The 50,343-nt window shown below is 69.0% G+C and carries 55 protein-coding genes and 2 tRNA genes; 22 read left to right on the forward strand and 35 right to left on the reverse strand.

The features are described from left to right. Nucleotides 1-238 precede the first annotated feature (238 nt). The 9 genes from ACFP1K_RS31645 to rpmH form a co-directional block, all read right to left on the reverse strand. Complete coding sequence (locus ACFP1K_RS31645; RefSeq protein WP_380760231.1) at nt 239-451, reverse strand: hypothetical protein; 213 nt, start codon at nt 449-451, stop codon at nt 239-241. Between the two features lie 1,952 nt (nt 452-2,403). Beyond that, on the reverse strand, nt 2,404-3,372 hold the full coding sequence (locus ACFP1K_RS31650; RefSeq protein WP_380760233.1) for a ParB/RepB/Spo0J family partition protein: 969 nt from the start codon (nt 3,370-3,372) through the stop codon (nt 2,404-2,406). Between the two features lie 134 nt (nt 3,373-3,506). Then, complete coding sequence (locus ACFP1K_RS31655) at nt 3,507-4,340, reverse strand: ParA family protein (RefSeq protein ID WP_380760333.1); 834 nt, start codon at nt 4,338-4,340, stop codon at nt 3,507-3,509. 230 nt (nt 4,341-4,570) lie between these two features. After that, nucleotides 4,571-5,257 carry a 16S rRNA (guanine(527)-N(7))-methyltransferase RsmG gene (gene rsmG / locus ACFP1K_RS31660; protein ID WP_380760235.1) on the reverse strand — a complete coding sequence of 229 codons (687 nt, stop codon included), beginning with the start codon at nt 5,255-5,257 and terminating at the stop codon, nt 4,571-4,573. 364 nt (nt 5,258-5,621) lie between these two features. After that, entirely contained in the window at nt 5,622-6,122 is a 501-nt protein-coding gene (locus ACFP1K_RS31665) for a Jag family protein (protein WP_380760238.1), read from the reverse strand. Nucleotides 6,123-6,149: 27 nt separating this feature from the next. Next, nucleotides 6,150-7,115, reverse strand: coding sequence for a membrane protein insertase YidC (gene yidC, locus ACFP1K_RS31670; protein ID WP_380760240.1), 966 nt, complete (start codon nt 7,113-7,115; stop codon nt 6,150-6,152). A gap of 4 nt (nt 7,116-7,119) precedes the next feature. Continuing rightward, nucleotides 7,120-7,404 (reverse strand): membrane protein insertion efficiency factor YidD, encoded by a 285-nt coding sequence (gene yidD, locus ACFP1K_RS31675; protein WP_449329169.1) that lies wholly within the window; start codon nt 7,402-7,404, stop codon nt 7,120-7,122. 68 nt (nt 7,405-7,472) lie between these two features. Next, entirely contained in the window at nt 7,473-7,865 is a 393-nt protein-coding gene (rnpA, locus tag ACFP1K_RS31680; RefSeq protein ID WP_380760242.1) for a ribonuclease P protein component, read from the reverse strand. 104 nt (nt 7,866-7,969) lie between these two features. Beyond that, on the reverse strand, nt 7,970-8,107 hold the full coding sequence (gene rpmH / locus ACFP1K_RS31685; RefSeq protein ID WP_013885212.1) for a 50S ribosomal protein L34: 138 nt from the start codon (nt 8,105-8,107) through the stop codon (nt 7,970-7,972). Between the two features lie 537 nt (nt 8,108-8,644). Between rpmH and dnaA the strand changes: the two genes are divergently transcribed. The 9 genes from dnaA to ACFP1K_RS31730 all read left to right on the forward strand — a co-directional run bounded on the left by dnaA (nt 8,645) and on the right by ACFP1K_RS31730 (nt 21,793). Next, nucleotides 8,645-10,522 carry a chromosomal replication initiator protein DnaA gene (gene dnaA, locus ACFP1K_RS31690; protein ID WP_380760244.1) on the forward strand — a complete coding sequence of 626 codons (1,878 nt, stop codon included), beginning with the start codon at nt 8,645-8,647 and terminating at the stop codon, nt 10,520-10,522. A 593-nt stretch (nt 10,523-11,115) separates the two neighbouring features. Then, on the forward strand, nt 11,116-12,252 hold the full coding sequence (gene dnaN / locus ACFP1K_RS31695; protein ID WP_380760246.1) for a DNA polymerase III subunit beta: 1,137 nt from the start codon (nt 11,116-11,118) through the stop codon (nt 12,250-12,252). Between the two features lie 17 nt (nt 12,253-12,269). Next, a complete protein-coding gene (gene gnd, locus ACFP1K_RS31700) occupies nt 12,270-13,286 on the forward strand; it encodes a phosphogluconate dehydrogenase (NAD(+)-dependent, decarboxylating) (RefSeq protein WP_380760248.1) in 1,017 nt (338 codons plus the stop codon). A gap of 57 nt (nt 13,287-13,343) precedes the next feature. Next, complete coding sequence (gene recF / locus ACFP1K_RS31705; RefSeq protein ID WP_380760251.1) at nt 13,344-14,591, forward strand: DNA replication/repair protein RecF; 1,248 nt, start codon at nt 13,344-13,346, stop codon at nt 14,589-14,591. Continuing rightward, the gene (locus tag ACFP1K_RS31710) at nt 14,581-15,111 is read left to right on the forward strand and encodes a DUF721 domain-containing protein (protein ID WP_380760253.1); all 531 of its coding nucleotides are present in this window, start codon (nt 14,581-14,583) and stop codon (nt 15,109-15,111) included. Before recF ends, ACFP1K_RS31710 begins: the two co-directional genes overlap by 11 nt. A 342-nt stretch (nt 15,112-15,453) precedes the next feature. Then, entirely contained in the window at nt 15,454-17,397 is a 1,944-nt protein-coding gene (gyrB, locus tag ACFP1K_RS31715; protein ID WP_449329168.1) for a DNA topoisomerase (ATP-hydrolyzing) subunit B, read from the forward strand. 49 nt (nt 17,398-17,446) lie between these two features. Next, a complete protein-coding gene (gene gyrA, locus ACFP1K_RS31720) occupies nt 17,447-19,948 on the forward strand; it encodes a DNA gyrase subunit A (protein ID WP_380760257.1) in 2,502 nt (833 codons plus the stop codon). Nucleotides 19,949-20,706: 758 nt separating this feature from the next. Further along, nucleotides 20,707-21,540 carry a DUF3566 domain-containing protein gene (locus tag ACFP1K_RS31725; protein ID WP_380760259.1) on the forward strand — a complete coding sequence of 278 codons (834 nt, stop codon included), beginning with the start codon at nt 20,707-20,709 and terminating at the stop codon, nt 21,538-21,540. A gap of 176 nt (nt 21,541-21,716) precedes the next feature. Beyond that, nucleotides 21,717-21,793 (forward strand) — tRNA-Ile (locus ACFP1K_RS31730). Between the two features lie 118 nt (nt 21,794-21,911). Here ACFP1K_RS31730 and ACFP1K_RS31735 read toward each other — a convergent pair. Next, nucleotides 21,912-22,094 carry a hypothetical protein gene (locus tag ACFP1K_RS31735; RefSeq protein ID WP_380760261.1) on the reverse strand — a complete coding sequence of 61 codons (183 nt, stop codon included), beginning with the start codon at nt 22,092-22,094 and terminating at the stop codon, nt 21,912-21,914. Nucleotides 22,095-22,615: 521 nt separating this feature from the next. On the opposite strand from ACFP1K_RS31735, the gene ACFP1K_RS31740 reads away from it, so the two are divergent. Together ACFP1K_RS31740 and ACFP1K_RS31745 are read left to right on the forward strand one after the other, a co-directional pair. Then, complete coding sequence (locus tag ACFP1K_RS31740; RefSeq protein ID WP_380760263.1) at nt 22,616-22,957, forward strand: hypothetical protein; 342 nt, start codon at nt 22,616-22,618, stop codon at nt 22,955-22,957. Then, on the forward strand, nt 22,957-24,111 hold the full coding sequence (locus tag ACFP1K_RS31745; protein WP_380760265.1) for a glutathionylspermidine synthase family protein: 1,155 nt from the start codon (nt 22,957-22,959) through the stop codon (nt 24,109-24,111). The genes ACFP1K_RS31740 and ACFP1K_RS31745 overlap by 1 nt, the downstream gene beginning before the upstream one ends. Before the next feature lie 174 nt (nt 24,112-24,285). On the opposite strand, the gene ACFP1K_RS31750 is transcribed toward ACFP1K_RS31745, so the two are convergent. Continuing rightward, the gene (locus ACFP1K_RS31750; protein ID WP_380760267.1) at nt 24,286-25,233 is read right to left on the reverse strand and encodes a DUF2218 domain-containing protein; all 948 of its coding nucleotides are present in this window, start codon (nt 25,231-25,233) and stop codon (nt 24,286-24,288) included. 287 nt (nt 25,234-25,520) lie between these two features. Here ACFP1K_RS31750 and ACFP1K_RS31755 point away from each other — a divergent pair, with 287 nt between their 5' ends. From ACFP1K_RS31755 to ACFP1K_RS31765, 3 genes are all read left to right on the forward strand, one after another. Beyond that, nucleotides 25,521-25,742 (forward strand): hypothetical protein, encoded by a 222-nt coding sequence (locus ACFP1K_RS31755; protein ID WP_380760269.1) that lies wholly within the window; start codon nt 25,521-25,523, stop codon nt 25,740-25,742. Between the two features lie 256 nt (nt 25,743-25,998). After that, nucleotides 25,999-26,379, forward strand: a complete 381-nt coding sequence (locus ACFP1K_RS31760; protein WP_380760272.1) for a hypothetical protein — start codon at nt 25,999-26,001, stop codon at nt 26,377-26,379. Nucleotides 26,380-26,400: 21 nt separating this feature from the next. After that, nucleotides 26,401-27,015: a cadmium resistance transporter gene (locus ACFP1K_RS31765; protein WP_380760274.1), complete on the forward strand. Its 615-nt coding sequence runs from the start codon at nt 26,401-26,403 to the stop codon at nt 27,013-27,015. 11 nt (nt 27,016-27,026) lie between these two features. On the opposite strand, the gene ACFP1K_RS31770 is transcribed toward ACFP1K_RS31765, so the two are convergent. Both ACFP1K_RS31770 and ACFP1K_RS31775 read right to left on the reverse strand, forming a co-directional pair. Beyond that, on the reverse strand, nt 27,027-27,251 hold the full coding sequence (locus ACFP1K_RS31770; RefSeq protein WP_380760337.1) for a VOC family protein: 225 nt from the start codon (nt 27,249-27,251) through the stop codon (nt 27,027-27,029). A 105-nt stretch (nt 27,252-27,356) separates the two neighbouring features. Continuing rightward, on the reverse strand, nt 27,357-28,382 hold the full coding sequence (locus ACFP1K_RS31775) for an endo-1,4-beta-xylanase (RefSeq protein WP_380760276.1): 1,026 nt from the start codon (nt 28,380-28,382) through the stop codon (nt 27,357-27,359). A gap of 190 nt (nt 28,383-28,572) precedes the next feature. Here ACFP1K_RS31775 and ACFP1K_RS31780 point away from each other — a divergent pair, with 190 nt between their 5' ends. Further along, nucleotides 28,573-29,106: a DUF302 domain-containing protein gene (locus tag ACFP1K_RS31780; RefSeq protein ID WP_380760278.1), complete on the forward strand. Its 534-nt coding sequence runs from the start codon at nt 28,573-28,575 to the stop codon at nt 29,104-29,106. On the opposite strand, the gene ACFP1K_RS31785 is transcribed toward ACFP1K_RS31780, so the two are convergent. The 3 genes from ACFP1K_RS31785 to ACFP1K_RS31795 all read right to left on the reverse strand — a co-directional run bounded on the left by ACFP1K_RS31785 (nt 29,107) and on the right by ACFP1K_RS31795 (nt 31,350). Further along, nucleotides 29,107-29,583: a hypothetical protein gene (locus ACFP1K_RS31785; RefSeq protein ID WP_380760279.1), complete on the reverse strand. Its 477-nt coding sequence runs from the start codon at nt 29,581-29,583 to the stop codon at nt 29,107-29,109. 61 nt (nt 29,584-29,644) lie between these two features. Continuing rightward, nucleotides 29,645-30,406, reverse strand: a complete 762-nt coding sequence (locus ACFP1K_RS31790) for a MerR family transcriptional regulator (RefSeq protein WP_380760281.1) — start codon at nt 30,404-30,406, stop codon at nt 29,645-29,647. A 44-nt stretch (nt 30,407-30,450) separates the two neighbouring features. After that, nucleotides 30,451-31,350, reverse strand: a complete 900-nt coding sequence (locus tag ACFP1K_RS31795; RefSeq protein ID WP_380760283.1) for a DMT family transporter — start codon at nt 31,348-31,350, stop codon at nt 30,451-30,453. A 144-nt stretch (nt 31,351-31,494) separates the two neighbouring features. Here ACFP1K_RS31795 and ACFP1K_RS31800 point away from each other — a divergent pair, with 144 nt between their 5' ends. Continuing rightward, on the forward strand, nt 31,495-32,280 hold the full coding sequence (locus ACFP1K_RS31800) for an arylamine N-acetyltransferase family protein (protein WP_380760285.1): 786 nt from the start codon (nt 31,495-31,497) through the stop codon (nt 32,278-32,280). Here the strand turns inward: ACFP1K_RS31800 and ACFP1K_RS31805 are convergent. From ACFP1K_RS31805 to pobA, 3 genes are read right to left on the reverse strand one after another with little or no spacing between them, the layout of a single operon-like run. Further along, the gene (locus ACFP1K_RS31805) at nt 32,275-32,769 is read right to left on the reverse strand and encodes a dioxygenase family protein (RefSeq protein WP_380760287.1); all 495 of its coding nucleotides are present in this window, start codon (nt 32,767-32,769) and stop codon (nt 32,275-32,277) included. The genes ACFP1K_RS31800 and ACFP1K_RS31805 overlap by 6 nt on opposite strands. After that, nucleotides 32,769-33,434: a protocatechuate 3,4-dioxygenase subunit beta gene (pcaH, locus tag ACFP1K_RS31810; RefSeq protein WP_380760289.1), complete on the reverse strand. Its 666-nt coding sequence runs from the start codon at nt 33,432-33,434 to the stop codon at nt 32,769-32,771. The genes ACFP1K_RS31805 and pcaH overlap by 1 nt, the downstream gene beginning before the upstream one ends. After that, nucleotides 33,431-34,627, reverse strand: coding sequence for a 4-hydroxybenzoate 3-monooxygenase (pobA, locus tag ACFP1K_RS31815; RefSeq protein WP_380760291.1), 1,197 nt, complete (start codon nt 34,625-34,627; stop codon nt 33,431-33,433). The genes pcaH and pobA overlap by 4 nt, the downstream gene beginning before the upstream one ends. A 112-nt stretch (nt 34,628-34,739) precedes the next feature. Here pobA and ACFP1K_RS31820 point away from each other — a divergent pair, with 112 nt between their 5' ends. Then, nucleotides 34,740-35,501: an IclR family transcriptional regulator gene (locus tag ACFP1K_RS31820; RefSeq protein WP_380760293.1), complete on the forward strand. Its 762-nt coding sequence runs from the start codon at nt 34,740-34,742 to the stop codon at nt 35,499-35,501. 10 nt (nt 35,502-35,511) lie between these two features. On the opposite strand, the gene ACFP1K_RS31825 is transcribed toward ACFP1K_RS31820, so the two are convergent. Continuing rightward, on the reverse strand, nt 35,512-36,486 hold the full coding sequence (locus ACFP1K_RS31825; protein WP_380760295.1) for an acetylxylan esterase: 975 nt from the start codon (nt 36,484-36,486) through the stop codon (nt 35,512-35,514). Between the two features lie 194 nt (nt 36,487-36,680). On the opposite strand from ACFP1K_RS31825, the gene ACFP1K_RS31830 reads away from it, so the two are divergent. The 4 genes from ACFP1K_RS31830 (at nt 36,681) to ACFP1K_RS31845 (ending at nt 38,407) form a co-directional block, all read left to right on the forward strand. Continuing rightward, on the forward strand, nt 36,681-37,076 hold the full coding sequence (locus tag ACFP1K_RS31830) for a DUF3224 domain-containing protein (protein WP_380760298.1): 396 nt from the start codon (nt 36,681-36,683) through the stop codon (nt 37,074-37,076). Nucleotides 37,077-37,418: 342 nt separating this feature from the next. Then, a complete protein-coding gene (locus ACFP1K_RS31835) occupies nt 37,419-37,538 on the forward strand; it encodes a DLW-39 family protein (protein ID WP_347631961.1) in 120 nt (39 codons plus the stop codon). Between the two features lie 57 nt (nt 37,539-37,595). Next, on the forward strand, nt 37,596-38,318 hold the full coding sequence (locus ACFP1K_RS31840) for an HAD-IA family hydrolase (protein ID WP_380760300.1): 723 nt from the start codon (nt 37,596-37,598) through the stop codon (nt 38,316-38,318). 13 nt (nt 38,319-38,331) lie between these two features. Continuing rightward, nucleotides 38,332-38,407: transfer RNA gene (locus ACFP1K_RS31845), tRNA-Ala, on the forward strand. 56 nt (nt 38,408-38,463) lie between these two features. On the opposite strand, the gene ACFP1K_RS31850 is transcribed toward ACFP1K_RS31845, so the two are convergent. The 13 genes from ACFP1K_RS31850 to ACFP1K_RS31910 all read right to left on the reverse strand — a co-directional run bounded on the left by ACFP1K_RS31850 (nt 38,464) and on the right by ACFP1K_RS31910 (nt 47,235). Further along, nucleotides 38,464-39,630, reverse strand: a complete 1,167-nt coding sequence (locus tag ACFP1K_RS31850; RefSeq protein WP_380760302.1) for a tyrosine-type recombinase/integrase — start codon at nt 39,628-39,630, stop codon at nt 38,464-38,466. Further along, complete coding sequence (locus ACFP1K_RS31855; RefSeq protein WP_380760304.1) at nt 39,630-39,881, reverse strand: excisionase family DNA-binding protein; 252 nt, start codon at nt 39,879-39,881, stop codon at nt 39,630-39,632. Before ACFP1K_RS31855 ends, ACFP1K_RS31850 begins: the two co-directional genes overlap by 1 nt. Next, complete coding sequence (locus ACFP1K_RS31860; protein WP_380760306.1) at nt 39,878-41,554, reverse strand: replication initiator; 1,677 nt, start codon at nt 41,552-41,554, stop codon at nt 39,878-39,880. The genes ACFP1K_RS31855 and ACFP1K_RS31860 overlap by 4 nt, the downstream gene beginning before the upstream one ends. Then, nucleotides 41,551-41,691 (reverse strand): hypothetical protein, encoded by a 141-nt coding sequence (locus tag ACFP1K_RS31865; RefSeq protein ID WP_380760308.1) that lies wholly within the window; start codon nt 41,689-41,691, stop codon nt 41,551-41,553. Before ACFP1K_RS31865 ends, ACFP1K_RS31860 begins: the two co-directional genes overlap by 4 nt. Nucleotides 41,692-41,702: 11 nt before the next feature. Beyond that, the gene (locus tag ACFP1K_RS31870) at nt 41,703-43,127 is read right to left on the reverse strand and encodes an FtsK/SpoIIIE domain-containing protein (RefSeq protein WP_380760310.1); all 1,425 of its coding nucleotides are present in this window, start codon (nt 43,125-43,127) and stop codon (nt 41,703-41,705) included. 100 nt (nt 43,128-43,227) lie between these two features. After that, the gene (locus ACFP1K_RS31875) at nt 43,228-43,557 is read right to left on the reverse strand and encodes a hypothetical protein (RefSeq protein WP_380760312.1); all 330 of its coding nucleotides are present in this window, start codon (nt 43,555-43,557) and stop codon (nt 43,228-43,230) included. Continuing rightward, entirely contained in the window at nt 43,554-43,832 is a 279-nt protein-coding gene (locus tag ACFP1K_RS31880) for a hypothetical protein (protein ID WP_380760314.1), read from the reverse strand. Before ACFP1K_RS31880 ends, ACFP1K_RS31875 begins: the two co-directional genes overlap by 4 nt. Next, nucleotides 43,829-44,266, reverse strand: coding sequence for a plasmid replication, integration and excision activator (locus tag ACFP1K_RS31885; RefSeq protein WP_380760316.1), 438 nt, complete (start codon nt 44,264-44,266; stop codon nt 43,829-43,831). The genes ACFP1K_RS31880 and ACFP1K_RS31885 overlap by 4 nt, the downstream gene beginning before the upstream one ends. A gap of 120 nt (nt 44,267-44,386) precedes the next feature. Continuing rightward, nucleotides 44,387-45,124: a GntR family transcriptional regulator gene (locus ACFP1K_RS31890; protein ID WP_380760318.1), complete on the reverse strand. Its 738-nt coding sequence runs from the start codon at nt 45,122-45,124 to the stop codon at nt 44,387-44,389. Nucleotides 45,125-45,223: 99 nt separating this feature from the next. Further along, nucleotides 45,224-45,508: a hypothetical protein gene (locus ACFP1K_RS31895; protein WP_380760320.1), complete on the reverse strand. Its 285-nt coding sequence runs from the start codon at nt 45,506-45,508 to the stop codon at nt 45,224-45,226. Next, entirely contained in the window at nt 45,489-45,860 is a 372-nt protein-coding gene (locus ACFP1K_RS31900; protein ID WP_380760323.1) for a hypothetical protein, read from the reverse strand. Before ACFP1K_RS31900 ends, ACFP1K_RS31895 begins: the two co-directional genes overlap by 20 nt. Then, nucleotides 45,857-46,222, reverse strand: a complete 366-nt coding sequence (locus ACFP1K_RS31905) for a hypothetical protein (protein ID WP_380760324.1) — start codon at nt 46,220-46,222, stop codon at nt 45,857-45,859. The genes ACFP1K_RS31900 and ACFP1K_RS31905 overlap by 4 nt, the downstream gene beginning before the upstream one ends. 227 nt (nt 46,223-46,449) lie before the next feature. Next, nucleotides 46,450-47,235 (reverse strand): GntR family transcriptional regulator, encoded by a 786-nt coding sequence (locus tag ACFP1K_RS31910; RefSeq protein ID WP_380760327.1) that lies wholly within the window; start codon nt 47,233-47,235, stop codon nt 46,450-46,452. Between the two features lie 74 nt (nt 47,236-47,309). Here ACFP1K_RS31910 and ACFP1K_RS31915 point away from each other — a divergent pair, with 74 nt between their 5' ends. Continuing rightward, a complete protein-coding gene (locus tag ACFP1K_RS31915) occupies nt 47,310-47,738 on the forward strand; it encodes an NUDIX hydrolase (protein WP_380760329.1) in 429 nt (142 codons plus the stop codon). Nucleotides 47,739-48,971: 1,233 nt separating this feature from the next. Here ACFP1K_RS31915 and ACFP1K_RS31920 read toward each other — a convergent pair. Continuing rightward, nucleotides 48,972-50,204, reverse strand: a complete 1,233-nt coding sequence (locus tag ACFP1K_RS31920) for a site-specific integrase (RefSeq protein ID WP_380760331.1) — start codon at nt 50,202-50,204, stop codon at nt 48,972-48,974. Beyond that, nucleotides 50,204-50,343 (reverse strand): helix-turn-helix transcriptional regulator (locus ACFP1K_RS31925; RefSeq protein ID WP_380760339.1); only part of this gene is annotated, 140 nt, incomplete at its 5' end. The genes ACFP1K_RS31920 and ACFP1K_RS31925, both read right to left, overlap by 1 nt.

Genomic DNA, 50,343 nt, shown 5'->3' on the forward strand with positions numbered 1-50,343 from the left:
CCCGCTCTGTCCTCGCCCCCGCTCTGTCCTCGCCCCCGCTCTGTCCTCGCCGCCGCTCTGTCCTCGCCCCCGCTCTGTCCCTCGTCCCACTCTGTCCCTCCTGGTCTGGTCCTCGCGCCCGCTCTGGTCTTTGTCCGCGGCCTGGTCCTCATCCCCGCTCTGGTCCTCATCCCCGCTCTGGTCCTCATCCCCGCTCTGGTCCTCATCCCCGCTCTGGTCCTCATCCCCGCTCTGGTCCTCATCCCCGCTCTGTCCCTCGTCCCACTCTGTCCCTCCTGGTCTGGTCCTCGCGCCCGCTCTGGTCCTTGTCCGCGGCCTGGTCCTTGTCCGCGGCCTGGTCCTTGTCCGCGGCCTGGTCCTTGTCCCCGGCCAGGTCCTTGTCCCCGGTCTGGTCCTCGTCCTTGATCTGGTTTCCGCGCCCGTTCCGGTCATCGCGCCGACCCGGCTCCATACCCGGCCGTCCGGCACCCGGCTAGTGTCGCCCTGGGGTTGTGTGTATCCGGCGCCGCGACGGCGGGACGTGGTACGGCGAATCCGGCGCCGCTCTACGGCGACAAGCCCACCCACACCCGCCGCTATCCGAGCGCTCTGCACCGGCGCCAAGCGGCGAACAACCGGCGTGTGCATGGCCACTGAAACGGTCCTCGCGAAGGCCGCGCTCCGCGCGAAAGCCGCAAGGGCTGTCCTTATGCGGGGACACCCCCGCACTCCCGACCCCGCCGGGCTCACCCGCACTCCACCGCGACACGTTCTGCTCCCACGCCCGCCATTCCGACCCGCACCCCCGGCCCGGATCCACACCCCACCCTCGGGCACCGGTTCGAGTCGCCCCAGCAGATCGTGTGCAACGGCGCCGGACGACGCGGCCGCGGCACAGCGAACCCGGCGCCGCGAAGGCGGTTGAGCTAGCCCCTCCTCCGTTACCCGCACGGGTTGTCCCCCCCAAACGGACATCCGCCCCAGCGGTCGCCTTGCTCGCCGCCACGTCGCCTTGCTCGCCGCCACGTCGCCTTGCTCGCCGCCACGTCGCCTTGCTCGCCGCCACGACGCCTTGCTCGCCGCCACGACGCCTCGGTCGGCCGCGACGACGCGGGACGTGGCCAGCGAACCCGGCACCGCCATAAGGCGGCGGGTGAGCTAACCCCACTTCCGTTACTCGCACGGGTTGTCCACCCCGAACGGGCATCCGCCCCAGCGGTCGCCTTGCTCGCCGCCACGTCGCCTTGCTCGCCGCCACGTCGCCTTGCTCGCCGCCACGTCGCCTTGCTCGCCGCCACGTCGCCTTGCTCGCCGCCACGTCGCCTTGCTCGGCGCCACAACGCCTTGGTCGCCGCGACGACGCGGGACGCGGCACGGCGAACCCGGCGCCGCCGTCCCATGGTTGAGCTAACCCCACTTCCGTTACCCGAACGGGGTTGTCCACCCCGAACGGGCATCTGCCCCAGCGGTCGCCTTGATCGCCGCCGCGTCGCTTGGTCGGCGCCACGACGACGCGGGACGCGGGACGGCGAACCCGGCGCCGCCCTGCCGCAACAAGCCCTTTGCGCGCCGGCCAACTCTCCTGGGGCTCTGCCCGGGCACCTACGCACCGTAGATGGTGCGGGGAGTCCGGTGGTGGCGAGTTCACATCGTCGCCGGCCACTCCTCCGCGTGTCCCCCAGCGTTGGCGCGGTCAGACGTGGTGCGGCGAACCGGTGCTGTTCTGCGGCGGGGGACCCGCGTGCACCGGCGATATCTCTGGGTGGTCGTCTCCGGTGCCGGGCGGGGCCGTTCATGGGTGGTCCCGCACCGACTCCCACGCCTGCACGTTTGTGACCGACCCCGCTTGTGGGAGCGCCTGCGACGCCGCCTCCACTCCGGTTCGTGCCTCTGATATAGACGACACTGTCATCGGAACACCGTGGTGCGGCGGGACCGGCTCCGCCCTGCGGCGGGTAAAGCCGCACCAGCCGTTTCTCCACGTGTTCTCTGGCGCTGGCGTTACCGCACGTGGCAGGAAGCGGAGAACCCGGCGCTGCCTTGGGGCAGCGAGCCCACCTCACCATCCGTCATTTCGTCGCGTCGGCGGACTTTGTCGGCGATCGTACGCCGGACGGAGAGCGACTCGTCCTGAGGGTGAAGCGCTAGGCGTCGTTGACGCTGTCACAGGGGGCCGGGGGAAGGCGGACGCGGTGGAGAAGCGGGTGGCGGAATCGGCGCCGGTGTACCGGCGTACGCGGAGTTCGTCACAGGAGGCGGTTTGGAGGGGCGGCCGAGGCGGATGGGGGCCCGGGAAAACGCGGGTAGCGCCTTTGGGGCGCTACGCGTGATGGGTGATGTGGGAGGCCGGTGATGGGAGGGTGGCTACGGCTAGACCCGGGGGTGGTCGGGGTTCGTCGTCGGTTGTGGAGGGTGGGGGGTGGGTCAGGGTTCGTCGTGGGGGGTGTGGAGGGTGGGGGCGGCGTTGGGGGCCATGGTGGTGATGATGCGTTCGAGGTCGTCCATGGTGGCGAATTCGACGACTATTCGGCCCTTGTGGCGGCCCAGGTCTACGCGGACGCGGGTTTCGAAGTGGTCGGAGAGGCGGTCGGCCAGGGTGGTCAGGGCGGGCTCGGGGAGGGCCTTCTGGCGGCGGGGGCGGAGGGCGGGGGCGGCGGTGGCTTCGCCCATGGAGACGATTTCTTCGACGGTGCGGACGGAGAGGCCTTCGGCGACTATGCGGTCGGCCAGGTGCTCCTGGGCCGCGGGGTCGCTCAGCGCCAGCAGGGCTCTGGCGTGGCCGGCGCTGATCGTACCGGCGGCGACGCGCCACTGGACTCCGGTGGGGAGGTTCAGCAGGCGCAGGGTGTTGGTGATGTGCGAGCGGGAGCGGCCGACCCGCTGGGCCAGCTGCTCGTGCGTGGCGCCGAAGTCGTCCAGGAGCTGCCGGTAGGCGGCCGCCTCTTCCAAGGCGTTGAGCTGCTCGCGCTGGAGGTTCTCGATGAGGGCGTCGCGCAGCAGGGCGTCGTCCTGGGTGTCGCGCACGATGGCGGGGATCACCTTGAGGTCGAGCAGCTGGGACGCCCGCCAGCGCCGCTCCCCCATGATCAGCTCGTATCGCCCGCCCCCGACCTGGCGCACCACGATGGGCTGGAGCAGGCCGACCTCACGGATGGAGTCGGCGAGCTCACGCAGGGCGTCCTCGTCGAAGATCTCGCGCGGCTGCCTCGGGTTACGGGTGATGGCGTCGAGCGGTACCTCCATGAAGTAGGCGCCGTCGATCGGCTTGAGCCCGTCGTCCGCCTGTGACGGCGCCGCGGCCGTGCCCCCCGGAGTCCGCACGTCGACGAGCGGCCCGGTGGGGATCAGGGCACCGAGCCCCTTCCCCAGTCCAACACGCCTCTGCTGGCCCACGAACTCCTCCTCGCCCAGCCCGCGGTCTCACGCGGACGGCCACCATCGTGACCGCCGCCGGCCGCACCTTGTCCTGACGTTCCGCCGGATCGGCACGGGCACGCTCCACAGGAGCGTACCGGCACCGGACCGGATCAGCCTCCGGTGACCGCCGCGCCGCGGTAGGCGAGCTCCCTGGCCGCGTCCATGTACGCCATGGCGCCGCTGGACCCCGCGTCATAGGTGAGCACGGACTGCCCGTAGCTCGGCGCCTCGGACACCCGGACGCTGCGCGGGATGACCGTGCTGAGCACCGTGTCACCGAAGTGGGCCCTGACCTCGTCGGCCACCTGGGAGGCCAGCCGGGTCCGGCCGTCGTACATGGTCAGCAGGATCGTGGAGACCCGCAGCACCTGGTTCAGGTGCACGCGGACCAGTTCCACGTTCTGGAGCAGCTGGCTGACCCCTTCCAGCGCGTAGTACTCACACTGGATCGGGATCATGACCTCCTCGGCCGCGACCATGGCGTTCACGGTCAGCAGGCCGAGGGACGGCGGGCAGTCGATCAGGATGTAGTCGAGGTCGATCGTGTCGAACGCCTCGAGCGCCCGCTTGAGCCGGGCCTCCCTGGCGACCAGCGACACCAGCTCGATCTCGGCGCCCGCCAGGCCGATGGTGGCCGGGGCGCAGTAGAGGTTCGGCATGTCCGGGACCGGGCTCACGATCTCCCGCAGCGGCAGGTCTTCCACGAGCACCTGATAGACCGACGGGATCTCGCCGCGGTGCTCGACGGAAAGGGCCGTCGAGGCGTTCCCCTGCGGGTCCAGGTCGACGACGAGCACGCGCTGGCCGTGCATCGACAGGCCGGCCGCGAGGTTCACGGCCGTCGTCGTCTTGCCGACGCCGCCCTTCTGGTTGGCGATGGTGATGATCCGGCGGCGCGGCGGCCGGGGCCAGTCCCCATCCTGCCGGGAAGGTGGGTAACTGATCGAAACGGGAGCGGACGGAGCTGTTTCACGTGAAACCACTGAGCTGAGCGCCTCTCGGACCAGCGGCGAATCGCCTGGGGTGTAGGGGGGCTGGGGCACGGTCGTCGTCCTTTCCACCGGCGTGGCGGGAACGGAGCCGGAAGGCCAGCCGAGACCGGAGGGCCTGCCTTCCGACGTGGTGACGTGACGATCCGGCCAGCCAAGGCCGGTGGACGTACCCGGCATGACCGTCACCTCTTCCGTCGGCGGCGCGCACCCTGCGCGCTCCGGGCCGGACGTCCGGCGACCACCCGGACAAGAGTCGTGGGCGGATCGACCCTACCGCGCCCGACGGTGACAAGCTCGGCGGTCCGCACCCCATACAACCGTAATTGTTCGTCCGCGGCGTCCAATTCGCCCGCCGCGCGCTCCCCTTTCATCGCCAGCAGCTGCCCGCCCTCGCGCAACAACGGCATCGACCAGGACAGCAGCCGGTCGAGCGGCGCCACCGCCCGGGCCGAGGCGACGTCGAAGACCTGCTTCCCGGCCAGCTCCTCGGCGCGGCCCCGGACCACCGAGACATTGGGCAGCTTCAGCTCGGCCACGCACTCGTCCAGGAAGGTCGTACGCCGCAGCAAAGGCTCCAGCAGCGTGACCGTGACGTCGGGCCGGACGATGGCGAGCACGATGCCGGGCAGCCCGGCCCCCGAGCCGATGTCGACGAGGCTCGCCTCCGGCGGCACCACGTCGGCCACCACCGCGCAGTTGAGCAGATGGCGGTCCCAGATACGAGGGACCTCCCTCGGCCCGAGCAGTCCCCGGACCACGCCCGGCCCGGCCAGGATGTGCGCGTACGCCTCGGCGCGTGGCCACGCGTCGCCGGTAAAAACCTCGCGCGCCACGGCGGGCGCCTCGGGCAGCTGATCGCTTTCCGCCATCACTCACTCAACCAGAACGGGCAGAACATCTTCGCGTAAGGGTAACCGCCCCGGGCTGCCGGCATGCGTGCGACGCGTGCGGCCGCGGACGGCAAGGCCGGCGGCGGGACCGCGGCCACCTGCGCGTACGTCCGTCAGCAGAGGGCAATCGGAAGGTCAAAACATGATCGGTTTTCCCGGCGACGGCCACGCCAGCGGCACGGAAACCGGGGGAGAGGGCTACCAATGGAGGTGACGCATCGGATAACCCGGCTCGTTCGGCCAACGTCAGCGAACGTCAGCGATCGTCAGCTCAGGGGCCTGGAAACCGAAGGGCCGCCGATCCCCAGGATCGGCGGCCCGCCGCATGTGCGGTCGTTCGCTCTCAGACCGGGAGCACGACCACGAAACGCTGGGGCTCCTCGCCCTCGGACTCGCTGCGCAGCCCCGCCGCGGCCACCGCGTCGTGCACGATCTTGCGCTCGAACGGTGTCATCGGCTGCAGCGACCTGGCCTCGCCGGACCGCTTGACGTCCTCGGCGGTCTTGGTGGCCAGCTTGCTCAACTCGACCCGCCGGCCGTGGCGGTAGCCGGCCACGTCGAGCATCAGCCGGGACCGCTCGCCCGTGCGCCGGTGCACGGCCAGCCGGGTGAGCTCCTGCAGCGCCTCCAGCACCTCGCCGTTGTCGCCGACGAGGTCGCCGCCCTTGATGTCGACGATGGACACCAGCGCGCGGTCGCCCTCGACGTCCATGTCGATGTCACCGTCGAGGTCGGCGATGTCCAGCAGCCCTTCGAGGTAGTCCGCCGCGATCTCGCCCTCCTGCTCCAGGGCGCTGATATCGGGGGCGGCCTGCGGGGCCTGCCCCTCGTTGACTTCGGTCACGTCCGAACTCCCCTTCGAGACAACCGGCTACGACTTCTTGCTGCCCGTGCGCTTGCTGCGCGGCTGCCGGGTGGGCTGCTGGCGGATCACCTTGGGCGTGGGCTCATCGGCCACGGGCTCGTCGGCGGGTTCCTTGGCGGCGGACTTGCCGGGCAGGAACCTGCTCAACAGCCCTGGCTTGGGCTCGGGCTGCACCACGTTGCCCTTGGCGTCGACGACCGGCATCGGGTGGCGACTGTAGAACCAGTGTTGCTGGCCGAGCGTCCAGAGGTTGGTGGTGACCCAGTAAAGAATAAGGCCGAGCGCGAAGTTCAAGCTGAATACCGCGAACAGCGGCGAGATGTACATCAGGATCTTCTGCTGCTGCGCCATGGGGTTGTCCGGCATCTGGGCCATCGACCGGGTGACGCTCTGGCGCACGGTGAGGAAGGTCGTCGCCGAGCTGACCGCCACGAAGATGCCAAGGACGATCTTGGTGACGACGGGGTCGGCGCCCAGGGCCGTGATGTGCTCGGCGCTGGTGAAGAACGTGGCGGGGATCGGCGCGCCGAACACGTGCGCGGAGCGGGCGCTGTCCACCATCTGCTGCGTCATGCCGTACTTGGCCTGGTCCTCGGCGATGGCCCGCAGCACGGTGAACATGGAGATGAAGATGGGGAACTGCGCCACGATGGGCAGGCAGCCGCCGAGGGGGTTGGCCCCGGCATCCTGGTAAAGCTTCATCACCTCCTGGTTCATCCGCTGCTTGTCGCTCTTGTACTTCTTGCGCAGCTCGGCGACCTTGGGGGCGAGCTCCTGCATCTTCCGCGACGAGCGCATCTGCTTCATGAAGAGCGGGAAGATCAGGAGACGCATCAGCACGGTGAGCGTGATGATGGTCAGTGCCCAGTTCAGGCCGTTGTCCGGGGGGATGAACGTGCTGTAGCCCGCGTGAATCCACGCGATCACATGGGCTACGGCCTCATATAGCCAATTCAGCCATGACAGCTCCACCGAGCTAGCTCCCTTGCGTTTCGTCGTGGGGCCGGACCGGGCGCGGAGGCACCGGGTCGTAACCTCCCGGGTGGAAGGGGTGGCAACGCCCGATTCGTCTGACGGTCAGCCACAGCCCTCGCAGTGCGCCGTGCACAGCGATGGCTTCAAGTCCGTAAGCACTGCAGGACGGTTCGAACCGGCAGCGCGGCCCGAGGAGCGGACCGATGAAGGCCCGATAGAACCGGATCGGGACCAGCAGGACCCTGGCCGCGGGGGAGACCCGCACCGCCTGGCGCGGGATGGGCACGCTCACGACCGGCCGCCGGAGGCTAGCTCCGCCGGCGTCCTGGGCTCGGGCACCCGACTCACCGCCGCTCATGTTGATCCGTCCGTCGCGGCCGGGCGATCGGCTCGCCGCGCGGGTGCCCGGCGGCCGATCAATCGCTCCAGGACGACGTCCAGTTCGGCGGCGAGGAGATCGCTACGCGCGGACGCCGCCTGGGGATTGGCGCGTACAACAAGCAGGCTACCTCGCGGTAGGGAGTGGAGTCGGTGCCGCATCAGATGTCTCAGCCTGCGCTTCACCCGGTTGCGCACCACCGCGCCGCCGACGGCCTTGCTCACCACGAAACCGACCTGAGGGGGGTCCGCCGGGTTTCCGCGGTCGCTCAGATGGGCGACCAGGGTAGGGCGTCCGGCACGCCGGCCTCCCTTGATCGCGCTCACGAACTGATCGCCCCGGCGCATACGGAAGGCGGACGACAACACGAGTGGACCTGTCTCTCAGACGAACACGGGCCCGGGTACGGCTGACGCCCGCCGGTCGGAACCGACGGGCGGGCGGGCCAGAGCGGCCCGGGCGCTCCGCGTGGTCAGGCGGAGAGCTCCGAACGGCCCTTGCGACGACGGGCGGCGAGGATCGCGCGACCGGCTCGCGTGCGCATGCGCAGCCGGAAGCCGTGGGTCTTCGCGCGGCGACGGTTGTTCGGCTGGAAAGTACGCTTGCTCACGAGTGGGCTCCAGGCTTGAGTTCGCCCGCACGGCGTACGGACGAGTGACACACAGGGCTTGGCCTGCCGGATAGCACGGGCACGCCAAAGTGCCGTCGCGCGACAAGCCGACCGTCGTACGTTACGGGGCGGGGGGCCCGCAGGTCAAACCGGAACGGCGTGGCCATACGCCCCACCAAGGTTATCCACTATTCCACAGCCCCGTTATCCACTGCCTCCCCTTCATCCACAGTATGTGCATCGTGTCTCCCCCAACCAGCCACTAGTCTGTGGACAACGTCTTGAACAGGGGTGTGCACAGCGCTACTGTCGACCCTCCGAACCTTCCCTCTAACTCGCCGATACGCACCGACGCGCATCCGAGGGCTGTGGACATCGTGTGGAAACGATGTGGATCAGCGGAAGGAGCCTGCGGACGACGCTGTGGGGACAGCCGTGAGGCCGGGCGCTCACAGAGCTTGCTCTCGCGGACGCCCATGTGGATAACGAACCGCGGCGAGCGTGCGGGGGCCGCGTCAAGGGAGGAGGGGCCGACCAATGGATGGTGTCGACCTCGGCCCGATCTGGGCCCGAGCACTGGGAACCTTCGCGGACGGCAGCGTCCCACCGCAACAGCGTGCGTGGCTGACGATGACCCGGCCGTTCGGTCTCGTGAAGGACACGATCATCCTGGCCGCGCCCAACGACTTCGCCAAGGACGTGCTGGAGACCAAACTCCGGCCGCTGATCGCGCAGGCGCTGTCGCAGGAGTTCGGCCGGCCCATGCGGGTGGCCGTCATGGTCGACCCGATGAGCGGCGCCGGCGAGGTGCCGGCCCCCCGATCGGACGGTTATCCCCAGTCGCCGCAGAGCGGTTATCCACAAGGTGGACAACCACGTCCCGGCTACGGAGAGCCTGGTGGCCAGGGGTCCATGGGCCACCAGTCCTACCCGGGCCACTCGTCGTCCACCGATTATCCACAGGGCAGGCCACAGGCCCAGCCGTTCTCCTATCAATATGGGGACAACCCCGAGGGCTCCTACGGCCCCCAGGCCGAGCCGGTGCAGCCGTACCTCCCGGACGACTACCAGCAGCGCCAGGAAGGCTTCCAGCACCAGGACGACTTCCCCGGACGCCCGGGGAAGGAGCAGCCGCAGCCCCCGTCGCAGCCCGCCCCCGGCGACCCCGCCTCCTCATACGGCCATGGTCACGGTCACGGCGACGGCTCCCAGGGCTTCCCCCCCGCGCAGAGCGGCGGATATCCGGCGGAACCCTCCTTCCCGCCCGGTCGGTCCGAGGGCCGTCCGCCGCGCCCGCGCCAGGACCCCGACGACTTCGACCGCCCCGCCCCCAACCGCTGGGACGGCCGGGAGAACCGCGGCGGCAAACCCACCGAACCCGCCCGGCTGAACCCCAAGTACACCTTCGAGACCTTCGTCATCGGCGCCTCCAACCGCTTCGCGCACGCCGCCGCGGTCGCGGTCGCCGAGGCGCCGGCCAAGGCGTACAACCCGCTGTTCATCTACGGCGACTCCGGCCTCGGCAAGACCCACCTGCTGCACGCGATCGGCCACTACGCCCAGCGGCTGTACGACGGCGCGCGGGTCAGGTACGTGAGCTCCGAGGAGTTCACCAACGACTTCATCAACTCGATCCGCGACCACAAGGCCGACGGCTTCCGGGCCCGGTACCGCGCGGTCGACATCCTGCTCGTGGACGACATCCAGTTCCTGGAGGGCAAGGAGCAGACCCAGGAGGAGTTCTTCCACACCTTCAACACCCTGCACAACGCCAACAAGCAGATCGTCATCTCCAGCGACCGCGCGCCCAAGCAGCTGGTGACGCTGGAGGACCGGCTGCGCAACCGCTTCGAGTGGGGGCTGATCACCGACGTGCAGCCTCCCGAGCTGGAGACGCGCATCGCGATCCTGCGCAAGAAGGCGATCCAGGAGGGCCTGGCCGCGCCGGGGGACGTGCTGGAGTACATCGCCAGCAAGATCTCCACGAACATCCGCGAGCTGGAGGGCGCACTCATCCGCGTCACCGCCTTCGCCAGCCTCAACCGCCAGTCGGTCGACCTGCAGCTCGCCGAGGTGGTGCTGAAGGACCTCATCACCGAGGACTCAAGCACCGAGATCACCATCGCGACGATCATGGCGCAGACCGCGGCGTACTTCGGGCTGTCCATCGACGACCTGTGCGGCGGCTCGCGCTCGCGGGTGCTGGTGACGGCCCGGCAGATCGCGATGTACCTCGCCAGGGAGCTCACCGACCTGTCGCTTCCCAAGATCGGCCAGCAGTTCGGCGGACGCGACCACACCACCGTCATGCACGCGGAACGCAAGATCCGTTCCCTGATGGCCGAGCGCCGGTCGATGTACAACCAGGTCACGGAGCTGACGAACCGTATCAAGCAGAACTCCCGCACCGCCTGATGATCCACAGCCTGTGGATAACTCTGTGGATCAGCGACTCCGAGCGGCGAATCTGCGGAAACCCCCTCGGATCGCTCGATCAACCAAGCGCATGACCGGTTCCGGCGACGTCAGAGCCTGGGGACAACTCTGGGGACATCCTGGGGAAGACTTGGGGACATCTCGTGGACAACCTGGGGACGCCCTGTGGGCGGGGTCGGAGCCCCAGGTGAATTGCCCGTTATACCCCGTGGATAACCGGTGGAAACCTCGTGGATAAGCAGTGGATGAAGACCCCCCAATCTGGGGACGGCCTGTGTGCAACGCGCGGCTGTCCCCAGGCCCGCCTCGGATACCCACCGTCCACCCACAGGCCCGGTGGACAACGCAGGGCCTCTGAGCTGCGAAGACGTTAGACTTCCACATATCCACGCCCCCTAATGAGATGACCTGTATCTCTCTCTACTAAGAACTCAAGACCCATAGAAGGGTTCCGGCGCTTCGCTCGTGCGGGAGAGTGAACACTTGAGTGCACGGCACCGAGTGGCATCGGGCGGCGGAGCCGGCGAAGACCGCGATCAACAGACAGCCGATACAGCAGGAGGCGGATCCCCGTGATGTTCCGGGTCGAGCGAGACGTACTCGCGGAGGCGGTCGCGTGGACCGCACGGAGCCTGCCCGCACGGCCCTCGGTGCCGGTGCTCGCGGGCATGCGGCTAGAGGTCACCGAGCAGCAGCAGCTCAAGCTCTCAGGCTTCGACTACGAGGTGTCCGCCGAGGTGACCCTGGAGCTGCAGACCGGTGACCCCGGCCTCGTCCTGGTCTCCGGCCGCCTGCTCGCCGAGATCACCAGGGCGCTTCCCGCACAGCCTGTGGACTTCGTGGTGGAAGGCGCCAAGGCCGTGGTCACCTGCGGCAGCGCCAGGTTCACCCTGTTGACGATGCCCGCCGAGGACTACCCGTCCCTGCCCGCGATGCCCCCCGCCGCCGGCCGGGTGGGCAGCGACGTGTTCTCCTCGGCCGTCAGCCAGGTCGCCGTCGCCGCCGGCAAGGACGACACGCTGCCGATGCTCACCGGCGTCCGCATGGAGATCGAGGGCGACACCGTCACCCTCGCCGCCACCGACCGCTACCGCCTCGCCGTGCGCGAGCTGAAGTGGCAGCCGGACCAGCCGGACTTCTCGGCGGTCGCGATGATCCCCGGCCGCACCCTGGCCGACACCGCCAAGTCGCTCACCACCGGCGCCGAGGTCGAGATCGCGCTGAGCTCCACCGGTGGCACCGGCGAAGGCATGATCGGCTTCTCCAGCTCCGGGCGGCGCACCACCACGCGGCTGCTGGACCCCGAGTTCCCCAAGTACCGCTCGCTGCTGCCCACCGAGTTCTCGGCGCACGCGGACATCCCGACGTCGTCCTTCGTCGAGGCCGTCAAGCGCGTCGCGCTGGTCGCCGAGCGCAACACGCCGGTGCGGCTGGCGTTCCGCGGCGGCGAGGTGGTGCTGGAGGCCGGCAGCGGCGACGAGGCCCAGGCGGTCGAGGTGCTCCCCGTGGAGTTCGAGGGCGAAGAGATCAACATCGCGTTCAACCACCAGTTCCTGCTGGAGGGCCTCGGCGCGATCGACTCCGACGTGGCCCGCCTGCAGTTCACCACGTCCACCAAGCCCGCCATCCTCACAGGTGGAAAGCCTGTGGACGACGGCGGGGTCCCCGACTACCGGTACCTCATCATGCCCATCAGGCTGTCCAGCTAGGATCCGGTCGGCCGGGCATGCACCCGGCCGGGCGGGGTACGCGAGCGTACGCCGTTGAACACGATCGACCTCGACGAGGGGTGGCGCAGATGCAGATCGGCATGGTCGGGCTGGGCAAGATGGGCGGCAATATGGCCGAGCGGCTGCGCCGGGGCGGCCACGAGGTCATCGGGTACGACCGTGATCCCAAGGTCGCCGACGTCCCGAGCCTCCAGGAGCTGACCGAGCGGCTGAGCACCCCCCGCGTCGTGTGGGTGATGGTCCCGGCCGGCGACCCCACCAGGGACACCGTCCGGCGGCTGTGCGAGCTGCTGTCCCCCGGTGACGTGGTCGTCGACGGCGGCAACTCCAACTACCTCGACGACAAGAAGCACGCCGACGAGCTGGCCGAGCACGGCATCGGCTTCGTCGACGTCGGCGTCAGCGGCGGGGTGTGGGGCCTGCAGAACGGCTACGCCCTGATGGCCGGCGGCGAACCCGCGCACGTGGAACTCCTCATGCCGGTCTTCGAGTCGCTCAAGCCCGAGGGCGACTACGGCTTCGTGCACGCCGGCAGCGTCGGCGCGGGCCACTTCGCCAAGATGGTCCACAACGGCATCGAGTACGGCATCATGCAGTCCTTCGCCGAGGGCTGGGAGCTGCTGGAGGCCACCGCCGTGGTCACCGACGTGCCCGGCGCCTTCCGCAGCTGGCGGGCCGGCACCGTGATCCGCTCCTGGCTGCTGGACCTCGCGGTGCGGGCCCTGGAGGAGGACCCCGACCTGTCCGACCTCAAGGGCTACGCCGAGGACTCCGGCGAGGGCCGCTGGACCGTCCAGGCCGCCGTCGACCACGCCGTGCCCCTCCCGGCGATCACCGCGGCCCTGTACGCCCGCTTCGCCTCCCGCCAGAACGACTCGCCCGCCATGAAGATGGTCGCCGCCCTGCGCAACCAGTTCGGCGGCCACGCCGTCTCCTCGATCGAGGGCATGCACGCCAAGGGCGCCGACGCCCCCGGCGCCGACGTCACCCCGCCGGGCGACAAGCCGAGCTGACGGGCGGCGACGCGCGCGGGGCCGCTGTTGTCGTAGTGGCCCACTACCCTTCGTGGGGTGCATGTCGCCCATCTGTCGCTGACCGACTTCCGGTCCTACTCCACCGTGGAGCTGGCCCTGGAGCCGGGGGTGACGGCACTCGTCGGGCCGAACGGCCAGGGGAAGACCAACCTCGTCGAGGCCCTCGGCTACGTCGCGACGCTGGGCAGCTTCCGGGTCGCCACGGACGCGCCGCTGGTGCGCCAGGGGGCCTCCCGGGCGGTCGTCCGCTCCGTCGTCGTCCGCGACGACCGACGGGCCCTGGTCGAGATCGAGATCAACCCGGGCCGGGCCAACCGCGCCCGCCTCAACCGCTCGCCGGTGTCCAGGCCGCGCGAGGTGCTCGGCCTGCTGCGCACCGTGCTGTTCGCGCCCGAGGACCTCGCCCTCGTGAAGGGCGACCCGGCCGAGCGCCGCCGCTTCCTGGACGATCTGCTGGTCGCCCGCGCCCCCCGGTTCGCCGGCGTCCGGGCCGACTACGAGCGCGTCCTCAAGCAGCGCGGCGCCCTGCTGCGCACCGCCGCGCAGTCCCGCCAGGGCCGTCGCCGCGGCCCGCGCCGCGAGGAGGCCGACGCCGGGTTCGCCGCCGCGGGCGCCGGGGACCCTTTGAGCACCCTCGAGGTCTGGGACGCCCATCTGGCCCGCCACGGCGCCGAGCTCCTCGCCGCCCGCCTGGACCTCGTCGAGTCGCTGCGCCCCCTCGTCACGCGCGCCTACGCCACGCTGGCGCCCTCGTCGGCCCCGGCCGACATCGAATACCGCGCCACCGCCGCCGCGCCGTCCTGGGCGCCGCTGGGTGGGGGCGGACCCGTGGCGGACGAGACGGCGGCGCCGTCCACAGGTGTGCGCGGCCCTGTGGCCGGCCGCGCCGCGCTGGAGGAGGCGCTCCGCGCCGCGCTGCTGGAGGTGCGGCAGGCGGAGCTGGAGCGAGGCGTGACCCTGGTCGGCCCGCACCGGGACGACCTGGTCCTGTCGCTCGGCCCGCTCCCCGCCCGGGGGTACGCCAGCCACGGCGAGTCGTGGTCGTTCGCGCTGGCGCTGCGCCTGGCGGCGTACGACCTGCTCAAGGCCGACGGCGGGGACCCCGTGCTGATCCTCGACGACGTGTTCGCCGAGCTGGACTCCCGCAGGCGCCGCAGCCTGGCCGAGATGGTGGCTCCCGCCGAGCAGGTGCTGATCACCGCGGCGGTGGCCGAGGACGTCCCCGCCCAGCTCGCGGGTTCCTGGTTCGACGTCGCCGAGGGGAGCGTGACCCGTGTCCGCTGAGCCGTCCGCCGAAGTCCCCGGCGTCCAGTCGTCCGAGGGCGTCGCGTCCAAGGGCGCGGCCCTGGCGAGGGAGAAACTCGCCCAGGCCAAGGCGGACGCCGCCAAGCGCGGCCAGCTCCCCCGGCGCGAGCCGCGCCGCAGGTCCTCACCCCGCCGCGACGCCGCCGATCCCCAGCTCCTCGGCCGCGCCATCCGGGAGCTGCTCTCCGACCGCGGCTGGGAACAGCCGGTCGCCGTCGGGGGCGTCTTCGGCCGCTGGAAGGAGATCGTTGGGCCCGATCTCGCCGCCCACACCAAACCCGAGACCTTCGCCGACGGCGAGGTGCTGGTCGTCGCCGACTCCACGGCGTGGGCCACCCAGCTGCGCATGCTCGCGTCGAGCCTGGTCAGGCGCCTGAACGAAGAGCTCGGCGAGGGCACCGTGCAGCGGGTGAGGGTGCGCGGCCCGCAGAACGGCCCGCGGCCCACCGGCGGTCTGCGGGTCACCGGCAGCCGCGGTCCCCGTGACACCTACGGCTGACCGCCGGTCAAGTCGTGGCGCTGCGGCGGCGGGGAGGGTGATGACCCCGTCGAAACCGATCAGATTCGCGTTGGCGGGGCCGACCCCCTCTCCGGTGGGGGGATGCTGGAAGGGGGGGTGAACGCCCGACAGGCCACCACAGCGGCCGTCAATGCCACCTGAACCGCCGATGACCGGTAGAATGAAATCGGATTCCGGACACGTCCGCATGCGGGTCACCCCGGCTTACTCGCCGATCCCCCGGGTGGTCGCATCGAGGCACTCACGACGGTGACGGGCACGGCACGGGCAGCCACAAGATGGTTTCCCATGCCGCGTGTCCGCGGCAGGAGGATTTCACACTTGTCCTACGATGCTAGCTCTATCACCGTTCTCGAAGGGCTTGAGGCGGTTCGCAAGCGCCCTGGCATGTATATCGGGTCGACCGGTGAACGCGGGCTCCACCACCTCGTGCAAGAGATCGTCGACAACTCCGTCGACGAGGCGCTCGCCGGGTACGCCGACCACATCGAGATCACCCTCCTCCCCGACAACGGCGTCCGGGTCGTGGACAACGGCCGCGGCATCCCTGTCGGAATCGTCCCCGGCGAGCAGCGGCCCGCCGTCGAGGTCGTCCTGACCGTCCTGCACGCCGGCGGCAAGTTCGACAGCAAGTCCTACGCCGTCTCCGGCGGCCTGCACGGCGTGGGCGCGGCCGTGGTGAACGCCCTGTCCAGCCGCCTCAAGGTCGACGTCAGGACCGAGGGCCACCACTGGCGGCAGTCCTACCTCCGAGGCGTCCCCGAGGCGCCCCTGGCCAAGGGCGAGCCGACCACCGAGACCGGCACCACGACCACGTTCTGGGCCGACGAGGACATCTTCGAGACGACCACCTGGAGCTTCGAGACCCTGTCCCGGCGCTTCCAGGAGATGGCCTTCCTGAACAAGGGCCTGACGATGGTCCTGCGGGACGAGCGTCCGGAGTACGTCAACGGCGAGCCCCGCGAGGTGACCTACCACTACGAGGGCGGCATCTCCGACTTCGTCCGGCACATCAACTCGAAGAAGGAGCCCGTCCACGCCTCGGTGATCGACTTCGAGTCCGAGGCCGAGGGCATCTCGGTCGAGATCGCCATGCAGTGGAACGCCTCGTACACCGAATCGGTCTACACCTTCGCCAACACCATCAACACCGCCGAGGGCGGCACCCACGAGGAAGGCTTCCGCGCGGCGCTGACGTCCATCGTCAACCGCTACGCCCGCGAGCAGAAGTTCCTCAAAGAGGGCAAGGACGACAACCTCACCGGTGACGACATCCGCGAAGGCCTGACCGCGATCATCTCGGTCAAGCTCACCGACCCGCAGTTCGAGGGCCAGACCAAGACGAAGCTCGGCAACACCGAGGCCAAGTCGTTCGTGCAGAAGGCCTGCAACGACTCCCTGCGCGACTGGTTCGAGCGCAACCCCGGCGAGGCCAAGGACATCATCAACAAGTCCCTCCAGGCCTCCCGCGCCCGCATCGCCGCCCGCCAGGCGCGCGACCTGACCCGGCGCAAGTCCCTGCTGGAGGCGGGGTCCGGCCTGCCGGGCAAGCTGGCCGACTGCCAGTGGACCGAGCCGGAGAAGTGCGAGCTGTACATCGTCGAGGGCGACTCGGCGGGTGGCTCCGCCAAGGGCGGACGTGACCCGAAGTTCCAGGCGATCCTCCCGATCCGCGGCAAGATCCTCAACGTCGAGAAGGCCCGCATCGACCGGGTGCTGAAGAACAACGAGGTCCAGGCTCTGATCACGGCGCTCGGCACCGGCGTGCACGCCGAGTTCGACATCGCCAAGCTCCGCTACCACAAGCTGATCCTCATGGCGGACGCCGACGTCGACGGCCAGCACATCACCACGCTGCTGCTGACCCTGCTGTTCCGCTTCATGCGGCCGCTGATCGAGGCGGGCCACGTCTACCTCTCCCAGCCCCCGCTGTACAAGATCAAGTGGGACCGGCGCGGTGAGGACGCCAGCTACGCCTACTCCGACCGCGAGCGGGACGCCGTCATCCAGGCCGGCATCGAGAGCGGCAAGCGCGACCCGCGCCTGCACGACGGCGTGCAGCGCTTCAAGGGTCTCGGCGAGATGAACGCCTCGCAGCTGTGGGAGACCACCATGAACCCCGAGACCCGGGTCCTGCTCCAGGTCACCCTGGACGACGCCGCCCAGGCCGACGAGATGTTCACCGTGCTGATGGGTGAGGACGTCGAGGCACGTAGATCTTTCATCATCAGAAACGCACGGGATGTCCGGTTCCTCGACGTGTAGCAGCGATGGCCGAACAGACTGACTCTTCTTCGAAAAGGACGCATCACCCGTGACGGAAGTCAATATTCCACCTGGGACCCCTGCCAACCGGGTCGAACCGGTCGACATCCAGTCCGAGATGCAGCGCAGCTACATGGACTACGCGATGTCGGTCATCGTGTCCCGGGCGCTGCCCGACGTCCGGGACGGGCTGAAGCCCGTGCACCGGCGTGTGCTGTACGCCATGTACGACGGCGGATACCGTCCCGACCGCGGCTATTTCAAGTGCTCCCGCGTGGTCGGCGACGTGATGGGCTCCTACCACCCGCACGGTGACGCGTCCATCTACGACACCGTCGTGCGGCTGGCCCAGCCCTGGTCGCTGCGGTACACACTGATCGACGGCCAGGGCAACTTCGGCTCGCCCGGCAACGACCCGGCCGCCGCCATGCGGTACACCGAGTGCCGCCTGGCGCCGATCGCCATGGAGATGCTCCGGGACATCGACAAGGAGACCGTCGACTTCCAGCCCAACTACGACGGGCGCTCCCAGGAGCCGATCGTCCTGCCGTCCAGGTTCCCGAACCTCCTGGTCAACGGCTCGGCCGGCATCGCGGTCGGCATGGCGACCAACATCCCGCCGCACAACCTGCGCGAGGTGGCCGAGGCCGTCCGCTGGTGCCTGGAGAACCCCGAGGCGTCCGAAGAGGAGCTGATCGAGGCCCTGATCGCCCGGGTCAAGGGCCCCGACTTCCCCACCGGCGCGCTGATCGTCGGCCGCCGCGGCATCGACGACGCCTACCGCACCGGCCGCGGGTCGATCACCATGCGCGCCATCGTCGAGGTCGAAGAGGACCCCAAGGGCCGGCAGTGCCTGGTGGTCACCGCCCTGCCGTACCAAGTGAACCCGGACAACCTCGCGCTGACCATCGCCGAGCTGGTCAAGGACGGCAAGGTCACCGGAATCGCCGACGTCCGGGACGAGACGTCCTCGCGCACCGGCCAGCGCCTGGTGATCGTCCTCAAGCGGGACGCCGTCGCCAAGGTCGTGCTGAACAACCTCTACAAGCACACCCAGCTGCAGACGACCTTCGGCGCGAACATGCTCGCGCTGGTGGACGGCGTGCCGCGCACCCTGCGGCTCGACCAGTTCGTCAAGTACTACGTCGCCCACCAGATCGAGGTCGTGGTCCGCCGGACCCGCTACCTCCTGCGCAAGGCCGAGGAACGCGCCCACATCCTGCGCGGCCTGCTCAAGGCCATGGACCGCATGGACGAGGTCATCGCGCTGATCCGCCGCTCCCCCTCGGCGGCGCAGGCCGTCGGCGGCCTGATGGAGCTGCTGGAGATCGACGAGATCCAGGCCGGCGCCATCCTGGACATGCAGCTGCGCAAGCTCGCCGCGCTGGAGCGCCAGCAGATCACCGACGAGTACGACTCGCTGATGACGCACATCGCGGACTACCAGGAGATCCTGCTCTCCGAGCCGCGGCAGCGCCAGATCGTCTCCGACGAGCTCTCCGACATCGTCACCAAGTACGGCGACGAGCGGAAGACCGAGATCATCGCCTACGACGGCGACATGTCCATCGAGGACCTCATCGCCGAGGAGGACATGGTCGTCACGATCACTCGTGGCGGCTACGCCAAGCGCACCAAGACCGACCTGTACCGCGCGCAGAAGCGCGGCGGCAAGGGCGTCCGGGGCGCGCAGCTGCGGCAGGACGACATCGTCGAGCACTTCTTCGTCACCACGACGCATCACTGGCTGCTGTTCTTCACCAACAAGGGCCGCGTCTACCGCATCAAGGCGTACGAGCTGCCCGACTCCGGCAGGGACGCGCGCGGCCAGCACCTGGCGAACCTTCTGGCCATGCAGCCCGACGAACATGTCATGGAAGTTCTCGATTTGCGGGACTACGACGTCTCGCCGTACCTCGTGCTCGCCACCCGCAGCGGCCTCGTGAAGAAGACCCGGCTGTCGGAGTACGACTCGCCGCGGTCCGGCGGGCTGATCGCCATCAACCTCCGTGAGGACGACGAGGTCATCGCGGCCCGGCTCGTCTCCGAGGAAGACGATCTGCTGCTGGTCTCGCGCGGCGCCAAGTCCATCCGCTTCACCGCCTCCGACGAGGCGCTGCGCGCGATGGGCCGCGCCACCAGCGGCGTGATCGGCATGCGTTTCCTCGACGGTGACGAACTTCTGGCGATGAACGTCGTCAGCGATGGCGCGGATGTGCTTATCGCCACCGAAGGCGGGTATGCGAAGCGGACGCCAGCCGACCAATATCCCGTTCAGGGAAGAGGCGGACAGGGCGTGCTGACTGCGAAGATTGTCAGTGCTCGTGGCAAGCTGGTCGGAGCAGTCATGGTGAGTCCCGAAGACGAGGTGTTCGCGATCACTTCGGCCGGAGGGGTCATCCGGACCAGTGCGGGCGAGATCAAGCAGTCCGGCCGCCAGACCATGGGAGTGCGCTTGATGAACCTCTCGGACGGAGACAGCGTCGTTGCGCTCGCCCGCAACGCCGAAGCGCTGGACGGCGAGGACACCGTGGGAGATGACGAGCAATGAGCCCGCAATCCAACTCCGGCGGAACGGGCAAACCGCCCGGCTCCACGTCCAGCCGCAAGCGCAGCACCGCCAAGAGCACCCGCACGCCGACCTCGGCCAACTCCCCAACGCGTGATCAGGTCACGGAGAGCGTAAACAAATCGGACGGCACGGCCGAGGGTCGTTCACCCGCGGAGCAGAGTGATGACAGGGTTGTCATCGTGTCCAACGACGATGCCGTGACCCCGCCCAAGAGCTCCAAGAGCACGGGCGAGGAGACCGGCGACCCGACCCTGCGCATCCGCTCGTCCACTCCGTCGGACGACCCCTGGACCCCCTCCCGCGAGGGAGGCGGCCCCACCCGCCCCGCCAAGAAGCCTGCCGACCCGCCCCCCGGCCGCACACCCGGCGGCTCGTCTTCCAGCGGCCCGGGTTCCAGCGGCCGTCCCGGTTCGGGCGGACCTGGTTCCGGCGGCCCCGGTGCCGGTTCCAACGGCCCGGGTCCCGGTGGTCCTGGTTCCGCAGGGTCCGGCCCCGGCGGCCCCGGTTCCGTCGGCTCTGGTTCCGGCGGCCCTGGTGGCCCCGGTTCTGGCGGCTCTGGCCCTGGTGGCCCCGGCGGTCCTGGTGGCCCCAGCGGTCCCGGTTCTCCCGGCTCTGCTCCCGGCGGCCCGGGCTCCGGCAGCCGGGGTCCCGGCAGCGCGGAATCCGGCGTCCCGGGCCGGCCGGGTTCGAGCCGCCCCGGTTCGGGCCGTCCCGGTCAGGCGCCCGCGGCGGGCCCGGTGCCTTCCGCAGGCCCGTCGGCGCCGTCCCGTCCCGGCGACTCGCTCCGCTTCGGCGACGGCTCGCGCCCCGACCCGAGCGGCGCCTCCCGCCCCGGCCCCCCGCCGCGCCCCACCTCGGCGGACTCCCCGTCCGGCCCCGGTGCGCGCTCGGGCCCCGGCGGCAACGCCGCCCCGCCTCCGCCCTCCGGCACCCGGGCCGGATCCGGCCCCGAGACCCGGATCGGCTCGGGCCCCGAAGCCCGGCTGGGTTCCGAGACCCGCCCAGGCCCCGACGGTCGCCTGGGCACCGAGACCCGCCCCGGCAGCGCCCCCGACCCCCGCACCACGCGCCCCGCCGGCAAGCAGTCCACCGCCGACGCGAAGCAGTCCGGCCTGGGTTCCATGGCGGCCCTGGCCACGTCCACCGAACCCACCACCGCCCGCACCGACCAGCGCGGCCGCCCGTCCGCCAAGGCCCCCCGCAAGGCCCACCTGGTCCTGCGCCGGGTCGAGCCGTGGTCGGCGATGAAGTTCAGCTTCGTGGTCAGCCTGGTCTGCTTCGTCGTCCTGTTCGTAGCCGTAGCCGTCCTCTACGGCGTCCTGTCCGCCCTGGGCGTCTTCGACTCGATCGTGAACACCGTCACCCAGCTGACCGTCCCCGACGGCAACACCAGCAGCGGCCTGGACATCAAGTCCTGGTTCGAGCCCGTCCGCATCCTCGGCTACACGGCCCTCCTGGGCGCCGTGAACGTAGTCCTGATCACCGCCCTCAGCACCCTGGGCGCCGTGATCTACAACGTGGCCTCCGACCTGGTAGGCGGCGTGGAAGTAACGTTCAGCGAAGCCGAATAGCCCAAACCGGGACCCTCTCCCAGGGAGAGGGTCCCGACGGGAAAGACGACCGTTGAGGGCTCGGTCAGGCGCCCTCAACGGTCCCCCCACCCCCACCACAAGGTAAGCTTCCCCTTGTCGGAATCCGATTCGCCTCCACCCCGAGGACGCGATAGTGTTTTCCTGCACCACCCCAAGGGGCTATAGCTCAGACGGTTAGAGCGCTTCCCTGATAAGGAAGAGGTCCCAGGTTCAAGTCCTGGTAGCCCCACCACAGAACTTCAGAAGAATCCCCAGCTCAGAGGCCCTGATCCCCGCAAGGGACGGGGCCTTTCGCGTTCACCGGGCGCGCGCTTGGGGGGATATGGGAGATCACGTTTTCCTGGTTGCCGTCAGCCGTCTCCGGGTTGCGTCAACAGCTGATGCGACTTCCTGTTGAGCAGCGGTACCAGGTCGACCAGTAGCGCCCGCTCCTCCTCGGCGAGCTCCCGGATCGAGTCCGCCCACCGGCGCGTCAGGGCGGTATGTACCCGGTCCTGCATCTCCGGGGTCACGTGCTCGTAGATCTTTCCCATGCCCTTCATCTTGTGGCACAGACGAGCACCCCGATCGGCCTGAAAAATACGGCTGGAAGGATCTGTTCTACAGCCACGGCGGCGCCAAGATCAAAAGAGGGCGGGCAGCCGCCACCTCGGTCGGTCGCTACGTATCCCAGCTCACCGGCCAGCCTTTTCACCCGCATGCAATTGCTCCTGCGTAACCCGGACGTCCCGGCTAACGTCGCTGACGCGATGTCGAAAGCCACCGGGGGACGAAGAGCGAACAAGGCGCGGAAGAACGAGAACGAACGCGTCCGTACGGAGATCGAGTCCATCAAGGGCCTCGTGAGAGTTCTCGGCCCGCAGGGTTACGTGCTCTACCAGGCATCAAGGACGGCAATGTCACCATCGTTCCGGTTCCCGCAGGCAGCTCCGTCAAGGTCACGCCGCAGAACTGACCTTTCTCCGGCGTTCTCAGCCTCCTGGCCAGGGCTGCATCGGGCTCGTCAACCACTTCGCGCACTGACCGCTCGCGACCAATACGACGGGGGAAGATCATGCCTGGGAAGGCATCCACCAACATTACCCTGATAGCGCTCGGCGCCCTGTCACTGGCCATGGTCGCCCTCTCGTACGGTAGCGACGAGCCGGACGTGACCGCTGACTGTGTAGAACAGCAATCCGACGGCTCGTACTTGGCGGTGGAGGACGGGTACTGCGGCGCCGGTGGCGGGACACACGGCGGCGGCGCGTTCATCTGGCTGTACGGCGGGTCCCGCAACAGCGACGGCCGGATCACCGGCGGGTCGATCAGCCGCCCGCCGAAGGGCAACATCTCCACCCGGTCCGGGACGGTGATCCGCGGCGGTATCGGTGGGCACGGCGGGGGCGGGTCCTGATGCGCCGCGAGGTGGGAGATCGGCGCCCCCTCTGGGAGCAGATCGTCGAGTCCCAGGGCCTGGGGTTCCACCGGGCCGTCGCACCCGGCTACGGCGGGCGGCCGTACTGGGACGAAAGCGCCCATTACACGTTCTCCATGGTCGAGGTCCTCGACCTGGAGAGGGCCGTCGAGGACCTGCACCGCATGTGCCTGACCGCCGTGGAGCACGTCATCAAACACAAGCGGTATGCGGGCTTCGCGATCCCCGAGTGGTGCTGGGAGCCCATCCGCCGGTCCTGGAAGCGCCGCGACCCCCACCTGATCGGTCGGTTCGACCTGTGCTACGACGGCGCCGGTCACGCCAAGCTCCTGGAGTACAACGCCGACACCCCCACCTCGCTGGTGGAGGCATCAGTGGTCCAGTGGTTCTGGCTCAAGGACGTGTATCCCGACGCCGACCAGTGGAACAGCATCCATGAAGCCCTGATCTCCCGCTGGCGAAAGCTGTGCGGGCCGGGTGCGTCGGCGCACTTCGCGTGGACCGCCACGGACGAGGTCGGCGAAGACGCCCTGAACGTGGCCTACCTCGAAGACACCGCGCAGTCGGCTGGGCTGCGGACCACAGCCATCACGGTGGAGGACATCGGGTGGGACACCGGCCGCGAGGCGTTCGTCGACCTGGACGGCAATCCGATCGGCAGCCTGTTCAAGCTGTACCCCTGGGAGTGGCTGGTGACCGACCCGTTCGGTCGCTCCGCAGTGGAGCGGCAGGCCCGGGTACCGTGGATGGAGCCGCTGTGGAAGATGCTCCTGTCCAACAAGGCCTTGCTCGCGGTGCTGTGGGATATGTACCCCGGCCACCCGAACCTCCTCCCGGCCTACCTGGACGGCCCGCGCGAGCTGGGATCCTACGTCCGTAAGCCGCTACTCGGCCGCGAAGGCGCGTCCATCCGGATCGTCACTCCCGGCCAGACGCAGGACACCCCGGGCGAATACGGCGCCGAGGGCTACGTCTACCAGGAGTTCTGGCCGCTCCCCGACTTCGACGGCTGGCATCCGGTCCTCGGCGCATGGGTCGTCGGCGACGAGTCCGCAGGCGTCGGCATCCGCGAGACATGGGGCCTGGTCACCGACAACACCAGCTCTTTTCTGCCACACCGAATCGACACCTGACCTGCTCTTCGCCGGGCCCCCGCCAATCGGGGGCGCGCCCGGCGCTCTCGTCCCACCGGTCGCCGTTCTTGAGTGATCGCGCGCCGGGCTGAAGAGGCCTGGCGGACCCTGCCAGGCCTCTTCTGGCGTGGTGGTCTCGCCGACCGGTGCCTGGAGCGCCTTTCCGGGGCGCCTTTAACGCTTGCGGACGATCGTGACGCCGTCGCGTACCGGGAGCATCACGGACTCGACGCGGTCGTCGGTGACGATCAGGTCGTTGAGGTCGCGCATGGCCACGTGGTGCTCCTCCTGGAAGGCCGGGTCCAGGACACGGCCGCCGAGGAACACGTTGTCGAGGACGGCCAGGCCGCCGGGGCGCAGGCGTTGGACGATCTCCTCGTAGTACGCGGGGTAGCTCACCTTGTCGGCGTCGACGAAGGCGAAGTCGATGGTGGGGGTGGCGGGGAGGGCGCGGAGGGTCTCGGTGGCGGGGGCGATCGCCAGGTCGATGCGGTCGGCCACGCCGGCGCGTTCCCAGTAACGCCGGGCGACGGTGGTCCATTCGGTGCTCACGTCACAGGCCAGGAGGCGGCCGCCGTCGGCCAGGCCGCGGGCGATGCAGATGGAGGAGTAGCCGGTGAACACTCCCACCTCCACGGCCAGCCGGGCACCGGTCATCCGGGTCAGCATGGTCAGGAGGGCGCCCTCGTCGTGGGAGATCTGCATCGTGGCCGCGGAGCCGGTGGCCTCTCGCGTCTCGGCGACCAGATCGTGCAGCAGTTCGTCGGCGGGGGTGGAGTGCGTGAGCACGTAGTCGGCGATGACGGGGTCGACGATCTGCGTGTCGTCTCCCTTGAGAGGGGGCGTCCACTCGACCTTGAGTTCCTCGCGGGTGGCGAAGCGCAGCAGGTGGCGGGTGACGACGTCCTGCACACCGGCCAGAGCGTCGGCGTCCACGGCCGTGGCGATCATCATGAGGTGGTCGCCGTCGGGGGCGAGCACGCAGCGTCCTCCGCTCAGGGTGATCACCCCCCGCCCGTCTCCGGCGATTTCCGTGGTGGCCTTGTGGCCCATGTGCGAGACCAGCTGCCTGATGTAGCGCTCGGGACGGTCGGTGGCGACGTGTGCCGTGGAGGAGGGCATGGCTGTCCTTCCATTCGGGATGAACGCTAAGCGTCGAAGAACGGTACTACGCCCTCGTCAGCAGGAGCTTCGTGCCGCGGGACCACGCCGTCGTGAGAATGTTTCACACCCGCCGTACGTCCAGGGGGCCGACCGTCGAGGTCATGCCCGTACGGCCGCGGGCCGAGGTGGACGCACCTGTTCACCGTCCATCGCCGATGCGATAGTGCGGGTGCCGTCGCCCCCGGATCGTGCCCTCCGCGGGGGCGTCGCGAGACACCCCTTCGTCCCCGCCTCAGGAGGACCGGATGCGCAAAGTACGGAACCTACTTGTCTCGCTCACCCTCGCCAGCGGTGTTCTGCTGGCCATCGGCAGTGCCCCGGCGCAGGCCGACAGCATCCGATACGCCTACTACTTCCAGGCCGACTGCTACAACGGCGGGAACCTCGGCATCCAGTGGGGCTGGTGGACCTCCTTCCGGTGCGAGTGGGGCACCGGGGGCGGGAACTTCTGGTTCCTCTGGGCGTGATCCTCGCCGGTGAGGGTGTCGGTCCCGGTGACGACCTGCACGTTGTTCACGAAGCACCGCAGGGTCGACCCGAACGCCTCCAGCCGCAGCGTTTACCACGTGCCGGGGGTCACCGTGGCGGGGCCGAGGGGCCCGCCGCCGGTCCGTTTGCCGAGGACCACCGCGCCTGCGTCGCGGCGGACGCGCTGGGCACCGTCGCACATGAACAGCCTGGGCCCGTGATGACCTCGATGTAGGTTTCATCCGGTGAGGACCCATGAGTGACATCCCCCGGCGTCCGTCCCGGATCGCCTGGCTGGCACCGGTCGCCGTCAACATCCCGTTCGGGTACCTCGCGGTCCTTCCCTTCGGTTTCGTCTGGTATTTCCTTGCCCAGTACCCCCTGGCCGCGCTGGGCCTGACGGACCGGGACCCCACCGACAACGACGGCGTCCTGCCTCATCTGGTTCTGCTCACCGTGACCGGGCTGTTCCTCGCCCTGTGGACGGCGGTCAACGCCATGGTCCGCAGACGCGTGGTGCTGCCTGTGCGGCTCTACTGGACGGTCGCCGCGGCGCTGCTGCTCGGGCCGTTCGTGCTGATCGGGGTGTTCCCCACCGGGTGGGAGATGTGGCAGGCGTCGTGGGGGTGGCTGTAGACCTCCCTAAGCTGATCGGGCATGAGCGGCATCTCAGGCACGATCGGTACGGCCGTCGCCGTCTTCGCGGGTACCAACGTCGACGACATCATCGTCCTGACGGTGCTGTTCCTGGCGGGACGGGCGACCGGGCGGCCCCGGCCGTGGCATGTCGTCGCCGGGCAGTACGCCGGGATCGCGGCACTTGTGGCGGTGTCCGCCGTCGCCGCGCTCGGGCTCGCCGTGGTGCCGGACCAGTGGGTGGGGTTGCTCGGGCTGGTGCCGCTCGGGCTCGGCGTCCGGGGGCTGGTCGCGGTCCTGCGGGACGGCGGCGCGGGTGAGGACGGCCCGCCGGTGGTGGCCGGCGGTGTGCTGGCGGTGGCGGGTGTCACGGTGGCCAACGGCGCGGACAACATCTCGGTCTACACCCCGCTGTTCCGCACCATCGGGCCGGCGGGGAGCCTGGTCACCGCCGCGGTGTTCGTCGTGCTGGTGGGGGTGTGGTGCGCGGCAGGGGCCTGGCTGGGGTCGCACGAGAAGGTCATCAGGGTGGTGGAGCGGCACGGGCACTGGCTGGTGCCGGTCGTGTTCGTGGTGATCGGCACGGTGATCGTGCTGGAGTCGGGGGTCGTCGGCCGCCTGGCCGGCCTGGTCTAGCAGGGGCCGCGCTACTCGGGGAGATGGCAGACGGCCTCGACGTTGTTGCCGTCGGGGTCGCGGACGAAGGCGCCGTAGTAGCCGGGGTGGTACTCGGGCCACAGGCGCGGCTCGTGCAGGACGGCGGCGCCGGTGGCCACCGCGGCGTCGAAGAAGGCGCGCACCGAGGCGCGGTCCTGCGCGGAAAAGGCGATGTGGGACTCGCGGAAGCCCTCGCCGGAGTCCTGGGAGCTGATCCAGAAGGTCGGTTTGGACGGCTGCGCACCCCGCCGACGTTTCCGGCGGGCGGCGCACGGGCCGGGTCCCGCACCGGACCCGGCCCGTGGCGCGTCAGCGGGCCGTCATCCGCCGCTCAGGGTGCTGTAGATGGCCGAATAGGCGGGTTTGGGCTGCATGTTGGCGTCCCACGGCGTCGCGGCGCCCTGGCTGGGGAACGTCCACGGGATGATCGAGTACTTGTCGGAGAACGTCCACAGGGTCAGGCCCTTGCAGCGCGGCACGACCAGGCAGGCGCGGACCATCGTGATGTAGTCGGCGGCCTGCTGGTTGTCCTTGGCCGCGGTTCTCGGCAACGGCATGCGGACGTCCAGCTCGGTGATCGCGATGTCCAGGCCCAGGGCCGCGAAACGCTGGAAGTTCTGCACCATGTCGGCCGGTATCTGCCCGATGACCATATGCCCCTGGAACGCCACGCCGTCGAGAGGCACGCCCTCGGCCAGCAGGCTCCGTGCCAGGTTGTACAGCCCGTCGCTCTTGGCGTTGAGCCCTTCGGCGCCGAACTCGCTGAGGTACAGCTTCGCGGCAGGATCGGCGGCACGCGCCGCGCGGAACGCGGTGGCGATGTACGACGGGCCGAGCCGCTGGTAGAAGAACGAGTTGCGGTACGCGCCGTTGGCGTCGAGCGGCTCGTTGACCACGTTCCAGGCGTAGACCGCGCCCCGGTAGTGGGTGGTGAGCCTGGTGACGTGGTTGACCAGGGCGTCGTACAGCATGGTCGGGTTGGTGATGCTCTGCACCCAGGCGGGCGCCTGGCTGTGCCACACCAGGGTGTGGCCCCGGACGATCATGTTGCGCTGCTGCGCGTACGCCACGATCCGGTCGCCGCGGGTGTAGTTGAACTGGCCCCGCATGGGCTCCGTCGCGTCCCATTTCATCGAGTCCATCGGCGTGACGGCGTTGAACTCGCGGTCCAGGATCGTGGTGTAGGGCACGTCGGTCAGCTGCCCGACGTCGATGCCCGCCCCGAAGTGCTTGCCCCGCTGCGCCGCGAGGGTGCCGAGCGGCGTGCCCGCGTCGGCCGGCGTGGCGGCGAAAAGCCCCGCCAGCATGGCCGCCGCGGTGATCAGCGTAACCGTTCTGCCTCTCATGGGCGCTCCTCGGTCGCCGACTGTTTTCGGTGCCGTGACGCTAGGTTTTGGACGGCATTTCCGTCAATCAGTGAGCCTGGTAACCAGAAAGTATCGACGTCGTCGCTGAAAGTTTCTGTATGCGTTCCACCCGGTGGGCGGTGGGTACGGCAGTGAGAGAAGGGCACCGATGCGGGAAGGAGGGGACGACATGGCTCATTCTGGAGCCGTGCTGGAGGCCGAGCACGAGGTGCGGCGGCTCTCCGTAGACGTCGGCGTGCCGTACGACGTGTTCCGCGGACGGTACGAGCAGGCGGTGCCGAAGGTGGACGAGGACGCGCTCGCCCGGATGATCAAGGATGAGGCCGGCTGGGACGAGATGCTGCGCGCGGCGTCCGCCAACACGCCGCACAACTTCATGATCTACTGGAGCCTCGACGTGGCGCCCATCATGCGGCTGGCCGGCGACCGGCTGCGCTGCGTCGAATACCTCATGGGCGACCACACCACCGCCGAGCGGATGTACCGCCACGATCCCGCCGTCATGCTGTACGCGCCGCTGCGCACCGCGATCCACGAGGATGCGGAGGGGACGACGTGGTTCAGCGTGGACCAGCCCAGCGCCGCGTTCGCGGCCTTCGACGATCCGCGGATCACCGCCGTCGGCGTCGAGCTGGACCACAAGCTGGCCGCCCTGCTCGAGCACCTGGACGTCCCGGTGCCGGAACGGCTCGTCTCCGGGTGATCAGAGCTCGCCGTTCTCCAGGGCCTTCTTGAGCGCCGCCTGGGTCTCCTTGTGGGCGGCGACGCCCATGGTGACGGCGAACCCGATGAGCAGGGAATTCGCCTCGAAGGTCAGGTGCTCGGTGACGCCGGTACGGCCGTCGCCGAGGTCCAGGAAGACCACCTTCTGATGGGTGACCACGCCGGGGGCCGACCGCGTGTCGGTCTCGTAGAAGAACTCCGCCGGGTGGATCCGCTGCCTGGCGTGCGTCCTGCTGGTCACCGGCACCCCGGCCACCGGGATCCTCTCGACGGCCGTGAAGTCGACGTGGCGGGTGTCGTCCTCGTACCAGTCCCGGTGGGTGATGATCCGCCGGAGGAACGAGTGCTTGCCGAGGTGGTTGCCGACGTCCGAGTACGCGGCGAAGACGCGGCTGAGTGGGGCGCCGACCTCGAAGGACAGCTCGTGGGTCACCCGTCTGCGGGGCAGCAGTCGCATCGGCGCCTCACGTTGCTCGGGCGAAGGTGTCGTAGTGACTTATATCGCACGAGCCATGGGTTCAGCGGGACTCTCGGACCTGATTCACATAAGCGACGAGACCGGTCATCTGCTCCGGTGTCCACGGCAGGGCGCGGCTCAGCGCGGCGCTGTTCTCGTCCCACATCCGCTGCGCCGCGACCTTGGTGCCCTCGGAGCGGTGGAACGGCTGCGCCACCGCGTCCCAGCGCTCGACCAGCGTCCGCGCCTGAGGGTCGTCCACCGGCGTCCCGGCCGCGACGTGCGACAGGAGCTCGTTGACCAGCCCCGCCCACTCCCTCTTCGCGGCCTCGATGGCCTCCGGGCCCAGCGCCTCCCGCCGCTCGGCCAGTTCCTGCTGCTGCTCGGGGGTGAAGTAGTTCTCGAACATCGACATCCTCTCCAAGGTCGCCATGAAATCCTCCGGATCGGGCATGGACGCCGCGTCGATCTGGCCGAGCAACCCGTGGATCCGCTCCTTGAGCACCTGGATCCGTACGGCGTGCGCGTCCAGGTCACGCAGCTGGGCCGCGAGCAGGTCACGCATGCCGGCCAGGTCGTCGGCCGGGCCGGCGAGTGCGTGCGACACCTCCTCCAGCGACAGCCCGAGCGCGCGCAGGGCCCGCACCCGGTACAGCCGCCGCAGGTCGCGCCCGGTGTAGCGGCGATGGCCCGCCGCGGTGCGCTCTCCGGCGCTCAGCAGGCCGATCTCGTCGTAGTGGTGCAGCGTGCGGACGGTCAGCCCGCTCGCCTTCGCCAGCTCTCCGATGCTCCACCGGCGCTCCGCGCCGTTCGCCTCGATCACGCGGCCTACGCTAGAACCTCACGTAACGGGAGGTGCAAGTCCTCCTACTTCCTCCTGCGGGTGCGGGAGATGGCGACCCCGAGCAGGCAGAGCGCCCCACCGGCGAAGGTGAGGTGGGCGGGGACCTCGCCGAGCACGGCCCACGCCATCAGCACGACCAGCGCGGGCACGATGTAGGTGGTGGCGCCGAGCGCCCCCGCGGTGGTGCGCGCCAGCGCGTACGCCCAGGTGGTGAAGGCCAGCGCGGTGGGGAAGACGCCGAGGTACAGCAGGTCCAGCGTGGCGGACAGCGGCGCCGCGGCGGCCTGCGACACCAGCTGGCCGGCGAACGGCAGGCACGCCACCGCGCCGATCGCGCAGCCGAACGTCGTCACCTGCAGCGCCGAGGCGTGCCGCAGGGCGGGCTTCTGCGCGAGCGTCGCCGCGGCCCACGACACCGCCGCCACCACGCACAAGCCGACGCCGAGCACCGACGACCCGGTGTTCTCCGAGGTGGAGATGCCCACGATCGCTGCGCCGGTGAACGACACGGCCATGCCGAAGAGCAGCCGCTTCGGGAAGCCCTCCTTGAGGATCCAGCCCGCGAACAGGGCGATCAGCAGCGGGCCGATGTTGATGACCATCGCCGCCGTGCCCGCGTCGACCTCCAGCTCCCCCCAGTTGAGGGTGACCATGTAGACGCCGAACCACAGCACGCCGGTGACCGCGATGCCCGGCCAGGCCGCGCGCGGCGGCAGGCCCTCGCGCCGCACCAGCAGGATGGCGCCGAGGGTCAGCGACCCGGCCAGCAGGCGGCCGAGGGCGAGCGCGCCGGGGGAATAGTGGTGCACGGCGCTGCGGATGGCCACGAAGGCCGACGCCCACAGCAGCACGGTGACGGCCGCGGCCGCCAGCGCGGCGCGGCCGGTGCGTTCACCGCTGCTGACGGTCGTGTCCGTGGCCATGGGGTCGACCTTACGGCGGGAACACTTCGACACCCATCGCATCGGCCCGCGCGTCCCCCGCGTTGTCCACAGGGAGGCCCCGGGGCCGTCCGGCGTCTGCGAGGATCGGCCGTGATCGATGCGGCGGTGTGGAGGGAGAGGCCGATGGAGCCAACACAGGTGGACGCCTACCTGGCGCGGATCGGCGCGGCGCGCCCCGCGTCGCCCGACGAAGGGGCGTTAAGGGCCCTGCAGCTCGCGCACCTGACAGCAGTGCCGTTCGAGAACCTCAGCATCCATCTGGGTGAGCCCATCGTGCTGAAGGAAGAGGCCCTCTTCGACAAGATCGTTTCACGGGGGAGAGGCGGCTTCTGCTACGAGCTCAACGGCACGTTCGGCGCGCTGCTGCGGGCGCTCGGCTACCGCGTGTCGCTGCTGTCGGCCCGGGTGTTCGACGGTGAGGAGCCCGGGCCGCCGTTCGACCACCTGGTGCTCCGGGTCGACGTCGAGGAGCCGTGGCTGGTCGACGTGGGGTACGGCCGGTTCAGCGACCACCCCCTGCGCCTGGACCACGACGGCGACCAGCACGACCCCGGCGGCGTGTTCTCGATGATCCGCCGCGACGAGTACGGCGACATCGACGTCGTGCAGGACGACTCGCTGGAGTACCGCGTGGACCCCCGGCCGTACGGCCTGCGGGACTTCGTGCCGACCTGCTGGTGGCACCAGACCTCGCCGAAGTCCCATTTCACCCGGTCGCTGACCTGCTCGCGCCGCACCGGCGACGGGCGGATCACGCTGAGCGGCCGCACGCTCATCGAGACCTCGGCCGGCGGCGAGCGGCGGGAGAGCGAGCTCGGCTCCGACGACGACGTGCTGGCCGCCTACCAGGCCCACTTCGGCATCACGCTCGACCGCGTACCCGTCATCGTCAGGCGTGAGGCGTCATAGGGCCAGGAACACCGTCTCCTGCCGCCCCTGGAGTAGCACGTCGAAACGGTAGGCGTCCGGCGACTCCTCCCGCGCGATCAGCGTCGCCCGGCGCTCCGGCTTCAGCGAGTCCAGCAGCGGGTCCGGCACGTCCGCGAGGTACGCCCGGGTGAGCACCGGCCGCAGCAGGCCCCGGGCGAACACCAGCACCGCGATGTACGGCCCCCGCGGTCGCGCCGTGCGGAACCGGTACGTCCCGTCCGGCCGGGTGGGGCAGCGCCCGAAGCCGGAGGCCCCGACCCCGGTGCGCCTAAGCACGCCGCGGGTGCCGTTCACGCCCAGCCAGATCTCCAGCAGCGCGTCCGGCACCGGCTCCCCCGCGCCGTCCAGCACCCGCCCGTACAGCTCGACGGCTCCTTTGTGACCGGCGGGCACCAGCTCGTGGTCCTGGTCGTAGGGCAGGGCGTTCCCGAAGAACGGCCCGACGGTCTGCGACGGCGTCTCGGACATCAGACCTCCACCGGTGTGCGGCCGAGCACGATGTCGAAGCGGTAGCCGAGGGCCCATTCCGGCTCGGTCGTCGTCAGGTCGAACCGCGAGACCAGCCGCTCGCGCGCCTCCGTGTCCGGGATGGACTGGTAGATGGGGTCGTACTCGAACAACGGGTCGCCGGGGAAGTACATCTGCGTCACCAGCCGCTCGGTGAACGCGGTGCCGAACACCGAGAAGTGGATGTGGGCCGGGCGCCAGGCGTTGTGGTGGTTGCGCCACGGGTACGCACCCGGCTTTATGGTGACGAAGCGGTACTCACCGTCGTCCCCGGTCAGGCAACGTCCGGCGCCGGAGAAGTTGGGGTCCAGCGGCGCGGGATGTTGGTCGGCCTCGTGGTCGTAGCGGCCGGCCGCGTTGGCCTGCCAGATCTCGACCAGCGTGCCCCGTACCGGCCGCCCGCCGGCGTCCACCACCCGGCCGCTGACGATGATCCGCTCGCCGATCGGTTCGCCGTCGTGCCGCCGGGTCAGGTCGTGGTCCAGCGCCCCGACGTCGTGGTGGCCGAACACCGGGCCGGTCAGCTCGATCGCGTCCGGTCCGAGGGGCGGCAGCACGAGCGCCTGGGACGGTGCCCGCAGGATGGTGCTGCGGTACGACGGGCTCAGGTACGGCGGTTGGGTCATGACGTTTCCTTCACGCGCGCCCCGGGGGCGCTCTCGTAGGGGATCCCCACGTAGTTCTCCGCCAGCGTCGTCGCCGCCGCGCGGGAGGAGGTCACCTGGTCCAGGTGGGAGAGCTGGAGCCGTCGCCCGTAGGGGTCGTCGGAGTCGAAGGTGTGCAGCAGCGTCGTCATCCACCACGAGAAGTGCTGCGCCCGCCACACTCGCTTCAGGCAGGCCTCCGAGTAACCGTCGAGCGAGGTGGCCGAGCCGGTCGTGTACCAGAGGGCCAGCGCGTCGGTGAGCAGGCGGACGTCCGCCACCGCCAGGTTGAGGCCCTTCGCGCCCGTCGGCGGGACTATGTGCGCGGCGTCCCCGGCGAGGTAGAGGCGGCCGTACCGCATGGGCTCGGCGACGTAGGCGCGCATGGGGGTGATGCTTTTGTCCAGGATCGGCCCGGTGGCGAGGTTGAAGCCCGGGATCGTCTCCAGGCGGGTCTTCAGCTCGGCCCAGATCCGCTCGTCCGGCCAGTTCGCGAGGTCCTCGTCCGGCGGTACCTGCAGGTAGAACCGGCTTATCTCGGGGGAGCGCATGCTGTGCAGGGCGAACCCGCGGTCGGTGCGCGCGTAGATCAGCTCCTGCGACGACGGCTTGACCCTGGCCAGCACGCCGAGCCACGCGAAGGGATACTCCCGCCGGTACTCGGTCAGCACGCCGTCCGGGATGGACGGCCGCGACACGCCGTGGAACCCGTCGCATCCGGCGATGAAGTCGCAGTCGAGCCGCTCGCCGCCGAAGGTCACGTACGGGTGCTCGGTCGCGAGGTCGTGCACCGCCACGTCGTCCACCTCGAACCTCAGGTCTCCCCCGTCCCGCAGCCGCGCGGCGATCAGGTCCTTGACGACCTCCTGCTGGCCGTACACCGTGATGGCCCGGCCCGGCACGAGCTCCTCGAAGGCGATGCGATGACTCCGGCCGCCGTAGCGCAGCTCGATGCCGTGGTGCGGCATGCCCTCGCGCAGCATCCGGTCACCCACCCCCGCGTCGATCAGCGTGTCGACCGTTCCCTGCTCCAGCACCCCGGCACGCACCCGGCCCTCGGCGTACGCGCGGTCACGCAGCTCCAGCACCACCGAGGCGATGCCTCGCAGATGGAGCAGATGGGACAGGAGCAGGCCCGCCGGACCGGCCCCGATGATCGCGACCTGAGTTCGCATGGTTACGAGCATGGTGCCGCGGGCCACCCCGGAACGAGGCTTCACTTCCGCCCAGTGGAAGCCGGTGCCAGAATTTCCCGGGTCGGTGCCCCTGCCGTAGGAGGTCTTTGTCGTGTCCGGCGGATCACGCGAGCCGGGGCGGTCGGTCACATCCCGGGTGCTGGCCGTCCTCGGCGCCTTCGACGCCGGCCACCAGCGCCTCACCCTGACCGCCATCGCCGAGCGGAGCGGCGTCGCGCTCTCCACCGCGCACCGCCTGGTCGGGGAACTGGAGGCGTCGCACGCGCTGGCCAGGGACCGGGACGGCCGCTACCACATCGGCCTTCGCCTGTGGGAGCTCGGCCAGCTCGCCCCGAGCAGGCTGCGGGAGGTCGCGCACCCGTGGCTGCAGGAGTTGTTCGCCGCCACGGGGGAGAACGTCCACGTGGCCGTGCGGGACGGCGTGGAGGTGCTGTACGTCGACAAGGTGCACGGCCGCAACGCGGTGCCCATCGTGTCGCGGACCGGCACGCGCCTGCCCATGCATCCCACCGGCGTGGGCAAGGCGCTGCTGGCGCACGAGTCCGACTGGTTCATCGGCGCGTACCTCGCCCGCGAGCTGGAACGGCCCACCCCGCACACGATCACCGAGCCGGGCAGGCTCGCCCGCGAGCTGGCGGCCGTACGCGCTCAGGGATACGCCATCACCTGCGAGGAGATGACGCTCGGCTCGTGCTCGGCCGCCGCGCCGATCATCGTGGGCGGGCGGCCGATCGCCGCGATCGGCATCGTGCTGTCGTCCCGGCGCACCCGTGAGCTGCCGCGGCTGGTGGAACCCCTGCTGGCCGGGGCACGGCGGATCGCCGAGGCGTACGGCGTGGACGCGCCGCCCTGACGCCCTCGGCTCAGCCCGCGAAGAGGTCGCGCAGGTAGCGCAGCTGGATGTCGCGCTGCCTGCTGCCGCCACCCTCGTGGCCGTTCCACGGCCACACGGTGATGTCCTTGCGCCCGGCCCACAGGTTGTAGGCGGCGTAGACGGTGGACGGCGGGCAGATCCAGTCCATCAGCGCCACCGAGTACAGCGCGGGGACCTCGCCGCGGGCCGCGAAGTTCAGCCCGTCGAAGTACGACAGTGTGCGGAAGACCTGCTCGGCGCTGTCCCGTTGCGTGGACAGGAACCGCACGATCTCCTGGTAAGGGTCGCGGTCGGTGATCTCCACCGCGCGCCGGAAGTGGGTGAGGAACGGCACGTCGATCAGCGCCGCCGCGACCTTCGGCTGGAGCGCCGCGACAGCCTGCGCGATGCCGCCGCCCTGGCTGACGCCGGCCACCACGATACGGTCGGCGTCCACGGCCGGGTGGGCCGCCGCGACGTCCACCGCACGCACGGCGTCGGTGAAGACCCGCCGGTAGTAGTAGTGCTCGGGGTCGAGGATGCCCCGCGTCATCACGCCGGGGGCCTGCATGTGCGGCCCGCCGTGCGGGTCGCCGGTGGAGCCGGAACTGTTGTGGTGCTGGGCGCCCTGGCCGCGGGTGTCGACGACCAGCGTCGCGAACCCGGCGGCCGGCCACACCAGGTGGTCCAGGGGCAGGTCGCGCCCGCCGCCGTAGCCGATGTACTGCACGACGCACGGCGCCGCGGTTGTGCCCTGAGGCGCCACCAGCCACGCGTGGATCGGATGGCCGCCCCAGCCGGCGAACGTGGTGTCGAACACCTCAACGGTGGACAGCGCGGCGTCGTACGGCGTGAAGCTCGGCTCCAAGGGGTGGCTGGACGCCTCGGCCAGGGTGTCCTTCCAGAAGCCGTCGAAGTCGGCGGGCTCGTCGCGGTCCGGCCGGTAGTCGCGGAGACGTTCCAGGGGCAAGTCGAACAGGGCCATCTTCTCTCCGTTTGCGTAGGGCGTGCCGGAAGGGCTGCTCACCGCGCGATTTCCGCTTTTTCATGGTAGCTGGCGGAGCGGTAGCAGGTCGATTGTCGGAATTCATGCTGGATGACCGATCGTGGTACCTGACGGCAACTGTCAGGTATGCCGGGCAGGATGTTGAGGTGTTCCACGACAAGGGGAGGAATTCCGTGCCACGCGCCACCGGCAGCTTCGAGATCGACCGCTGGGACCAGGAGACCGCCGACGAGGACGAGGGGGCCACGATCGGCCGCGTCCACGTCACCAAGACCTTCCACGGCGACCTGGACGGCACCAGTACGGCTGACCTGCTCACCGCCACGGCCGCGGTCGAGGGCTCGGCCGCCTATGTCGCGTTCGAGCGCTTCACCGGCACGGCCCACGGGCGCAAGGGGACCTTCGTCCTGCACCACACCGCCTCGGGCTCCGGGGGTGAGCGGTCGCTGAGCTGGACCATCCTTCCCGACTCCGGCACCGGCGAACTGCTCGGCATCGCGGGCGGCGGCGGCATCGCCATCGAGGAGGACGGCGGCCACACGTACGTCCTGGACTACGAGCTGCCCTGAAGTTCGCGCACCGGTTGTCCACAGGCTGTGGACAACCGGTGTCCTTATAGGGGTAGACCCGTATGGGGGGTAGCAAGGATGAAGAAAATGGCATAAGCAGGGCTGAGAGGTAGAACCTCCGAGTCCAGCGGACCGGCCAACGCCAGCTCAGGGGTCTTACCTGAAGGACCGAGGCCCGTGACAGATGTCGGGAAGACGGTTCCGTATCGCAAGATTGGCGACAACCGCTTCTCGTGCGGCCAAAGGTGTGACCCGATCCCTTGCTAGGCTGCAATCATCTGTTAGAAACCCGGCGTTGTCCCAGCCGCTGCTGGTGAGACCGTTGAGAAGTGGGGTTGCACCGTGAAGAAGCTGATCGTCCTCGCGATCCTCGCCGTCGGAGGTCTGCTGGTCTGGCGCAAGGTCAAGGCGGACCGCGCCGAGCTCGATCTGTGGACCGAGGCGACCGGCGGCGACAACTGACCACCGGCTGACGATGCGGGCGCGTCGATGCTTACGCCTCTCGGTGAGGACGACGGTATGACCGGTTCGTCCATCAAATTGGCCTGCCTTGATCTGGCTGGCACCACGATCGGCGACATCTCCATGGTCGAGCGGGCGTTCGCCGAGGCGATCGCCACCCAGGGAATCGTCCCCGGCACCGGGGCGTACGCCCGGGCCATGGTGCACGTGCACCGCTCCCGCGGCAACCCCAAGATCGAGGTCTTCCGCGGCATCTTCCCCGCCAACGAGGCCCAGGCCCAGGCCGCCAACCTCACCTTCGAGCGCTCCTACCAGGGAGCCATCGACCGCGCCGGCCTGTTCCCCGTCCCCGGCACCGTAGAGGCACTGGAAAAGCTCCGCGCCGCGGACATCAAAATCTGCTTGATCACCGGCTTCAGCCGAGCCACCCTGGGCCGAGTCCTGAGCACCGTAGGCTGGATGGACAAGGTCGACCTGGCCCTCTGCCCCGAAGACGCCGGCCGCGGCCGCCCCTGGCCCGACATGGTCCTGACAGCCATCCTCCGCCTCAAGATCGGCTCCGTCCGCGAGGTGGCAGTAGTAGGCGACTCAGAAAGCGACATGCTCTGCGGCTCCCGAGCCGGCGCCCGCATAGTCGCCGGCGTCCTAACCGGCGTCCACAGCCGAGAACGCCTCCTCCGAGGCGGCGCCACCAGAATCATCGACTCCATAGCCGACTTCCCCTCCCTAGTCCTAGACACCACCCCCACCCCCACCCCAGTAGCCACCACCTCCAGGTAAGCTAACCCCCCAAGGGGCCTTAGCTCAGTTGGCAGAGCGCCTGCTTTGCAAGCAGGAAGTCAGGGGTTCAAATCCCCTAGGCTCCACCAGGCCAAACGCCCCGTCTCCACTCAGGAAACGGGGCGCTCGTGCCATTAACGTGCCATTAGCCCGCAGCGATCGGCGCACCGGTGCCCCCGTTATCGGCGCTTTTCCGGTCCGCCTCCACCCGCGCACTCAACGCATTGGCGATCTTCTGATCCGCGTCTCGTGTCGCATGCTGATAGATCAGCGCAGCCCGGTCGCTGTCATGCCCCATCCGCGCCTTGAGGTCCGCCAAGCTCGCCCCCGACTGCGCGGCCAGCGTGTTACCGGTGTGCCGGAGATCGTGAAAGTGCAGCCCCGTGATCCCCATAGCCTTGAGCGCCTCGCCCCACTTGGCAGCCCGGCGGAAGTTGCCACCCCGCAGGAAGCCGCCATGCAGCCCCAGGAAGACGAAGGCGTCCGCGTCATCGCCGACGAACTCGTCAAGGTGATCGGTGAGCGCGGGCACGATGGCCGCCGGGATGCCGACCGTGCGCCTGCCGGCCCGTGACTTGGGCGGCCCGAGGAGCATCTGTCCGCCGTCCAGTTCCAGCAGTTGTTCCCGGACGCGTACCGTGCGGGCCGTCAGGTCGACATCTGCCCGGCGCAATGCGATCACCTCGCCCCATCGCAGACTCGCGAAGGTGGTCAGCAGGACCAGCGCCCGGAACCGCCGATCGGCCATCCGGTCGGCCAGCTCGAACACCTGGGTCACGGTGAGGATCGGCCGCTCCGGGGTGTGCTCGTTGTCGGCCCCTTTGATACGGCACGGGTTCCGGCTGATCATCTTGTCCTCTTCCACCGCCGTCATGAGCACGGCCCGCAGCAGGCGGTACGCCTTGGCCGTTGTCGACACCGAGATGCCGGCGTTCAGCAGGCTTGCCCGCCAGGCCCGCACCATCGGGGTGGACAGCTTCCCCACCGGCACACCGCCGAGGCCGGGAACGATGTGCCGGTTCAGCAGCCAGGTGTAGCCCTCCACCGTCTTGGGCCGCAGACCCGGCCGTTCCCTGATCCACGCCCGCGCGTAATCGCCGAGCAGGACCTTGCCACGCTGGGGATCGGTCCACTCCCCCGCGATGAGCTGAGCCTCAATGATGATGAGCGCCCGATCCGCATGCGTCCGCGTGGCGAAAGTCGTGTCCCCGGTCCTGAACTGACCATCAGGCCCCGGATAGCGGATCTGGAATCGGCCGGAGGGGAGCTTGCGGATGTTGCCGAAACGGCGGTGGCCATCGCGGTTCGCCATCAGGCCGCCCTCCCGTTGCCTGTGGAGATCGGTTCCACCAGTCCGGCCCGGATGAAGTCCTCAAGCGCCGACTCTGGAATGCGGACCATGCGACCGATGTGTACGAACGTGATCCGCCGCTCTTCGATCAGGCGACGAGGAAACCGCACCGAGGTGTTCAGCCGTTCGGCCGCCTGCTCGACCGTCAGCAGACGACCACGCACGACGTCGGAAGGCGGCGTACGCACTACACCGACACTCCGCCTGCTCATGCTGCCCTCCCTGTTGCCGGAATTTCTGGGGTGGGTTGTCCGTCTGCTCGTGCTTGTGCCTGGTCGAGTGCGGCGCGCCATCGTTGCCGGTTAGCGATCTCGGTGAGTAGTCGTTCGGCCATGGGTGGCACGTCGTGATCGGCGGGGGTGACGACGCGCCACAGGTAGCGGTGGGGGTCAGGGGGTTGGGTCTGTTCGTCGGTTGCCGAAAGTCCGAGTTGTTGCAGCACCCAGGCCCGGCGGTCGTGTTTGTGTTCGGTCAGGGTTTTGCCTGACCATTTGCGGGAGACCAGGACCCGCCGGCCCGCGTACCCGAGGTGTTCGGGCTTGTGTGCCTTGCCCCGGCACGACCCCGGCCGCATGCCCGCCCTGGCGGCTTTGGGCTGCACTCCGTACCGCAGCCAGTTCGGGCAGCTCGGTGCGCATGGCTCGTAGCGAAGTACCGCCATCAGCCGTTCCAGGTGGGCGCGTTGGGTGTCGGTGGTGGCCTGGTGGCAGGTGGACAGGGACTTGGTGAGGTACTTGGTGAGGTAGGTCAGGCCCTTGTCCGCGCTGGGTGATCCGGCGAGTACGCCTTTGACGTCGATCTGTGGGCCGAGGCGAACCACGTGCAGCGGTTGGGCGTCGGGGTCGGTGCCGAGCTGGTCGAGTGCCTGTTCCCAGGTGGGCAGGACTTCGCCGGTGGTCGGGTCGAGGTAGTCGCCGGCCTGCCCGTCGTCCCGGTCGGCGGCGTTGTCGTCGACGACCCAGACCGGCAGGTGATCACCCTCGAATCGGACCCGGTCGCACGGTGGCCACCACACCTGGTGGTAGGTGGCCGCCGCGACGGCCTTGACCTCGGTGCGGGGTAGGGTGCCGCGTACGGCCATGTGCAGGTGTGGAGCCAGCCTCTTTTGTGGTTCGACGGTGGCGAAGTACTGCACGTCGTACCCGGCGACCCGGCGCAGGTTCTGCACGAACCGGTCCACCAGCTTGGGAAAGTGGATCGCATCCCGAGCCGCCCGCACATAGTCGTACGTTGCCGGGTCGACCGGGGTGCCGTCGTGGCGCACCTTGCCATAGGTGTCACAGGTCAACGTGACGAACAGCGACGGCCGGTAGATCCTGCCGTCCGGTGCGGCGAACGTCCGCCCCACGGTGCGCGCCTCACGCTGCCGCTTGGGCAGCTCAGGGGCATCCTGTCGACGCCGGGTGGAGCGAGAGCGCCGCGGCTTGCCCTGCTCGGGCAGCACACTGCCCCGGACCCCGGAGGTCGCCAGCTCATCTTCCACGAGAGTGATGGCCTCATCCCACGCCGCAAGGTCGTCCCCGTTCTGTACGGCGAGTTCCCGGCCGGCGTGAGCGTCGGCGCGTTCCTCGATCAGCCACCGCTGCCGCTCAGTGGGCGGCGCGGGTTCGGTGACGGGTTCGTCGTCCAGGTGCCAGCCCTCACGGCACTGGGCTTTGCGCAACTGCACGGCCCGCCGCGCGCAGGGTTCACACTTGGCGTCGAGGGTGGCGCCGCAGGGGATGTTGACGTACTCCACCGTGCCGGTGGTGATGTCGGTGCGCTTGAGCGGCACCGGCCGGATGCACACCCCGTGTTGCCGGGCGACCTCTTCGATCACGTCCAGTGCCATCGGCATCGACGCGCGCACGGCACGGGGCAGGGTGCGGTCGGCGGGATGGGTCACCGGGCCTCACCGCCGTTCTCCGGGGGGAGGGCGATGGCGGTTTGGTGGCAGGCGTGGCACTCGATGATGCCGCGCACCGGGTCCAGCCACAGCATGTTCAGGCACCGGCACACCTCGCACCGAAGCCCATCCAACACGTACGCCAGCGTCATCGCCCCTCACCGACCCCGGCAAACTCGTAGACCATCGCACGGATGTCGGTGTCACTGACGTAGGCGGCCCGGACCCGGACAGGTTCGGGGTTGGCTTCCAGCCGCACATACCCGACGCCGGCCCCGGTCGCGGGGTAGGAGGAGATCTGATCGGCCAGGGCGCCCCGGTCCCGGGCACCATCCCCGAGCACGAGATCTACCTGGGTGGGTTCGTCGAGCCGTAGTGCGATCTTGTCGGGGAACAGGTTGCGGATGCTGAGCACCTCTTTGCGCGGGTCCTGGAGCGCGGCCAGGACCGTGAAGCCGACCGCACGGCCTTGAGTGGTCAAGGTGGCCAGCGCACCCAGGATGCGTTCCTTGAGCTTGCGATCGGTCTGGTAAGCCGTCAGGAACGCCACCTCATCCACGATCACCACCACGAACGGGTCATCCACGGTGGGGACATGCGCATGGTGAACCCCCGCGTATCGGGCCGCGCGTTCCTGCATCACCTGCACCGCCGCTTCCAGCAGCTCGGCGCAGTCGGCCGGATCGGCGGCGTAGCGTTTGCCGAACAGGTCCCGGCCGTAGGACAGCTCCATCAGCTTGGGGTCCAGCGCCCACAACTGGACCAGACCGGCCGCCGCAGCAGGCAGCAGCGCACGGATCGCCGACCACAGCCACGACCCTTTGCCCGCACCGGTGGCGCCGGCCACCAGGACATGTGTGCCGTGCAGCTTGAGCAGATACGGCGCGCCATCCTCCCGCAGCCCGATCGGCACCGAAGCCACCAGCGGACCAGCAGGCAACGGCAGAGCCGGGATCGCGGTGGCGAGCAGATCCCGCCGAGGAAAGACCAGGACCAGGCGCCCGGGGGCGCCGAGGGTAACGCGGCACTGGGGCCGGGCGAAGCCGTGCGCCAGGTTGTCGGCCCGTTCCTGCCAGGCGTCGGCCGACTGCCCCGACAGCATCTTGACCCGGACCACGTCAGCGGTCGGGGTGCAGGTGACCTTGACCAGCCGGGGAAGGTACTCCCGGGCGCCGAGGTGCTTGGCCAGTCCGGAGACGACCATGACCGGTTGCCAGTGCCGCCGGTACACCCACATCAGAACCCACCAGGCCCGCAACCGCAGCCCCACCCACCGGGTGAACGACGCCGGTTCGGTGAACCGCCACCCGGTCAGCGCCGAGACCACGGCCAGCGGGACGAGCAAGCCGGTACGCCAGCCGAGCAGCAGGCATAACGCGATCGGGACGGTGACGGCCAGGCAAGCGACCGGATGCCGCCACACCGTCCGAGCCGCGCCGGCCAACGCGCGGACTAGCAGCGCGGCCAGGGTGATGATGGCCGGGGTGTTGACCACGACGGGCCGGAACACCACCGAGGTAGGAACGGTGGAGACAATGTCGCGGGTGTGATCGCCGGGGAGCTTACGCAACATAAGCTGGGTGCCTCTTCTCGTGATGTCGTGTCGCTTGGGGAGATGTGTTGCAGGGGCCGCCGGAAGTTGCCGCTTCCAGCGGCCCCACCACGCCAACCGGTCAGGCCGCAGCCCCCTGGTTCGCCGACGTGTCGTGCTGGTCGGTCTGGGTGGCGTGGTCGTCGCGCAGTCGCTCGCAGTCAGCAAGGAACTGCGCCGCCGCGCCGTACAGGTCTCGTGCGAACTGCACGTGGGCGTCGGTGATCGTCGTGTCGCTGGTCGTTCCGATGCTCAGGTGTGCCTTGGCGTGTTCGATCAAGATGAACGCCGCCGGGGTGTCGGTGGCCGGGAAGTAGGTCATCCGGGCGTGCTGGTCGGGGTAGAGGTGCATCGCCACCCGGGGAGCCTGGTCGGGCTCCATCGTGATCGTGGTGTAGCTGTAGCCGCTCATAAGGTGTTCTCCTGCCGGGGCGTGGGGTGGGTGGGGTGCAGTCGTTCGACCTCACGGGCGAAGGTGTGTGCCTGTTCGGCCAGTTCCCGGGCAAAGGTGACGGTGGCCTGGTCGATGTGGCTGGCGTGCAGGGTGAGTTTGATGATCGAGTTCCCGGCGCCGATCTCCAGGATCGGTGTGCGGTGCGGGTAGCTCAGGCACGCCGCCCGTGCCCGTCCGTCGATGTGCAGCGTGGTGGTCTGCCAGGACCCGTTGACCCGCCTGCCCGCGGTCACGCCGCCGCGTCCTTGCCGACCGTGGCGGGCTTGCCATTGCCGTTGCCGGTGGGGTGGATACCGGCCCCGGCGGTGGGAGCGTGCAGCTGGCGGGCCCGGACCGAGTAGGCGATGCGCTGCCCGTTCAGCCAGGGGATGACGGTCATCTGGTCGAATTCCACCGGGATGAACGGCAGCCCGGTCAGCGGTGCCGGAGGAACCGGCCGTACCGGGGAGCTGACCTTGACCTTGACCGTCTTGTCCCGGGCGTCTGGGTCGCAGTCGACCACGGTGACCTGCCAGACGAACTCGCCGGTGTTCTTGTCCCGGGCGTACACCGGCTTGCCGGCGGTGGAGGCGTCGAAGTCCTTGACCTGTTCGACGTCCCCGACCATGAAGCAGCCGTGCGGGAACGCCTCGCCGAAGGTGACGCGGAAGCTGTGCGGGATGGCCATTGCCCTGTTCTCCTGTTCTCCAGTCGTACTGTCAGCAACTCGTACTGTCGAGTGACTCTAATCGGTGTAACGCTCACTGGACAAGACAAGTTTCCCTATATCGGTGTGAGCTACGTCACATCACAACGAGTAGGAGTCCTCCAACTCATGCAGCGCCCCGGGCAGCCCGATCTCCACCACCAGCACCAACCGGCTACCGGAGGCGAACACCCGCGCCACCACCCCCAACACCGCCGCCGTCTTACCCAGGCCGAACACCTGCACCTCATCAGGCACCGGGTGGCGTGCGGCGAGGCGTTCCACCACGTGTTCCAGCCGCAGCCCCGCCACCGCGTGCAGATGCTGACGCACGCTGACCGTCAACGGCCGCTCCCCGCCCAGGTCGGTCCCCTGCCCGATCTCCACCGGGCACCAGAACGTGACCAGCTCACACGGCTCATCAGCCGCACTGAGCAACACCTGACGCCGCACCATCGGCGTCCCGGCCGGGAACGAGAACATCCCCGCGACGTTCGCTGGCGCCGGGACAACCCCCGCATGCAGCACCGCCGCACCCTCTTCGGCTTCCACCCGATCCAGCACCGCACGCCCCGGACGAGCCGACTCCCCCTCACCGACCGGCGGGGACGCCTTCACAAACGACCCCCGGCCGTGCTCACGATCGATGATCCCGCGAAGCTGCAACACCTGAAGCGCCCGCACCACCGTGGGACGACTCACCGCGAACTCGCGAACGAGCTGGGTTTCCGAGGGCAGTTGCGACCCCGGGGGGTAGGTACCATCGGCGATCTTCCGCCGGATCGCCGTCACGATCTGCGCATACTTCGGCGGCGCGTACTCACCATCAGATACCGACATGACAACAACCCCACTACTCGACTTATCGTCAGGATACTGAGCAGCACCTTTGCTGCATAGCTGAACGTCGAAAGATCGCATCGGCCAGCCGCCGCGCGGTTACGACTTCCGGGGGGAAGGGATCACCACTGCCGGTAGTCTGTCGAAGCGCGGCGGCCGTCGTTCCATCTCGGTTTCGCTCTCCAGACACCGGGCCAGCTCAGCCAACGTGCCGGCACACCGCACGTTCGACAGCCCTCGCGCCACCGCACCGGCGGACACCCCGTGACGGCGCACCGCGATCCAGCCGCCGCCCGCAGAATCCATGATCTCCCAGTGACGGCCGTAGGCATCCGCCAGCACGGCCAGCGACACCGGCTGATCCTCACCGCGCGCCACGACCACCGTCCGCGTCCTGTTGCAGCTCGGGAACCCGGCGTACGTACCCGGCGGTGAACTCGGCGTCGGTCACGTCGCCCATGCGCACCTGGATCCCGCCGGGCAAGGTGACCATGAAATACGGCCGCCGTCCGGCCCGCTCACTCACCGAGATCGTCACCACCAGGCGCGTCCCGTCCCGGACCTCCATATGCGGCGGCAGATAGGCCCGGGGGCCGTAGGAACGCGTGATCACCAGCCGTACTCGTTCCACCACCAGGCAACGCAGCCCAGACCCGCTGAGAATCTTGCCCAGGTCGGCCAGCGCATCACGCTGCGCGGTGGCCCGCCGCAGAGTGATCTCCTCGGAGAACATCACGCCCACACCGCCAGCCGTACCGACGATTCCGACTCCCGCATCATCTTCCGCAACGCCTCACACGACCCCGCCGCGATACACAACGGGCCGACTCCGGAGGTAAGCGCGATCGCGTAGAACCGGCGGAAGTACACGCCGTACCAGACCACCCACGCCGGTTCGAGCTGATCAAGCACTTCCGCTTGCGCGATCGCAGCGGCATCGAAGTCTCGCCGCGACACCCGCTCCGGTAGACGCCCCGGCCGGTGCCGCCCCGACGAACGCCGATGCGACCCACCCTCCCGCGCCGGCCCCGGCCTGCCGATCACGACGCCGCTCCGCCGGAGAAGGTTGGGCCGGAAGCCCCCCAGCAGGTAGAGCACGGCTGTTGCACGCGGCCGGACGCAGGGACTTGGCCGGGTACGGCAAGTAATCCGCGCCGCGGGCTGACGTACTTCCATCCGCGTCCCGCGCAGGACACGCACTCGTCGGTCATGTGACTCCACCCGATCACGTCGCCGGTCCGAAGATCACTCCCATAGCTGTCTACTCGCCTAGAGGAGTGCTTTGCTCAGTCATTTATGACTCCTCTAGAGGAGTTCGTCAAGCCCTACCGCGCAGGCAACTCGTACGACAACACATACGCATCACTCGACATCACCGTGTCGCACACCTCCACCGCCCGGCCATCTGACGTGAACGCCGTCCTCACCAGGTGAAACACCGGAACACCCGGCGCAAGCTTCAGCGCCCGCATCTCATCACGCAGCGGCATCCGCGACCGGATGTCCTCCACGAAGTGATCCAGCCGGAACCCCAACTCCTCTAGCCGCGCATAGATTCCACCCGGCCCACTGTCCGGCTCCGCGATACGCGTCCCCCGAGCGATCACCGCCGGAACGTAGGACACCGCCGTCTCCACCGGCTGCCCGTTGATCAAATACCGGCGAGAGCGACGGATCACCGAGTCCGCCGCCGTCAGCCCCAGCAGCGACGCCACATCAGCCGACGGCGCCTCCTCAGTGATCCGGATCGAATCCACCGAAGGCTTCCCGCCGGCCCCTTCAGTCTCGGCGATGAACGCGGCCTTACCCTGCTCACGATGACGCCGAGCGAACCGATCCGACGCCAACCGCCGCACCGGCGGATGCGACCGCACGAACACCCCACGCCCATGCTCCGCGACCGTCAGCCCTTCACCCTGAAGCACTTGCAGCGCGTTGCGGATGGTCATCCGCGCCACACCGTAATGTTGCATGAGCCGAGCCTCCGAGGGCACCTTGTCCCCCTCAGCCAAGACGCCCTGTTCGATCGCATCACGGCTGTGATCGGCGATCTGACGGAACACCGCCCGATCGCTGGTCGGGTCCAGATCCGGCAACGGCAGCTCGGCCACGACCCAACTCCTCGACTCGTACATACGTGTACCGCCGTCGAGAATAGCGACCAGCACCGCCGGAGGTAATCCCGATGGATCACCACAACACGCACTCCGTCAGCGTGGCAGGCGTGATCATCGACGACCGAGGCCGAGCCCTCCTCACCCAACGCCGCGACAACGGCCACTGGGAAGCCCCCGGCGGCATCCTCGAACACCACGAAGACATCCACACCGGCCTACGCCGCGAAATCCGCGAAGAAACCGGCCTCGACGTCGACCCCATCACCCTCACCGGCGTCTACAAGAACATGACCCGCAACATCATCGCCCTGGTCTTCCGCTGCAAGGTCATCGGCGGCACCCTCACCCAGACCGACGAGGCCCGCTCGTTCCGCTGGGTCACCGCAGACGAGGTCCGCACCCTCGCATCCGAAGCCTTCGCTGTCCGCGTCCTGGACGCCATGCGCGACGATCAGATACCGGCCATCCGCCACCACGACGGCACACACCTGCTCTGAAGCAGTCACCCAAGAGCACCGAGGATCTTGCCGAATTCCGCTGTTATGTATCAAGGCGGCGCTCCGCGCCGCTCGCGGCCCTGCTTGCGTGCCGCACGCTGCGCGTGCGGCCTAGCGGCCGTTCTCGCGTGCGCCCGCCTCGGGCCGCGAGAACCAGACGACCGTCTGTGAAGGTAGCGCTGCACAGACGGTCGCCATAGGGTGAAAGGACTGCCTTCGCTAGCTCACCATGCGATCAACGGAAGTTGGCGAACGGCAATGAACAGCGCGCCTGCAAGTGCTGTACACACAAGCAGGGCGCATAGGCGGGCGGTACGGCCCCAGTTTGCCGTTGTGAGCCGTACCGTCCGCCCGATCTCCTCAGCTGCGCTCATATTTCACCTCCTTACGATTCCGTCCTCGAACGCAAAAAGCGACGATAGAAGCATCAGCTTCTGATCGTCGCCTACGTCGTCGCGAGGTCTTATGTTATGGGAGCGACCCTACCCGTTCGTTCCCTTTCGGTGGTAGCGGTGCGGCGGATATCCTCAAGATTTTTCCAGGGTAGCAGGTCAAGATCCGTCTCTGTCCTCCTCGCTGGTCAAGTGTCCCGGTTGAGGACGCCAAGTCAAGGGCGCCTATGGCGTCGCTGCGCGATCAACTTCGTTGACCCTTGACTCGGCGTCCTCGCCCTGGGGACGGCAGCTACGAGGAGGACGGGGGAGAACCAGGGGACGTTGGGCTACTGCAACGCGTGCTGCGACAGTTCCCCAACCACTCACGATCACGGCCACCGGCCACCGTCGCGAGCCAGACCGTAGCCCGCTGATCACGAGCCGAACGGTCCTGATAAGTAAGCGCTCAGCCCAATCTCTGACGAGCGCTCGCACGGATACTGCTCTCACGATCGTCTCATCGTGGTTGGCCGGCGTACGGGGTTGGCGATCGGAGGTCCAGGGCTTTGTCTCTTGACCTACCGAGATGCCGGGGTTGAGGTGGAGTGGTGTTCGGCCTGGCGCGCCCTTGATCGCGTGCCATTAGCGTGCCATTAAGGGGGGTGATCAAGGGGGAGTCGCGGGGATTCGGCGCAAGGTTGTCGCCGAGGTCAGGGGTGTTTTCCCAGCTGACTGGGCCGTTTTGCAAGCAGGAAGTCAGGGGTTCAAATCCCCTAGGCTCCACCCCAGCTCAAAGGCCACCTCCCATGATCGGGAAGTGGCCTTTTCTGCTGCGTACAGCACGGAAATACAGCAACGACTACGAATCCAGCCGGTCACCAAGCTTCTTGAGCGCCTTACGCGTCTCCTCCGAAGAGACTTCGCTGTATACGTTCATCGTGACCGATATCTGGCTGTGCCTGAGGATCTGCATCGCCACGCGCGGGTGGACGTCGAGCGCGACGAGCAGGGACGCGCAGGTCTTCCGGGTGGCGTGTACGTGGACCTTGCGAACCTTGGCTTTGTCGCAGGCGCCGGCGAAGCTACGCCGGAAGTTCGACGGCTCCACCGGTCGCCCGCTCGCGGTGGTGAACACGAGTCCGGTCTCCTGCCATGACTCCCCCGCCGCTTCCCGGGCCTTCTCGTGTGCGCGTTGACGGGCACGGAGCGCCGCCGTCACGATCTCGGGAAACGGCAGCGTGGCATCGGAGGCGTCCGTCTTGGTCTGCCGGTGCAGCAGCTTGCCGGCGACTCGTTGGAGCTGCCAGCCGATGGTCATCTCGGTGTTGGTGAGGTCGACGTCCGCCCAGCGCAGTCCCAGCGCCTCGCCCAGGCGCAGGCCGAGCACCAGGACCAGGACGTAGGCCGGGTACATCGGATCGTCGCGGGTGCGGGCGGACTCCAGGAAGGCCCGCGCCTCCTCGACCGACCATGGCTTGACCTTGCGCTTTCGAGGCATCGGCATTCTGACGTTGGCCGCGACGTTGCGGCTCAGCACCTCTTCGCGTACGGCGTTGCTCAGCGCGGCCCGCAGCGTCATGTACGCGTCGTGCACCGTCCACTCCGAAGGCTTGGACATGCAGCACTTCCCCACCGCGCAGCACTGCTGTCGACGCTTGGGGTTGCTGTGCGTCTTGGGCCGGGCGGAGTCCTTGCCCTGGGCGCAGCATTGGCACAGGGTCCGGATCCTGTTCACCCAGGTCTGTACGTCCTTCACGGTCAGCTTGTCGAGCCGCTTGGCGCCGAGGGCGGGAGTGATGTAGAGCCGAGCGAACATCTCGTAGTTGGCGGCGGTCTTGGGTGCGAGGTTGGGTTCCACGACGTTCGTGAGCCAGCCGGTCAGGTAGTCGGAGAGCTTCGGCGACTTGGTGACCACCGGCCCCTTGCGCGCCAGTTCATGGAGCTTGATCCACTTCTCGTGGGTCTCCTCGCGGGTCTTGCCGTAACACCACTTGCGGGTTCTCTTGCCGTCCGGCGTGGTGACCCAGACGTATCCCGCGTATCCGGTTTTGTAGGCGAAGATCGAGCCCTCGCTGTTCGCGCGCTTGGCCATCAAGCCGCCTCCTCGCAGAGCCTGCTGACGTAGGCGTCCAGTGCGGATTCCGGGATGCGACGGCAGCGCACACCCACCACGATCGAGTCCAGTTCGCCGGAGTTCATCAGCTGATAGAGCGTCCACCGGCTGACCTGAA

The organism is Sphaerisporangium aureirubrum, from assembly GCF_042658925.1.
GTDB classification, from domain to species: Bacteria; Actinomycetota; Actinomycetes; order Streptosporangiales; family Streptosporangiaceae; genus Sphaerisporangium; species Sphaerisporangium aureirubrum.

Bases quoted from the DNA above. Each gene is read 5' to 3' on its own strand.
- ACFP1K_RS31645 (WP_380760231.1), bottom strand. From the start codon at position 451: ATGGAGCCGGGTCGGCGCGATGACCGGAACGGGCGCGGAAACCAGATC.
- rsmG (WP_380760235.1), bottom strand. From the start codon at position 5,257: ATGGCGGAAAGCGATCAGCTGCCCGAGGCGCCCGCCGTGGCGCGCGAG.
- dnaA (WP_380760244.1), top strand. From the start codon at position 8,645: ATGGATGGTGTCGACCTCGGCCCGATCTGGGCCCGAGCACTGGGAACC.
- gnd (WP_380760248.1), top strand. From the start codon at position 12,270: ATGCACCCGGCCGGGCGGGGTACGCGAGCGTACGCCGTTGAACACGAT.
- ACFP1K_RS31735 (WP_380760261.1), bottom strand. From the start codon at position 22,094: ATGGGAAAGATCTACGAGCACGTGACCCCGGAGATGCAGGACCGGGTA.
- ACFP1K_RS31740 (WP_380760263.1), top strand. From the start codon at position 22,616: ATGCCTGGGAAGGCATCCACCAACATTACCCTGATAGCGCTCGGCGCC.
- ACFP1K_RS31745 (WP_380760265.1), top strand. From the start codon at position 22,957: ATGCGCCGCGAGGTGGGAGATCGGCGCCCCCTCTGGGAGCAGATCGTC.
- ACFP1K_RS31750 (WP_380760267.1), bottom strand. From the start codon at position 25,233: ATGCCCTCCTCCACGGCACACGTCGCCACCGACCGTCCCGAGCGCTAC.
- ACFP1K_RS31755 (WP_380760269.1), top strand. From the start codon at position 25,521: ATGCGCAAAGTACGGAACCTACTTGTCTCGCTCACCCTCGCCAGCGGT.
- ACFP1K_RS31760 (WP_380760272.1), top strand. From the start codon at position 25,999: ATGAGTGACATCCCCCGGCGTCCGTCCCGGATCGCCTGGCTGGCACCG.
- ACFP1K_RS31765 (WP_380760274.1), top strand. From the start codon at position 26,401: ATGAGCGGCATCTCAGGCACGATCGGTACGGCCGTCGCCGTCTTCGCG.
- ACFP1K_RS31775 (WP_380760276.1), bottom strand. From the start codon at position 28,382: ATGAGAGGCAGAACGGTTACGCTGATCACCGCGGCGGCCATGCTGGCG.
- ACFP1K_RS31780 (WP_380760278.1), top strand. From the start codon at position 28,573: ATGGCTCATTCTGGAGCCGTGCTGGAGGCCGAGCACGAGGTGCGGCGG.
- ACFP1K_RS31785 (WP_380760279.1), bottom strand. From the start codon at position 29,583: ATGCGACTGCTGCCCCGCAGACGGGTGACCCACGAGCTGTCCTTCGAG.
- ACFP1K_RS31795 (WP_380760283.1), bottom strand. From the start codon at position 31,350: ATGGCCACGGACACGACCGTCAGCAGCGGTGAACGCACCGGCCGCGCC.
- ACFP1K_RS31800 (WP_380760285.1), top strand. From the start codon at position 31,495: ATGGAGCCAACACAGGTGGACGCCTACCTGGCGCGGATCGGCGCGGCG.
- ACFP1K_RS31805 (WP_380760287.1), bottom strand. From the start codon at position 32,769: ATGTCCGAGACGCCGTCGCAGACCGTCGGGCCGTTCTTCGGGAACGCC.
- pcaH (WP_380760289.1), bottom strand. From the start codon at position 33,434: ATGACCCAACCGCCGTACCTGAGCCCGTCGTACCGCAGCACCATCCTG.
- pobA (WP_380760291.1), bottom strand. From the start codon at position 34,627: ATGCGAACTCAGGTCGCGATCATCGGGGCCGGTCCGGCGGGCCTGCTC.
- ACFP1K_RS31825 (WP_380760295.1), bottom strand. From the start codon at position 36,486: ATGGCCCTGTTCGACTTGCCCCTGGAACGTCTCCGCGACTACCGGCCG.
- ACFP1K_RS31840 (WP_380760300.1), top strand. From the start codon at position 37,596: ATGACCGGTTCGTCCATCAAATTGGCCTGCCTTGATCTGGCTGGCACC.
- ACFP1K_RS31850 (WP_380760302.1), bottom strand. From the start codon at position 39,630: ATGGCGAACCGCGATGGCCACCGCCGTTTCGGCAACATCCGCAAGCTC.
- ACFP1K_RS31855 (WP_380760304.1), bottom strand. From the start codon at position 39,881: ATGAGCAGGCGGAGTGTCGGTGTAGTGCGTACGCCGCCTTCCGACGTC.
- ACFP1K_RS31870 (WP_380760310.1), bottom strand. From the start codon at position 43,127: ATGTTGCGTAAGCTCCCCGGCGATCACACCCGCGACATTGTCTCCACC.
- ACFP1K_RS31875 (WP_380760312.1), bottom strand. From the start codon at position 43,557: ATGAGCGGCTACAGCTACACCACGATCACGATGGAGCCCGACCAGGCT.
- ACFP1K_RS31885 (WP_380760316.1), bottom strand. From the start codon at position 44,266: ATGGCCATCCCGCACAGCTTCCGCGTCACCTTCGGCGAGGCGTTCCCG.
- ACFP1K_RS31890 (WP_380760318.1), bottom strand. From the start codon at position 45,124: ATGTCGGTATCTGATGGTGAGTACGCGCCGCCGAAGTATGCGCAGATC.
- ACFP1K_RS31915 (WP_380760329.1), top strand. From the start codon at position 47,310: ATGGATCACCACAACACGCACTCCGTCAGCGTGGCAGGCGTGATCATC.
- ACFP1K_RS31920 (WP_380760331.1), bottom strand. From the start codon at position 50,204: ATGGCCAAGCGCGCGAACAGCGAGGGCTCGATCTTCGCCTACAAAACC.